The organism is Streptomyces sennicomposti (assembly GCF_019890635.1).
GTDB lineage: Bacteria > Actinomycetota > Actinomycetes > Streptomycetales > Streptomycetaceae > Streptomyces > Streptomyces sennicomposti.
The window spans coordinates 114,873-158,192 of the sequence record NZ_JAIOAB010000009.1; the positions used below are offsets into that span (position 1 = coordinate 114,873).

Genomic DNA, 43,320 nt, shown 5'->3' on the forward strand with positions numbered 1-43,320 from the left:
CTCGTCGTCCGTGGCGCGCACGATCGCCGGGATCGCCTCCAGGCCCGCCTCACGGCAGGCCCGCCAGCGCCGCTCGCCCATGATGAGCTCATAGCGCTCCGGGCCGAGCTGACGTACGACGACGGGCTGGAGGAGACCGACCTCCTTGATGGAGGTGATCAGCTCGGCCAGCGCGTCCTCGTCGAAGACCTCACGCGGCTGACGCGGGTTCGGCGTGATGGCGTCGAGGGGGATCTCGGCGAAGTGCGCACCCATCGGAGGCGCGGGAAGCTCCGCGGCACCGCTCGGCGACGACTCCTCTGTTTCACGTGAAACAGGCGGCAGCGCGGCCACCCGAGCGGCCGCCACCCCCCGGTCGCCGCGTTCCGCGGTCAGCACCGGGACGGCCGTGGGGGAGGTCGAAGCCGCGCTTCCCACATTCGCCTGGGCCGGCGTCTTCTCCCCGGTCGGGGCAGCGGGGATCAGCGCGCCGAGGCCACGGCCCAACCCCCTCCGTCGCTCGCTCACTGAATGCCCTCCACCATGCTCGCGTCGCTCTGAGCGCCGATGTGAGCGTGGGTGGCGTCATAGCTGACACCTACGCCCCTCAGCGCGATTTCTCGTGCCGCCTCAAGGTATGAGAGGGCACCGCTCGATCCTGGATCGTAAGTCAGCACCGTCTGGCCGTAGCTGGGCGCCTCGGAGATACGGACGGAGCGGGGGATGCTGGTCCGCAGGACCTCGTCGCCGAAGTGGGTGCGGACTTCCTCCGCGACCTGGGAGGCAAGGCGTGTCCGGCCGTCGTACATGGTGAGCAGGATGGTCGAGACATGCAGCGTGGGGTTCAGATGCCCGCGCACCAGGTCCACGTTGCGCAGGAGCTGTCCCAGGCCCTCCAGGGCGTAGTACTCGCACTGAATCGGGATGAGGACTTCCTCGCCGGCGACCAGGGCGTTGACGGTCAGCAGGCCGAGCGAGGGCGGGCAGTCGATGAGGATGTAGTCCAGCGGCTGCTCATAGGCCTGGATCGCCCGCTGCAGCCGGCTCTCCCGGGCCACCAGCGACACCAGCTCGATCTCCGCACCGGCGAGATCGATCGTGGCAGGGGCGCAGAAGAGGCCCTCGACATCGGCGACCGGCTGGACGACCTCGGCCAGCGGCTTGCTCTCCACCAGCACGTCATAGATGGAGGGGACCTCGGCGTGGTGGTCGATTCCCAGCGCCGTGGACGCGTTGCCCTGCGGGTCGAGGTCGATCACCAGGACACGGCCGCCGTGCAGAGCCAGGGAGGCGGCGAGGTTGACCGTCGTCGTGGTCTTGCCCACCCCGCCCTTCTGGTTGGCGACCACGATGATGCGGGTCTGTTCCGGTCGCGGCAGTCCATCGCCTGCACGGCCGAGAGCCTCGACCGCCAGTTGGGCGGCACGACCGATGGGGGTGTCGTCCATCGGGGGCGGTGTTTCACGTGAAACATGCTCCCCCATGGACTCGGTACGGGGACCGGGGACCGGATCGGTCATCGGTCCCGCGATGTTGGCGTCGGACCGCAAGGATTCACTCTCCTCGACTTCAGGCTCGCGATGAACAGAGCCTCCCATGCCTTCGGGGTCGCGAACCAGTGAGGCCTGGCGTTCTGTGGAGAAATCCACCTCTGTGGACAACTCCGTTACCTCTCCGAGTGAACCGAGAGGCTTGCGATCGCGCGGTTGGGCCGCAGCGCGGCCCCGGTTGATGATGCCGTGCAGCAGAGAGCGACGTTTCACGTGAAACACGATGCACAGCGACGGGGTCCGAACTGTCGCGACACTCCGTCATAGGACGGTTCGGCAGCTTGTGTGGAGTACGCCCGCTCGTCGTCCCGGACAGCCCACCAGCCCCGGTCCGCTCGTCGTCCCGAACGGGCTAGCGGCGTCGGCGGGCCCGGCCGGTCCGGGCGGCCTTCGCCCGTTTGGCCGCGAAGCGCACACCGCCCGGGCTCTCCCCGACCTCGACCCGCACCACGGTGGACAACGGGTCCACGATGCCCTCGCCCACCTGGAGGATGGAGGTCTCCACCGCGCCGAGCTTGGCCAGGGCGGTGGCCGCGCTCTTCAGCTCCTCCTCGGCCGTGTCCCCCTTGAGGGCGAGCATCTCGCCGTACGGGCGCAGCAGGGGGATGCCCCAGGTGGCCAGCCGGTCCAGCGGTGCGACCGCACGGGCGGTGACCACATGGACAGGCGTGATCTTGCCCATGACCTCCTCGGCGCGGCCCCGGACGACGGTGACGTGGTCGAGGCCCAGCAGCTCGACGACCTCGGTCAGGAAATTGGTGCGCCGCAGCAGCGGCTCCAGCAGCGTGATCTTCAGGTCCTCACGGACCAGGGCCAGCGGGATGCCCGGCAGGCCGGCGCCGGAGCCGACGTCGCACACCGTCACCCCCTCGGGCACCACCTCGGAGAGCACCGCGCAGTTCAGCAGGTGCCGCTCCCACAGGCGCGGCACCTCTCGCGGGCCGATGAGACCTCGCTGCACTCCGGCCTCGGCCAGCAGCTCGGCGTAGCGGACCGCGTCGGCGAAGCGATCACCGAATACGTCGCGTGCCTGCTCGGGCGCAGGGGGGAGCTCCGCTGCCTCCGTCACGGGGGACCGTCCTTCCGTACCGCATCAGCGCCAGCGGCGCCGACCACCAGAATCCTCAGGCTGACAAAGTTCCGGCCCCGCCTGCGCAACAGACGGGGCCGGTGAACGGGGTACCGCTCAGGCGGGAAGCACGACGACGAAGCGCTGCGGCTCCTCGCCCTCGGACTCGCTGCGCAGGCCGGCGGCCTTGACCGCGTCGTGCACCACCTTGCGCTCGAAGGGGCTCATCGGCTTCAGCTTCACGGACTCGCCGCTGGCCTTGACCTCGGCCGCGGCCTTGGCGCCCAGCTCGGACAGCTCGGCCCGCTTCTTGGCGCGGTAGCCGCCGATGTCCAGCATCAGACGGCTGCGGTCGCCGGTCTCCCGGTGGACGGCCAGACGCGTCAGCTCCTGGAGCGCCTCCAGCACCTCGCCGTCCCGTCCGACCAGCTTCTGCAGGTCCCGGCTGCCGGTGTCGCTGATGATCGAGACAGCGGCGCGGTCCGCCTCGACATCCATGTCGATGTCGCCGTCGAGGTCGGCGATGTCCAGCAGACCCTCAAGGTAGTCGGCCGCGATCTCGCCCTCCTGCTCCAGGCGGGTCAGGGCGTCTGCACCCTCGGCAGCGGCGGAGGTGGTGCCTTCCGTCACGGGATGGGCTCCTTCTTACTTCTTGGACGGGGACTTGGGCCGCTGCGGACCCTTGCGCTGGCCGGACTGGGCCTTGCTCCGGGCGCCGTTGCCGGGCTTGGGAGCGGCCTTGCCGTTCGCGGTGGGCGGGGCGTCCTGCGGCTCGGTGGACTTGGTCAGCGACGTGGTCGGCTCGGACTCGGGGTCACCGGCTCCGGCCGCCTTCGGGCCGCCCGACTGGCGCTTGGCCTTGGTCTGCCGCTTGGGCTGCTGCCGCCTGGGCGTGGCGCCGGCGGCGGTCGCGGTGGTCGTCGTGCCGTCCTCGGACTCGACGGTCACGGCGCTGTCGCTCTTCACCACGGTGCCGTCGGGCTGGGCGGCCAGGCCCGCCTTGTTCAGACCGTTGATGAACTTGCGCTCGAACTCGTTGCGGTCGCGGCCCTTGGCGACGATCGCCTTGACGATGGCCTTCTCGCCCCGTCCGCGGGTCTTGCCGTGGTGCGTGACGTGCTTGAGCAGTCGCTCCAGGTAGGAGGCCTGGGCCTTGGAACCGGGGGTCGGGTTGTTGTGGATCACGTACATCTGCTGGCCCATGGTCCACACGTTGGTGGTCAGCCAGTAGACGAGGACACCGACCGGGAAGCGGATGCCGAAGAAGGCGAACATGATGGGGAAGACGTACATCAGCATCTTCTGCTGCTGCATGAACGGCGTCTTCACCGTGGTGTCGACGTTCTTCGTCATCAGCTGGCGCTGCGTGTAGAACTGCGACGCCGACATCAGGACGATCATGAGGGCGGTGACGACCCGCACGTCGGTCAGCGACGCGCCGAGCTTGGCCACCGTGTCGGCGCCGTCCAGGAACTTCGCGGCCAGCGGGGCGCCGAAGATGTGCGCCTGGCGGGCGCTGGCGAGCTGGGCGTCGTTGATGTAGCCGATCTTGTTGCCCGACGCGATGCCGTTGAGCACGTGGTACAGGGCGAAGAAGAACGGGGACTGCGCCAGGATGGGAAGGCACGAGGAGAGCGGGTTGGTGCCCGCCTCCTTGTACAGCTTCATCATCTCTTCGGACTGACGCTGCTTGTCGTTCTTGTAGCGCTCCTGGATCTTCTTCATCTCGGGCTGGAGCGTCTGCATGGCCCGGGTCGCCTTGATCTGCTTCACGAAGAGCGGGATCAGGCAGATACGGATCAGGATCACCAGGGACACGATGGACAGGCCCCAGGCCCACCCGGTGTCAGCTCCGAAGATCGCCCCGTACACCTTGTGGAACTGGACGATGACCCACGAAACGGGCCAGGTGATGAAACTGAAGAGGCTGGCAATCGTGTCCACTAATCATGCTCCTTGGGCATGGGACGAGGTCTCTGCGGCCGGGCTCGACGGCATACTCCCGTCGGTGGCCGGTTCGGCGGCGGAGGGCCCGCCCCTGCGCGCACGCCAGGCGTCGCGCAGCATTTCGTGCCACCGCGGACGCTTGCGCGGCGGGACATGGTCCACGCCACCGAGCGACCACGGATTGCACCGCAGGATGCGCCAGGCGGTGAGTGCCGTGCCCTTGATCGCACCGTGCCGGTCGATGGCCGTGTAGCCGTAGTGAGAACACGACGGGTAGTACTTGCAGACCGGCCCCAGCAGCGGACTGATCGTCCACTGGTACAGCTTGATCAGGGCCAGCAGCGGGTACTTCATCGTGCGCCCCCTCCCAGCAGTCGTTGAAGGGCGGCATCCAGGTCTCGGGCCAGCTGTGCGTGCTCGGCGTCACCCGAGCCGGGCAGCGCTCGTACGACTACCAGGCTACCGGGGGGCAGCAGGGTGACCCGGTCGCGCATCAGATGGCGAAGTCTGCGCTTCACCTTGTTGCGCACGACGGCTCCCCCCACTGCCTTGCTCACGACGAAACCCGCACGTGTCGGGGGAGCGCTCTCCCCTGGCGCGTGCGGGTCCGTGGCACCGCTACGAAGGTGGACGACGAGGAGTGGGCGTCCTGCCCGGCGCCCTCGTCGTACCGCGGTCGCGAAGTCCTCGCGCCGCCTCAGCCGGTTCTCGGTAGGCAGCACGATGTCATGACCTGATCGGGATCAGGCGGACAGACGGGCGCGACCCTTGCTACGGCGGGACGCGAGAATCGCGCGGCCGGCACGGGTGCGCATACGCAGCCGGAAGCCGTGGGTCTTCGCGCGACGACGGTTGTTCGGCTGGAAGGTGCGCTTGCTCACTCGGGGGCTCCAGAAAGAATCGGTAGGTGGCGGGGTGCCGTCCTGGCTGTCACCGTGCGCCCACGAGTAGCTCGCAGTCACGCCCGTGTGCACCGCTTACCGATCACCTTGACGCGATCTGTGCCCTTCGGAGGCAGGCGGCAGCAGCCATCGACAACTCGACCTGGTTACGGTACGCGCGGCCGGGCCGTCCGGTCAAACCGGCTGACGGCGGGGGACACTGTCCACAGCCTGGGGACAACAACTTGAACCGTACCCGCCGCGCTGACTACCGTGGCTGGTCTCCCATTCGTTCCCTTGTCCCCCGTTTACATCCCGACCCGTCCCGAACCACACGTTCGTGGGACCCCGTGAGAGAGCGTGCCCTGTGGCTGACGTACCTGCCGATCTTGCCGCAGTGTGGCCACGAGTTCTCGAACACCTCCTCGGGGAAGGGCGCGGGCAGGGGGTCGAGACGAAGGACGAGCACTGGATCCGCCGCTGCCAGCCGCTCGCGCTGGTCGCCGACACCGCGCTGCTCGCCGTGCCGAACGAGTTCGCGAAGAACGTGCTGGAGGGGCGCCTCGCCCCGATCGTCAGCGAGACCCTGAGCCGCGAGTGCGGCCGGCCGATCCGCATCGCGATCACCGTCGACAGCTCGGTCGGCGAGTCCCAGCCTCCTGCCCCGCCGGCGCCCCAGCAGCGCTACGAGGAGCAGGAACTGCCCACCGGCCAGGGCGGTTACGAGGGGTACGGCCGCCGTCGGCCCGACCACCGCGGCGAGGGCCACCGCCCCGGCCGCGGCGACCAGCACCAGGGCGGGCCCGGCGACCAGCTGCCGTCGTCGCGCACCGGCCCCCAGCAGTCCGACGGCACGGACCCGCTGCCCACCGCCCGCCCGGCCTACCCGTCGGAGTACGCGGAGTACCAGCGCCCCGAGCCCGGCGCCTGGCCGCGCCCCGGCCAGGACGACTACGGCTGGCAGCAGCAGCGGCTCGGCTTCCCGGAGCGGGACCCGTACGCCTCGCCCGCCCAGGAGCCGTACGGCACGCGCGACGGTTACGGCCAGCAGGACACGTACGGCCAGCAGGACGGCTACGGCTCGCAGGACTCCTACGGCGGACAGGACGCGTACGGGTCCGCCAAGGACTCCTACGCCCGGCAACAGGACTACCGGCCGCGGCCGATGGAGCGCCCCTCCTACGAACAGTCGCGCTCCGACTACGAGTCCTCCCGCGGCGACTACGAACAGCGGGACTACGACCAGCGGGACGGCGGCCGCCGGGAGCCGCCCGAGCCGCCGGCCGGCTCCGGGCACGGTCCCCGGGGCGGCCCCGGCGGCCCGAACCAGCCCGGCCACGGCGCATCCGGCCCCTCGGGCGCACCGGCCAAGCCGGCCCCCGGGCCGGGGGAGCCGACGGCGCGGCTGAACCCGAAGTACCTCTTCGACACGTTCGTCATCGGCGCGTCCAACCGCTTCGCGCACGCGGCGGCGGTCGCGGTCGCCGAGGCGCCGGCCAAGGCGTACAACCCGCTGTTCATCTACGGCGAGTCGGGCCTCGGCAAGACGCACCTGCTGCACGCGATCGGGCACTACGCGCGCAGCCTGTACCCGGGCACGCGCGTGCGGTACGTCAGCTCCGAGGAGTTCACCAACGAGTTCATCAACTCCATCCGCGACGGCAAGGGCGACAGCTTCCGCAAGCGCTACCGCGAGATGGACATCCTGCTCGTGGACGACATCCAGTTCCTCGCGGACAAGGAGTCGACGCAGGAGGAGTTCTTCCACACCTTCAACACCCTGCACAACGCGAACAAGCAGATCGTGCTGTCCAGCGACCGGCCGCCCAAGCAGCTGGTGACGCTGGAGGACCGGCTGCGCAACCGCTTCGAGTGGGGCCTGATCACCGACGTCCAGCCGCCCGAGCTGGAGACGCGCATCGCGATCCTGCGCAAGAAGGCGGTGCAGGAGCAGCTCAACGCCCCGCCGGAGGTGCTGGAGTTCATCGCCTCGCGGATCTCGCGCAACATCCGTGAGCTGGAGGGCGCGCTGATCCGGGTGACGGCGTTCGCCTCGCTCAACCGGCAGCCGGTGGACCTGGGGCTGACGGAGATCGTCCTCAAGGACCTCATCCCCGGCGGCGAGGACTCGACCCCGGAGATCACCGCGACGGCGATCATGGCGTCGACCGCGGACTACTTCGGCCTCACGGTGGACGACCTGTGCGGGACCTCGCGCGGCCGCCAGCTCGTCACCGCCCGGCAGATCGCCATGTACCTGTGCCGCGAGCTGACCGATCTGTCGCTGCCGAAGATCGGCGCGCAGTTCGGCGGGCGCGACCACACGACCGTCATGCACGCCGACCGCAAGATCCGGGCGCTGATGGCGGAGCGGCGCTCCATCTACAACCAGGTCACCGAGCTGACCAACCGCATCAAGAACGGCTGACGACGGCCGCCGGCCGGTCCGGCACGGTCGCAGGGCGCTCCGGGGTCTCCGGGGCGCCCTTCGTCGTCCCGGGCGCCCGGCGGGCAGGCGGCCCGGGGAGGGCGGCGAGGCGCCTGGGGAGGCGTCCTTGGGACGGGGGTGCGGGCGCTGTGGGGGAGGGCCCCTCGGGACGCAGGTGCGGGTGCTGTGCGGAGGCTTCCTCGGGACGGGGGTGCGGGTGCTGTGGGAGGGGTGCTGGGCGTCCTGAGCGCCCTGAAGAGGCCCTCGGGGCGATGTCCCCCGCCTCGCCGCCCGCGCCGACGCCCCCTCCGCTGTTCGATTTCGAGGCGGGGTTACGGCCTTCCTCCACAGATTCGGCGACTTTTTTCCGTCCACATGCTGGGGACTGCGAAGTTGTCCAGACTGCGTCCACAGGCCAGCCTGTGGGGAGATCATCATCCCAGCTCAGGTGCCTGTGGATCCGTGGACGAAGGATCTCCACAGGCTGTGGACAAAGTGGCCGTCCACAGGCTGTGGATCGAGTTGTCCACGGGTAACCCACAGGCTGTGGGCGGTTGTCCCCAATGATCGGCCCCTTCTCCACATGGCTGTCCACTGTTCGGCAACGCGGCGACCCCGATCACCGCGTCGAGTGAAAGCCGTCACACCAGGCTGCCGGTTTGGGGTGTGGGAAACCCGGGAAAATCTGGGGACGCAGCTGGGGAGAACTGCCCTCAGCCTGTGGGCGAGGTGTGCAGAACTTTCTGTTCTCCACAGAAGCGCCCGGTTGTCCACCGGCTCCACCCACAGGGGCAGTGGACAAAATCTCCGCGCTGAGCTGGGCAAACGTGGTTATCCACCGTATCCACAGGCCCTACTACTACTCCCGACTAGAGAGAGCGTGGAATTCGTTTCGAAGCGGGGCCTGTGCACAACTCGCCGTCTCGAGCCCGGCCGCCCCTCGGAGCGACTTGACCCCGACAGGCACCTACTGTCAGTGGCGTGCGTCAGACTGGTCCCCCGGTGTCCTTCCCGCCGCAGTGCGCGGTGACACCGAGTCGGAGGACTCAGAAGCAACAGCAGGAGGCGGCTTACGGTGAAGATCCGGGTGGAACGCGACGTACTCGCGGAGGCAGTGGCCTGGGCGGCACGCAGCCTCCCGGCCCGTCCGCCGGCGCCTGTTCTCGCCGGCCTGCTGCTGAAGGCCGAGGACGGCCAGCTGAGCCTGTCGAGCTTCGACTACGAGGTCTCCGCCCGGGTGTCGGTCGAGGCCGAGGTCGAGGAGGAGGGCACGGTCCTGGTCTCCGGCCGCCTGCTCGCCGACATCTCCCGCGCCCTGCCCAACCGGCCGGTGGAGATTTCCACAGACGGTGTACGGGCGACCGTGGTCTGCGGCTCGTCCCGCTTCACGCTCCACACACTGCCTGTGGAGGAGTACCCGGCGCTGCCGCAGATGCCGAACGCGACGGGCACGGTGCCCGGCGAGGTCTTCGCCTCCGCCGTGCAGCAGGTCGCCATCGCGGCCGGCCGCGACGACACGCTGCCCGTCCTCACCGGTGTCCGCATCGAGATCGAGGGCGACACGGTCACGCTGGCCTCCACCGACCGCTACCGCTTCGCGGTCCGCGAGTTCCTGTGGAAGCCGGAGAACCCGGACGTCTCCGCGGTCGCCCTGGTGCCCGCCAAGACGCTCCAGGACACCGCCAAGGCGCTGACCAGCGGCGACAGCGTGATCCTGGCGCTGTCCGGCTCCGGCGCCGGTGAGGGCCTGATCGGCTTCGAGGGCGCGGGCCGGCGGACCACCACGCGGCTGCTCGAAGGCGACCTGCCGAAGTACCGCACGCTGTTCCCGACCGAGTTCAACTCCGTCGCCGTCATCGAGACCGCCCCCTTCGTGGAGGCCGTCAAGCGCGTGGCCCTGGTCGCCGAGCGCAACACCCCGGTGCGGCTGAGCTTCGAGCAGGGCGTGCTCATCCTGGAGGCCGGCTCCAGCGACGACGCACAGGCTGTGGAAAGGGTCGACGCCCAGCTCGACGGCGACGACATCTCCATCGCCTTCAACCCGACGTTCCTGCTGGACGGCCTCAGCGCGATCGACTCGCCCGTGGCTCAGCTCTCCTTCACGACGTCCACCAAGCCCGCCCTGCTCAGCGGCAAGCCCGCGGTGGACGCGGAGGCGGACGACGCGTACAAGTACCTGATCATGCCGGTGCGGCTGAGCGGCTGAGCCGGCGGCCGGGGCGCGGGGGCGTCGCCCACAGGCGCGCCACGGGTGCCACAGGCACCACTGGCGCCCCGCCGCTGCCCCCGCGGGACCGCCTTGAGCGGCTTGAGCGCCCTGAGCGGCTTGCCGGCCCGGTTCTCCGCCGGTCCGTCCGGGGCGTGGGCATACGCCTTCGTATGAGCGCGTATGCCCACGGATGTGCGCGAGCGTCCGGGTTTAGGCTCGGCCGGGGCACGCGAGTGCCCCCATGCCACGTCGGAACCCCTAAGGACACAACTGATGGAGCTCGGTCTCGTCGGCCTCGGCAAGATGGGCGGCAACATGCGCGAGCGCATCCGCCGCGCCGGCCACACCGTCATCGGATACGACCGCAACCCCGACCTCGCGGACGTCCACAGCCTCGAGGAGCTTGTGGGCAAGCTGCAGGGCCCGCGCGTGGTCTGGGTGATGGTCCCGGCCGGCGCCCCGACCCAGTCGACCATCGACGCCCTCGCCGAGCTGCTGGAGCCCGGCGACGTGGTCGTGGACGGCGGCAACTCCCGCTGGACCGACGACGAGAAGCACGCCGAGGAGCTGGCGGCCAAGGGCATAGGCTTCGTGGACTGCGGCGTCTCCGGCGGCGTCTGGGGCCTGGAGAACGGGTACGCGCTGATGTACGGCGGCGACGCCGAGAACGTCGCCAAGGTGCAGCCGGTCTTCGACGCGCTGAAGCCGGAGGGCGACTTCGGCTCGGTGCACGCCGGCAAGGTCGGCGCCGGTCACTTCGCCAAGATGGTCCACAACGGCATCGAGTACGCGATGATGCAGGCTTACGCCGAGGGCTGGGAACTCCTGGAGAAGGTCGACTCCGTCGACAACGTCCGCGAGGTCTTCCGCTCCTGGCAGGAGGGCACCGTCATCCGCTCCTGGCTGCTCGACCTCGCCGTCAACGCGCTCGACGAGGACCAGCACCTGGATGGACTGCGGGGCTTCGCGCAGGACTCCGGCGAGGGCCGGTGGACCGTCGAGGCGGCCATCGACAACGCCGTGCCGCTGCCCGCGATCACGGCCTCGCTGTTCGCGCGGTTCGCCTCCCGCCAGGAGGACTCGCCGCAGATGAAGATGATCGCCGCGCTGCGCAACCAGTTCGGCGGCCACGCCGTGGAGAAGAAGTAGCCCGCAGGACCGCACGACGGTCCGCATTGCTGGAGGAGGCCGGCGAAGGTCCATGCACGTCACGCATCTGTCGCTGGCCGACTTCCGCTCGTACGCCCGGGCCGAGGTGCCGCTCGACCCGGGCGTCACCGCCTTCGTGGGCCCCAACGGGCAGGGCAAGACCAACCTCGTGGAGGCGGTCGGCTACCTCGCCGCCCTCGGCAGCCACCGGGTCGCCACCGACGCCCCGCTGATCCGGATGGGCGCCGAACGCGCGGTGATCCGCGCCCAGGTGCGCCAGGGCGAGCGGCAGCAGCTGGTCGAGCTGGAGCTGAACCCGGGCCGCGCCAACCGGGCCCGGATCAACCGGTCCTCGCAGGTCAGACCGCGCGACGTGCTCGGCATCGTACGGACCGTGCTGTTCGCGCCGGAGGACCTCGCCCTGGTCAAGGGCGACCCCGGGGAGCGGCGCCGTTTCCTGGACGAGCTGATCACGGCCCGCTCGCCGCGCATGGCGGGCGTGCGCTCGGACTACGAGCGGGTGCTCAAGCAGCGCAACACGCTCCTGAAGTCCGCCGCGCTGGCCCGGCGGCACGGCGGCCGCTCCATGGACATGTCCACGCTGGACGTGTGGGACCAGCACCTCGCGCGCGCGGGAGCCGAACTGCTCGCGCGGCGCCTCGACCTGATCGCGGCGCTGCAACCGCTGGCCGACAAGGCGTACGAGCAGCTGGCGCCCGGCGGCGGCCCGCTCGCGCTGGAGTACAAGCCGTCCGCGCCGGGCGAGGCGCACACGCGCGAGGACCTGTACGCGCAGCTGACGGCGGCGCTCGCCGACGCCCGCAAGCAGGAGATCGAGCGGGGCGTCACCCTGGTCGGACCCCATCGTGACGACCTGCTCCTCAAGCTCGGCCAGCTGCCCGCCAAGGGGTACGCCTCGCACGGCGAGTCCTGGTCGTACGCGCTGGCGCTGCGCCTGGCCTCGTACGACCTGCTGCGCGCCGAGGGCAACGAGCCGGTGCTGATCCTCGACGACGTCTTCGCCGAGCTGGACGCCCGGCGCCGGGAGCGGCTGGCCGAGCTGGTGGCGCCCGGCGAGCAGGTCCTGGTGACCGCCGCGGTGGACGACGACGTGCCGCACGTCCTGGCGGGGGCGCGGTTCACGGTGTCGGACGGGGCGGTGGAGCGCCTATGAACCCCGAGCACGGCCCGGCGGCCGGCCGCCCGCAGCCGAACCCGAACCCCGCGCCGAGTCCCGCGCCGAACCGGACGACGAGCCCCGCCTCGCATCCCGCGGCGGACCCCGGCCGGCAGCCCTCCGGCGCGGCCCCCGGCCCTGCCGCGAACAGCCCGAAGACCCCCAGGACCCCCGAGCCCTCGGGCGTCGACCTCGCGCGCGTGGCGTTGCGCGCCGCGAAGGAGGCGGCGCGCGCGCGGGGCGACGCGGCGCAGCAGAAGAAGCAGGCGCGGCGCGGCGGTCTGCGCTCCGGCGCGCGCGCCGACGGCCGCGATCCCCTGGCGCTCGGCGCCGCGATCAACCGCCTGATCACCGAACGCGGCTGGGAGACCCCCGCGGCGGTGGGCGGCGTGATGGGCCGCTGGCCGCAGATCGTCGGCGCGGACGTGGCCAAGCACTGCGCGCCGGAGCGGTACGACGAGGACGAGCGCGTGCTGACGGTGCGCTGCGACTCGACGGCGTGGGCGACGAATCTGCGCCTCCTCGCGCCGACGCTCGTCGCCCGGCTGAACGAGGACCTCGGCCATGGCGCGGTCCGGCTGATCAAGGTCTTCGGCCCCGGCGGACCGGTCCGCCGGCACGGTCCCCTGCGCGCTCCGGGCAGCACGGGACCCGGTGACACGTACGGGTGAGGTAACTCACACAGGCAGTTCACGGAGGCCTGCGAGGGGCGTGGAAACCGCCTGCCGCGCGGCCTTCCGCGCATCCGCACGCCCTTGCGAATCCGTACCTGACCCCTGAGTAGCGAAGGGTTGACGCCCGGAAGCGCTGAGTGCCGCTGTGAGCCTCTTTGGGCCCCCTTCCGCATATCGGGACCCGTTCGAGACCGGTTCAGGGCGGCACATGCGGACTCAGGTGCCCGCAAACCCCCATCACTGTCGGCGCTACCGGTAGACTGGAAGACAATCCCGCCCCGAACGTGGGGACCGTCCGGGAAAAGCTGAGCAACGCTGATCAAGGCTGATCAAGGCTTACCAACGCAACATGCCGCAGCCGCTCCGGCAACCTGCCGCCGAGCCCGGCTCGTGCTGTGCCAGAAAGGGCGCTTCGTGGCCGATTCCGGCAACCCCAACGAGAACATCCCGTCCACCGACGCCGGCGAGAACGGTGCCGCCGCCTCCAGTGGTGAGGTCACGGCCTCGTACGACGCCAGTGCCATCACCGTCCTCGAGGGTCTGGACGCGGTCCGCAAGCGACCCGGTATGTACATCGGCTCGACCGGTGAGCGAGGACTGCACCACCTCGTGTACGAGGTCGTCGACAACTCCGTCGACGAGGCGCTGGCCGGCCACGCGGACACCATCGACGTGACGATCCTCGCCGACGGCGGCGTCCGCGTCGTCGACAACGGCCGCGGCATCCCGGTGGGCATCGTTCCCTCCGAGGGCAAGCCGGCCGTCGAGGTCGTGCTGACGGTGCTGCACGCGGGCGGCAAGTTCGGGGGCGGCGGCTACGCGGTCTCCGGCGGTCTGCACGGCGTGGGCGTCTCCGTGGTGAACGCGCTGTCCTCGAAGGTCTCCGTCGAGGTCAGGACCGACGGGTACCGCTGGACGCAGGACTACAAGATGGGCGTCCCGACGGCCCCCCTGGCGCGGCACGAGGAGACGGCCGAGACCGGCACCTCGGTCACCTTCTGGGCCGACCCGGACATCTTCGAGACCACCGAGTACTCCTTCGAGACGCTGTCGCGGCGCTTCCAGGAGATGGCGTTCCTCAACAAGGGCCTGACGATCCGGCTCACCGACGAGCGCGAGTCGGCCAAGGCCACCTCCGGCGCGGACGAGGCGGGCGCCGACGAGACGGACGAGGTCAAGTCCGTCACGTACCACTACGAGGGCGGCATCGTCGACTTCGTGAAGTACCTCAACTCCCGCAAGGGAGACGTGGTGCACCCCACCGTGATCGACCTGGAGGCCGAGGACAAGGACAAGAGCCTGTCCCTTGAGGTCGCGATGCAGTGGAACGGTGGTTACAGCGAGGGCGTGTACTCCTTCGCGAACATCATCCACACGCACGAGGGCGGCACCCACGAGGAGGGCTTCCGCGCGGCTCTCACCAGCCTGATCAACAAGTACGCGCGCGACAAGAAGCTGCTGCGCGACAAGGACGACAACCTCACGGGCGACGACATCCGCGAGGGCCTGACCGCGATCATCTCGGTCAAGCTGAGCGAGCCGCAGTTCGAGGGCCAGACCAAGACCAAGCTGGGCAACACGGAGGCGAAGACCTTCGTCCAGAAGGCGGTCTACGAACACCTGAACGACTGGCTGGACCGCAACCCGGTCGAGGCCGCGGACATCATCCGCAAGGGCATCCAGGCGGCCACCGCGCGCGTGGCGGCCCGCAAGGCCCGCGACCTCACCCGCCGCAAGGGCCTGCTGGAGTCCGCCTCCCTGCCGGGCAAGCTCTCCGACTGCCAGTCGAACGACCCCACCAAGTGCGAGATCTTCATCGTCGAGGGCGACTCCGCCGGCGGCTCGGCCAAGTCCGGCCGCAACCCGGAGTACCAGGCGATCCTCCCGATCCGCGGCAAGATCCTCAACGTCGAGAAGGCCAGGATCGACAAGATCCTGCAGAACCAGGAGATCCAGGCGCTGATCTCCGCGTTCGGCACCGGCGTGCACGAGGACTTCGACATCGAGAAGCTCCGCTATCACAAGATCATCCTGATGGCGGACGCCGACGTCGACGGCCAGCACATCAGCACCCTGCTGCTGACCTTCCTGTTCCGCTTCATGCGGCCGCTGGTCGAGGCCGGGCACGTGTACCTCTCCCGTCCCCCGCTCTACAAGATCAAGTGGGGCCGGGACGACATCGAGTACGCCTACTCCGACCGCGAGCGCGACGCGCTGATCGAGATGGGCCGCCAGCGCGGCAAGCGCATCCGCGAGGACTCGATCCAGCGCTTCAAGGGTCTCGGCGAGATGAACGCCGAGGAGCTGCGCGTGACCACCATGGACCAGGAGCACCGGGTCCTCGGCCAGGTCACCCTCGACGACGCCGCGCAGGCCGACGACCTGTTCTCGGTCCTGATGGGCGAGGACGTCGAGGCCCGCCGCCAGTTCATCCAGCGCAACGCCAAGGACGTCCGCTTCCTCGACATCTGAGTCGGTCTCAGCTGACCGCACCAGGAAGGATCCTCACCAGCAATGGCCGACGAGAACACTCCAGTCACCCCTGAACAGGGCGGCGAACTCGCCATGCGCGTCGAGCCCGTCGGGCTCGAGACGGAGATGCAGCGTTCGTACCTCGACTACGCGATGTCCGTCATCGTCTCGCGAGCGCTGCCGGACGTGCGGGACGGCCTCAAGCCCGTCCACCGCCGCGTGCTGTACGCCATGTACGACGGCGGCTACCGCCCCGAGCGCGGCTTCTACAAGTGCGCCCGCGTCGTCGGCGACGTCATGGGCAACTACCACCCGCACGGCGACTCCTCGATCTACGACGCCCTGGTGCGCCTCGCCCAGCCGTGGTCGATGCGGATGCCGCTGGTGGACTCCAACGGCAACTTCGGCTCCCCGGGCAACGACCCGGCGGCGGCCATGCGGTACACCGAGTGCAAGCTCGCGCCGCTGTCGATGGAGATGGTCCGCGACATCGACGAGGAGACCGTCGACTTCACGGACAACTACGACGGCCGCTCCCAGGAGCCGACCGTCCTGCCCGCCCGCTTCCCGAACCTGCTGATCAACGGCTCGGCCGGCATCGCGGTCGGCATGGCGACCAACATCCCGCCGCACAACCTGCGCGAGGTCGCCGCCGGCGCCCAGTGGTACCTGGAGAACCCGGAGGCCTCGCACGAGGAGCTCCTGGACGCGCTCATCGAGCGCATCAAGGGCCCCGACTTCCCGACCGGCGCGCTCGTCGTCGGCCGCAAGGGCATCGAGGAGGCGTACCGCACCGGGCGCGGCTCCATCACGATGCGCGCGGTCGTCGAGGTCGAGGAGATCCAGAACCGCCAGTGCCTGGTGGTCACCGAGCTGCCGTACCAGGTCAACCCGGACAACCTCGCGCAGAAGATCGCCGACCTGGTGAAGGACGGCAAGATCGGCGGCATCGCCGACGTCCGCGACGAGACCTCCTCGCGCACCGGCCAGCGCCTGGTGATCGTCCTCAAGCGGGACGCGGTCGCCAAGGTCGTCCTGAACAACCTCTACAAGCACACCGACCTGCAGACCAACTTCGGCGCCAACATGCTGGCCCTGGTCGACGGCGTGCCGCGCACCCTCTCGCTGGACGCGTTCATCCGCCACTGGGTGACGCACCAGATCGAGGTCATCGTGCGCCGGACCCGCTTCCGGCTGCGCAAGGCCGAGGAGCGCGCCCACATCCTGCGCGGCCTGCTCAAGGCCCTGGACGCCATCGACGAGGTCATCGCGCTGATCCGGCGCAGCGAGACCGTCGACGTCGCGCGCGGGGGCCTGATGGGCCTGCTGGAGATCGACGAGATCCAGGCCAACGCCATCCTCGAGATGCAGCTGCGCCGGCTGGCCGCCCTGGAGCGCCAGAAGATCGTGCAGGAGCACGACGAGCTGCAGGCGAAGATCAACGAGTACAACGAGATCCTCGCCTCCCCGGTCCGCCAGCGGGGCATCGTCAGCGCCGAGCTGGCCGCGATCGTCGAGAAGTACGGCGACGACCGCAAGACGAAGCTGATCCCCTACGAGGGCGACATGTCCATCGAGGACCTGATCGCCGAGGAGGACATCGTCGTCACGGTCACCCGCGGCGGCTACATCAAGCGGACCAAGACCGACGACTACCGCGCCCAGAAGCGCGGCGGCAAGGGCGTGCGGGGCACGAAGCTGAAGGAAGACGACATCGTCGACCACTTCTTCGTCTCCACCACGCACCACTGGCTGCTGTTCTTCACCAACAAGGGACGGGTCTACCGCGCCAAGGCCTACGAGCTGCCCGACGCCGGCCGGGACGCGCGCGGCCAGCACGTCGCCAACCTGCTGGCCTTCCAGCCGGACGAGTCGATCGCCCAGATCCGGGCCATCCGCGACTACGAGGCGGTGCCGTACCTGGTGCTGGCCACCAAGGCCGGCTTGGTCAAGAAGACGCCTCTGAAGGATTACGATTCGCCGCGCTCCGGCGGTGTCATCGCCATCAACCTGCGCGAGCGGGAGGACGGCACCGACGACGAGCTGATCGGCGCGGAGCTGGTCTCGGCGGACGACGATCTGCTGCTGATCAGCAAGAAGGCCCAATCCATCAGGTTCACCGCCTCGGACGACACGCTGCGCCCGATGGGCCGTGCGACCTCGGGCGTCAAGGGCATGAGCTTCCGCGAGGGGGACGAACTCCTCTCGATGAATGTGGTGCGACCCGGTACGTTCGTGTTCACTGCCACTGACGGTGGGTACGCCAAGCGGACCCGGGTCGACGAGTACCGCGTCCAGGGCCGCGGCGGCCTCGGCATCAAGGCCGCCAAGATCGTGGAGGACCGCGGTGAGCTGGTCGGCGCGCTGGTGGTCGAGGAGACCGACGAGATCCTCGCCATCACACTCTCGGGCGGTGTGATTCGTACGCGAGTCAACGAGGTCAGGGAGACGGGCCGTGACACCATGGGCGTCCAACTGATCAACCTGGGCAAGCGCGATGCCGTGGTCGGCATCGCACGTAACGCCGAGGCGGGACGCGAGGCGGAGGAAGTCGACGGCGACGTGGCCGTGGACGAGACCGCCGAGGGTGTCGCGACGGACGGCACGGACGAGGGTGAGGCGCCCTCGGCCGAGTAGCACGAGGAGAAGAGTCATCGTGAGCGGAGCCACGGGCGCCGGATCGACCGGTACCTCCACGGGTACGGAAACGGACGGCGGCCGTGGCTCCGCCGCGCGTGCGACCGACCCGCACACGACCAACCTGAAGCCGATCAAGCCGTCGGCGGCAGAGCAGCACTCGCCCGACTCTCACGGACCCCAGGGGGGAACGGTGACGGACACCCGAGGCCGCCAGACCCAGCCCGGCGCCGGCCGGCCCGGCTCGCCGCTGCCGGGCGAGCGGCAGCCGCAGCAGTCGTCGGAGCCGTACCACCCGCCGCAGGCCTACCCGGCCGCCGGCGGGCCCGCGGACCGCACCGGCACCGTGCGCCGCCCGCGCACCGGCGCCCGGACCACGCCGCGCACCCGCAAGGCCCGGCTGCGGGTGGCCAAGGCCGACCCGTGGTCGGTGATGAAGGTCAGCTTCCTGCTCTCCATCGCGCTCGGCATCTGCACGGTCGTCGCGTCCGCGGTGCTGTGGATGGTCATGAACGCGATGGGCGTGTTCTCGACGGTCGGCGGGACGATCTCGGAGGCCACCGGGTCCAACGACTCGAACGGCTTCGACCTGCAGTCCTTCCTGTCCCTGCCGCACGTCCTGATGTTCGCGGTGATCATCTCGGTCATCGACGTCATCCTGGCGACGGCGCTGGCGACGCTCGGCGCGTTCATCTACAACCTCTCGGCGGGCTTCGTCGGCGGCATCGAGCTGACGCTGGCCGAGGACGAGTGAGGACGCGCTGACCGCTGGCTGACCGCTGGCTGACCGCCGGCTGACCGCCGGCTGACCGCCGGCTGACCGCCGGCCGGGCGCCCGGCTGCCCGCCCGGCGCTTTTGACCAGGGCCGACGCCCGTGGGACGCCCTCCCGACAACCGATTTTGGGACTGCCGCCCTCGTGCGCTAATCTTCAGGAGTCAGCGCGCGGGACACACACCGCAGAGCGCGGCGGGGCTATAGCTCAGTTGGTTAGAGCGCATCCCTGATAAGGATGAGGCCACAGGTTCAAATCCTGTTAGCCCCACAGTTGTGAAAGAACCCCCGGACCACTTGGTCCGGGGGTTCTCTCGTGTGTCGGGGGATTTGGGCCCGGGGAACTGTGCGAGGGCGGGTCTGCGGTTGCGGTTATGCCGGGTTCTGTCGGGCCTGCGGGGGTGTGAGGGTGGGCCTGTGGGCGCGGGCTCAGGGGAACGGGCGTCCTGTGAGCTGTGAGGGCCAGGGGGAGAGGGGTGATCGCCTGTGACGGGGCCGGGGGTCCGTGCGTCCTTGCCGGGCGCCGGTACGGGTGCGGGTGTGGGGCTTGTGGATGTGCGGGAACGACAGAAGATCCCCGGTCGGCGCCGACCGGGGATCTTCTGGGTTTCGGTGGTGTGCTGTACGCAGTCCGCCGTTGTCTCATGAGGTTCGGGTGGTGGCTCCGGCGTGGGCCGGGCCGGTTCTGTCAGCGTTGCAGCGGGATCGTGGGCCGGGCCGGTGGTTCGGCGGCGGTGTATTCGGTCTCGGTGGTGAGCGACGCCGTCTCGTTCTCCGCGCGGTGCCGGCAGCTGGGGGACTTTCCGTGGGCCTCGGCCCGGATCCGCTGTTTCATCGTGGGGGGCAGTGACCGGGCGTGCCGGGCTTGGCTTCTGGACCAGGTGGATGCCGTCGTCTGCGCCGGGAGCCGGGTGGAGCTGTTGGGCGCCGTCCCGGTCTTGGGGGCGGCGGAGGCCGCGCCGGCGGTCGTGGTGATGAGTCCGAGCGCCGTGCAGAGCGCGAGGAAGGCGGTGACGATGGCGGTCCACAACTTCATGATCTTGTGCTGGTCCATGGCCCCTCACTTTCGGGTTGGGCGATTTGCGTACTTTGCTCATGATGTGTATGTGGACCGCGAAGTGGTGGACCGACGCCCGTGGCGCCGCGATCTTCGGATGAACACCACTCGGATGGAGGCATGCGGGGCGAAAAGGTGCGCAGACGGGAGGAGGGCGGGCAAAGTCGCGTTCCGTGAGGGGGTGATCACCCTTCGTCCGCCGTGTCCTAGCGGCCTCGCGCACCCGGCAGTTGAGGGCCGACGCAGGTCACCGATCGATATCGGCCGGTGTGTATAGTCGGGCGCCAGAGGTCCCCTACGTCAACGAAAGACGAGGTCGCGCGGTGAAGAAGCTTCTCCTGGTCGCACTGGCCGCCATCGGCGGGCTCCTTGTGTACCGCCAGATCCAGGCCGATCGCGCCGAGCAGGACCTGTGGACGGAGGCGACCGACTCCGTGCCCACGGGTTCCTGAACCACCCGACATCCGGTACTGAACAGACCCCGACCGCCGCAGCGGTCGGGGTTTTGCGTTGCGTACGCACTCCGACGGGCGCCAGGCCCGGCGCCGCGTCCCGTGTTGCGGGGCGGGGACACGCGGGGTAGGGGACGTCTCGTGAGACGTACGGTTCGGACGCCCGTACGGAATGTGCGGATGGCGCAACGACGCCCGGGGCAGGATGGGCGACGGCGGGGAACAGCGGACGCGGGACGCGAGGGGTGGCGCGGGATGGGACGGCCTACGGCTGCACGGCGGGCTCCGGGCCGGCCACCGGCACCAGTACGGGTACGGGAGCGAGTACGGGGGCGAGTACGGGTTCAGGTGGTGGCGCGCGGCTGGGGTGGTCGCCGCCGGGTCAGGGGCGACGTCTTAGGGCCGGGCGCCGTCACCGCTTTCAGCGCCGTCACCGCCCTCCGCCTGGCCGCCGCCACGGCGGTGCTGGGGCTGCTGGCCGTCGTGGCCGGGCTGCAGGCGGTGGCGGCCGGGTCGCAGGCGGTCGCGGCCGGGGATCCGGGGGCGTACGGCTTCGGCGGCGGCGCCCGGTCCGTCACCGGGGCGGCGACCACTGCCGACGCCCCGCTGCTCGACGCCGGCCGCACCTACCGCAGCGCGCTGCCGCACCACGGCAAGCTCTACTACCGCCTCCAGCTCGACGCCGCCTCCACCGCCTACGTCTCCGCCACCGCCGTCCCCGCCGCCGGCAGCACCGTCTCGGCCGAGGACGGCGTCAGGGTGTCGGTGCGGGACGCCCACGGCGGTTCGTGCTCCTACCAGGCCACCCGCTTCGGCGCGGGCCGCAGCCCGCACCCCGTCGCCGCCTGGGGCGCCCGGGACGCCGCCCCGGGCCGCACGCTCTGCCAGGGCGCGGGCACGTACTACGTCCTCATCGAGCGCATCGACGCGAACGGCTCCTCGCCGGACACCTGGCCCCTGGAGCTGGCCACCGCGACCGAGCCGGCCCTGGACCGGACCGGCCCGACGACGGCCCCGCGGACCTGGGACTCGGCCACGCCCGAGCCGGTCGGCGGCCGGGCGGCGGACCGGGCCGGCGGCAACGGCTTCGCCACCGCGACCGCGCTCGGGCACGGCGTGTGGCGGGCCTCGGTCCGGCCCGGGCAGACCCTCTTCTACCGGGTGCCGGTCGACTGGGGACAGCAGCTGAACGCGGTCGCCGAACTGTCCGGCGCGGGTAGCAGCGGTTACGTCGAGGGCGCGCTGACCCTGTCGCTCTACAACCCCGTGCGCGGCTACGTGGAGGACGCGTACGCCGGTTACACCGGGCAGCGGACGGCCGCCGCGCTCGCGCCCCTGCCGCCCGTCGCCTACGCCAACCGCTACGGCTTCGCCGACCCGGCGAAGGCCATGCGGTTCGCCGGGTCCTACTACCTCGTCGTCCACCTCGCCGACCAGACGGCGGACCGGTTCGGCACGGGACCCTACGACCTGACGCTGCGGGTGCGGCTCGACGGTACGGCACGGCCGGGGCCGGGGTACGCGGGCCCGTCGGAGCCGCGGAACCGCTTCGAGGTGACGGAGGCCGACCGGATCGCGGTGACACGGGCCGGGCCGCAAGGCGGCTCGGCGGGCGGTTCGGAAAGCGGCTCGGCGGGCGGGTCCGGTGCGCTGCGGGCGGTCGCCGTGGGCGGGATCGGTGCGGGGACCGCCCTGCTGGTCGCCCTCGGGGTGTGGACGCTGGTCGCCCGGCGGCGGGCGGGCGCCTGGTAGCTCGTCCGGTGCCGCCCGGGGGCTCCGGTTCTTGCTCGGGGGCTCTGGTTCTTGCTCGGGGGCTCTGGTTCTTGGCGGGGTTCGGAGTCGGCTCGGGGGTTCCGGTTCTTGGCGGGGTCAGAGTCGGCTCAGCGCCCAGAAGCCGACGGCGTAGCAGGCCAGCGCCAGCAGCAGCAGCGGCACCACCGCTTTCGCGGGCGGGCCCGGGCGGCGGGGGCGTACGGCGCGGTGCCGGGAGGCCGCCCGGGTGGGGGCGGGCGGCTGCGCGGCGGGCGGACGCGGGTCCTCGGCGGTGTAGGAGGCGGTGGCAGGGTCGGCCTGCGGGCGCGGTGCGGGGGGACGCAGCGCGTGCGTCGGGTCGTGGGCCCGGCCGGCGGTCGCCTGCGCCACGGGGCCGAAGGGAGCGCCGGTGGCACGGGTGGCGGGGGTGGCGGTGGGCGCCTGCGCGGGTGGGGCGGCGGTACGCGGCGCCGCCGGTCGGTGGGAGGCCTCGGGGAAGGCCGTCTGCGGGGGCGGCAGATGGAAGCTGCCGGTGTCGGACGGGTCCGGGGAGGACGGCAGGCCGCGCGAGCCGGCCGAGCGAGGCGAACCGGTCGAGTCGCTTGAGCGGGTCGAGTGGGGCGAGCGCGTCGAGTAGGGCGAGTTGGGCGGGTGGGCCGCGTCGGTGGAGCCGCTTGTGTCGGGCGGGGCTGTGGGGCGGCGCGCCCCGGGGGTGTGGCCGACGTGGTCCGGGAACGACTCCGTCGAGCCCGTGTCCCGCCGGTAGCCGTGGCGCGGGTCGGAACCGGAACCCACCGAGTCGCCGGCCCGGCCGCGGGACCCGGCTGTGCCGTACGCGCCCGTGCCCGTGCCGCCGGGGAGCCCGACCCCGCCGTACGACGCGTCTGTTCCGCCGTACGACGCGTCCGTGTCGTCGTACGACGCGTTTGTGCCGCCGTACGTGTCCGTGCCGCGGGGCGTCCCGGTCGCCGCGGGCGGTAACGCCGCGCCCACGCTGCCGGTCGCCGAGCCGGCTCGGGGAACGCCCCTGAAGGCCCCGCCGGTGTCAGCCCCGACGCCGTCACCGCCTCCGGCGTCCCAGGCATCCCCGGTGTCCCCGGAGCCACCGACATCCCCGGAGTCACCGACGTCCCCGGTAACCCCGTGAGCCCCCGTGGTGTCGGAGGTTCCGTCGTCCCGGGGCTCCCGGCCGGTCCCCACCGTCACCCCCGGACTCCGCCGCAGCGGGCCCTCGGGGCCGAACCCGGGCGGCAGTGGGCCGAGTTGGTCGAAGATCTCGATCAGCTCGTCGTCGGGGCCGGGCTCGGGCAGGAGTTCGACGGCCGCCGCGAGGGCCTTGCGCGCGCCCGTGGCGGTCCGGAACCGGGCGTCGGGGTCCGGTTGCAGCAGCGTGGCCACCACCTGCCACAGCGGCTCGGGAACTCCCTTGGCCGCGCTCGGCGTTCCGTGCTCCGAGAAGTACTCCACGAGCGCCTTGGCGTCCGGCTTGGCGCCCTGGAGGAGATAGAGGGCGACCAGTCCGGTGGCGAACAGATCGGCGGGGAAGTCGGGTTCGGCGCCCATCAGCTGCTCGGGCGCGAGGTAACCGGGCGTCCCCACCACGAGGTTGGTCTCGGTCAACCGGGGTTCGCCCAGCCGCATCGCGATGCCGAAGTCGGACAGCCGCAGCCTGGGGCGGCCGGTCCCGGTGGCCTCCAGCAGGACGTTGGCCGGCTTGATGTCGCGGTGCACCACCCCCTCGGCGTGCACCGCGGCGAGTCCTGACAGCAACTGGTCGAGGAGGGTGCAGACGAACGCCGGGGGCAGCGGGCCGTAGTCCCCGACCAGATGGACCAGCGAGCCGCCGGCCACGAGGTCCATGGTGAACAGGACCTTGTCGTCGTCGGCGGCCCAGCTGGCCGGGGCGAGCACATGGGGGTGGTCGATCCGCAGCGCCTGCTCGCGGACGAAGCGCAGCAGGGAGTGGGCGTCGCGCTGCTGGAGGACCTTGGCGGCCACGTAACGGCGGCGCCGGTGGTCCCAGGCGCGCCAGACCGCGCCGACCCCACCGCGTCCGATCGGGTCGGCCAGTTCGTACCGGCCGGCGAAGACCTCACCCATGGCTGTGCGTCGCTCCTCCCCCTGTGGTCTTCCCCCTTGCCTTTCCCGCGGCGCGCGCCGCGACCCCTCGCCGGGGGGTCAGTTCTGGTGGTGCTGGTAGTGCGCGACGGCGTCGGAGGTGCGGCCGGCGCCGTACACCCGCAGGAACTCGGCCAGTTCGGGGTGGCTCGGGGCGAGGCTGTCCGCCGCCTCGATGATGTCGCCGGCGGCGGCCACCGAGCGGAGCAGGGACTGGATCTCGCGGACCACGCGCTTGACCGTGGGGGCGCCCGAACTGCTCGTGGTCTGCGTGGTGTTGCTGAGGACCGAGCCCCCCTGCGAGCGCTTGATCTCGTCCATGCGCTCGGTCGCCTCGGCCGCGCTGACGCTGCCGTCGGCCACCTGGCCGGCCAGCTCCTGGAGCAGCTGGACCCGCTGGACGACCGCCGGGTTGCCGATCTTCGCGCGCTGGCCGCTCATGAGCTGCGACAGCATCGGGGCGGACAGCCCCAGGACCCCCGCCAGCCGGGCCTGGTTGAGCCCGAGATCGTCTATGAGCTTACGGAAGAGCGCCCCCAACGGCTCCCCATACCAGTTCCGCTGCAGTTCCCGCGCCCTGGCGGTGGCTTCCTGCTGTGCGGCGTCCATTGCGTCTCCCCATCGCTTCCCCAAGTACGGCGGTTCGCTGTAGCGAACCACGCGGAGCATCTTACGGAGCGTGGTCGGTCGCGGGGACCCCCAATCTTTTTGCGAGATCCGGGGGGTGACCCGGTACTCTGGTCTGCGGCACCCGACCGGCGGGCGCTTCCTCCGGCCGGATGCTCCTCTCGCGGGGCCTTAGCTCAGTTGGTAGAGCGCTGTCTTTGCATGGCAGATGTCAGGGGTTCGACTCCCCTAGGCTCCACTCATAAAGCCCCTTTGACCTGCGGAAACGTCGGTTCGGAGGGGCTTTTTCGCGTGGGGCCGGACGGCGCGTTGGCCTCGATTCGCCGCGGGTCCGCGCGGAGTGCGCCCCTCCCGGCGTTCCCCTGCGGCCCGGGTGCGGCGGCGGGACGAGGACGCGAGGCGGTCGAGGCGGCCCCGGCGCCGTTGATGGGGCAGGGCCACACGTCCCCCGTCTCCCGTGCGCCGTCGGCGCGGCTGCGGTCGAGGCGGTCCTGCCCTGCGGCGGCGGCGCCCAGGGGCGTGCCGACGTCCGGCATCGACGCCATGACCAAGCTCCGCGGCGAACGGTTCGCCTCGTCAGCGTGTGGCCGGCCGTGGCGGGGACGGGCCTCCCATCGACCATCGCTGACCGAACGTCAAGCGGCGTGCCACGCCGTTTGATTCGCCTGTGCAACCCGTGAGTCCACTTCCCCGCACCCTTCTGACCTGCGTAAACGCGGGCATGGGGCGTTTTTCGTGTCCTGGGTGGCAGTGGTCAGCCGGCCGTGCGGCGGGCGTAGGCGCGGGCGGCCCGGGCGCGGTCGCCGCAGCGGACCGAGCACCAGTGCCGGCGGCCGGAGCGGAGCAGGTAGCGGTTGCAGGGGGCCGAGCCGCAGGCGGTCAGGCGTGCCGCGTCGGGACCGGTGAGCAGCTCGGCGGCGTCCGCGGCGAGGACGCCCAGGGCGTGGTCGACGGTCTGGTCCGTGGGATGCGGGGCGGCCCGGTACGGCCCGTGCACCGGGTCCCAGTGCAGGAGGGCGGCCGTGGGGACCCGGGTGAGGGCCTCGTTGACGGCGGCGAGGGCCTCCTGGGGCGCGGGCCGTCCGTCGATCCGGGAGGTGAACAGGGCCCGGATCTGCTCGCGCAGGGAGCGCATGCGCAGGGCGCACGTCTCGCGCAGTTCGGTGTCCGCCGGGGCGAGGTTCCGCTCGGTCAGCCAGCGCGCCGCGTCCTCGGGGGTGGCGAGCAGGTCGAGGGTCCGTCCGCCGGGCAGGGTGACGACGCTGTCGGCGAAGTCGAGGGCGGGGTACTGCTCCGCACCTGGCGCGGTGGCCGGTACGGGTGCGGTGGACGCGGTCCTGGTCATCACTTTCACGGTACACCTTGCCCCTATCCATGAGAAGCCGTAACTTCACGGTTAGCGAATCGCTTATCCGTGATGTTTCTTCCGTGAGGGTGTGCTGTCATGACTGCTGCTGTTCCCGTCCGCGTCCTCGGTGGCCCGACCGCTCTCCTCGAGTACGGCGGACTGACGTTCCTGACCGACCCGACCTTCGACGGCCCCGGAGACCACCCCCTGGGCAACGGCCGGGTCCTCACCAAGACGGCTCCCGCCGGGGCCGCCCCCGCCGACCTGGGCAACATCGACGTGGTTCTGCTCTCGCACGACCAGCACCCGGACAACCTCGACCGCTCCGGGCGCGCCCTGCTCGCCGACGTTCCGCTGACGCTCACCACCCGCGGCGGCGCGGACCGGCTGGGCGGCACCGCGCGGGGGCTCGCCCCCTGGGACTCCACCGTCCTGCCGGTCCCCGGCGGAGTGGACGTCACCGTGACCGCGGTCCCCGCGCTGCACGGGCCCGAGGGCTGCGAGCCGGTCATCGGCGAGGTCGTCGGCTTCGTGCTGAGCGGGGACGGGCTGCCCACGGTCTACGTCAGCGGTGACAACGCCTCGTTGGACCTGGTCCGGCAGATCGCCGAGCGCTTCGGCCCGGTCGACACCGCCGTCCTGTTCGCCGGCGCCGCGCGCACCGCGGCCCTCGACGGGGCGCTGCTCACCCTGGACAGCGGCCAGGCCGCCGAGGCCGCGCGCATCCTCGGGGCTCGCCGGATCGTCCCGGTCCACTTCGACAGCTGGGCCCATTTCACCGAGGGACGGGAGGAGCTGGTGGCCGCCTTCACGGCCGCGGGCCTGCTGGACCGCGTCCAGCTGTCCTGAGCCGCTTCGGCCGCGCCGAGCCGGCCCGAGCCTGTGCGGACCGCGCCGCCCTGCCCCGAGCGGCGGTAGCCGCGGGCGTGAGGCCCGCGGCTACCGTGTGGCGTCGGCCGTCCGATGGGTGCGTGCGCCGTGCCGTCCGGCGGCGTCAGCGTCCGGACGCCGCCGTGTCAGCGGCCGGACGCCCCACCGTGTCAGCGTCCGGACGCCACCGCGGCGGGCTGCGCCTCTCCGGCGCCCGGCGCGGTCGCGACCGGCTTCGCCGCGGCCTGCGCGGCCTGCGCCGCCTGCGCGGCGGCCGTGCGCTGGGCGACGCGGCGCAGGTACAGGTTGTTGAGGACCAGGGCGAGGGCGGTCAGCGAGGCGCCCACGATCTGCATGCCCGCGGGGATCACGCCGGTCAGGGCCGAGATGACGAACGCCGTGATCGGGACGACGTCCATGAACAGGACGCCGTTGAGCGGGCCGAGGTACTTGTTGCCGAAGTTCCAGCCGAGGACGCCCACGAACCCGGCGATGACGCTCATGTAGGCCAGCTCGGGCAGGACCGCGGTCACGTCGTGGCCGCTCGGGACGGGGACGCCGCCGGCGGCCAGGATGACGGCCGTGATGACGGCGGCGCTGGCCAGGCCGAGCACCGTGGTGATCGCGGTGTACTTGATCGGGGACCAGGTCGGGAAGAACGTCGCGCCGGACGTGTAGATCACCCAGCACAGCGCGGCGAACAGCAGCAGGGCGTCGGGGCCGAAGTCCGAGGGGTGGGCGAGGAGCGTGCTGAGGCTGCCGTCGGAGACGACGAGGATGACGCCGACGAAGGACATGGCGATGAAGGCGAGCGCGCCCTTCGGCGGGACGACCTTGCGCAGCACCCAGTTGACCAGGAAGCCCATCATGGGCATGGTCGCCATCATGATCGAGGCGTTCAGGGCGCCCCGGGCGCCGATGAGGTCCTGGCCGAAGAACACCAGGAACTGGAAGCCCGCGAAGCCGGCCGTTCCGAACAGCCAGGCCAGACCGATCCGTTCGCCCTTCAGCCTGAATCCGGCCGTGCCCTCGCGCAGCTTGAGGAACACCAGGAACATCGCGCCGGCGATCGCGTAGCGCAGGCAGGTGAAGGTGAAGGGGTCGATGTGCTTCAGGGTCACGTCCATGAGGGGGAACATCGCTCCCCAGGACACCGTGGCCAGCAGGCACAGCAGCAGGCCGCGGCTGTAGTTCTTCTGATCGTTCATGACTCTTCCTGTCGAGTGGGGGGACCGAGGGCCGGAGGTGGCCGGTCGGGTCAGGCGGGGACGAGGCCGGAGCGGCGGGTCGCTGCCTCGGCGCGGACGAGGGGCAGCACCGTCTCCAGCAGCCGCGCCGCCCGCACCTTGCCGGTCGGGCTGTACGGGATGGCCTCCACCGGGACCACGTACGCGGGCAGGCACGGCACCCGACGGGTGCAGGCGGCGGCGACGGCACGCCTGCCGCTCTCCAGCCGCTCGGGGGAGACCGGGGCGAACGGCACGATCAGCACGTCCTCCCCGGTGTCCTGGAGCTTGGTGCGCAGGACGGCGGTCTCGCGGACGCAGGGCAGGTCCATCAGGTCGTTCTCGAGGCCGAAGATGTTGACGTCGAGCGGCTTGCCCTCGGCCGCCTTGGAGACGCCGTCGTTGCGGCCGGTGAGTTCGAGCCGGCCGGCCTCGTCGATGAAGCCGCTGTCGCCGGTGAGCAGGAAGCGCTGGACCCGGCCGCCGTACTCGAGGTCGAGGAACTCCGGTTCGGCGGTGGCGTAGGCGTCCATCAGCTGGTAGCTGGCGATCGCCACCCGGCCGCGTACGCCCTTGGGCACCGGACGGTTCTCCGGGTCGAGCACGGCGATGGTGTTGCCCGGCATCGGGCGGCCGGAGCGGCAGGGCGCCACATGCAGTTCCTCGGGGCCGATCATGACGTTCACACCGGTCTCGGTGGTGCCGTAGTAGAGGTGCAGGACCGGTCCCAGGCGGTCCCAGGCGTTGTTCACGACCCAGCGGTTCAGGTGCCGCCCGCCGGAGAGCACGAAGTGCAGCCGCGAGGTCTTGTGCAGGTGCTCGGAGGCGGGGTGGGCGACGACCCGCTTGAGGACCGGCGGGACCATGAGCGTGGTGGACACGCCCTCCTGCTGGATCAGCCGGATCAGGGCCGCCGTGTCGTCGTACGGGCCGAGGACGACCGTGCCGCCCAGGGACAGGAAGATGCGCGCCCAGCCGGGACCCGAGGCGTGGTACAGCGGGACCGTCACCAGGTGGACGTCGTCCTCGTCGAAGGAGTACTGGTCCACCAGGTCGGCGAACCGGCGCGCCTCGAAGGAGGACCGGCGGATCACCAGCTTGGGGATGCCGCTGGTGCCGGAGGTGAAGGAGAACGCCTCGAACGGCTGCTCCACCGGCCGGGGTTCGCCCGGCTCCGACAGGAGCAGGTCGGTGAAGGCGACGCCCGGCGCGTTCTTCGGCGGGTCGCTGTCCAGCCGGATGTCGAGGACGTCCCGGCCGTCGGGCCAGCCGGCCTCGGTGAGCACGGCGCGCTGGGCGGAGGTGCTGATGACCACGGTCGGCCGCAACTGCTCCAGGGCGCCGGCGGTGGCCTCGGGCCCGGCGGTGTAGTCGAGTCCGACGCACGGGATGCCGAGCGAGGAGACCGCCGCCATGGCGACGACCAGCTCCCAGCTGTTCTCGGCGACGAACACCGCGCGGGCCGGGCGTATGCCGGGCAGCCGTTCCTCGACGGCGGTCGCCACCCGGGCCACCTTGTCGGCGAGGCTGGCCCAGGTCAGCCGGACCTCGCCGTCGACCAGGGCGACGTGTCCCGGGCGGCGCTCGGCGTGCTTACGGATGTCCGCGAGCTTGATCATTTACGGTCACTTCCTTCCTGCGGGAACAGCGGGAACAGCGGGGAGTGCGGAAACGCCGGGGACCGCCGCGGAGACGGGGGGTCCCGAGGGAACGGGGACGGCGGCGGTGGAGACACCGGGCTGGTGCAGCGTGTAGATCTCGCAGCCGTCGGAGCGCAGGGCGTCGATCTCGCCGAGGGTGCGGTCGCAGACGCGCTCCCCCGGCACGGCGATCGGGATGCCCGGCGGGTACGCGATGATGAAGTGGTCCGAGGCGCCCGGCGTCAGGGCCGCCGACGTGGTGCGGCAGGTGCGCTGGATGGTCCGCAGCGCGTCCAGCAGCCGCAGCAGGGTGGCCTCGTCCACCCCGATGTGGAGGTGGAAGAGCACCGCGTCGCCGCTCTCGCGGGCCACGTAGAGGGCGTACTCGTCGAAGAGGACCCGCCGGAACTCGGCGGCGGTGATGCCCAGGGCGCCGATGTCGACCAGCACCCGGGTCGGGTCGTCGCTCACCAGGAGCGCCGGATCGGTCAGGTGGCCCTCCGCGCCCAGCGTGCGGTACGCCGACAGCCGCGGGTCGGTGCCGAGTTCGGTGCGCAGGGTCTGGGCGAGGTGCAGCGACCGCTCCAGCAACTGCTCGCCCTCGGTCTCCGCCTGCAGGCGGGCCAGGTCCAGGCTGGCCAGCACCGGCCAGCTGGGCGAGGTGGTGTGATGCTGGAACAGCGCCTGGGCGACGCGCTCCCGGGCCTCGCCCTCGCCGGCCAGATGCAGGTACGAGCCCTGCCGCAGCGCCGACATCGACTTGTGCGCCGAGTGCGTCACGGCCACCGTCAGGGGCGGCGCCGACGCGGTGCGGCGCAGCCTCTCCACCGCGTGCAGCGCGGTCAGCGGCCGCAGCCGGGGATGGAAGCGGTGCACCGCGCCCCACGCCTCGTCCACCAGGACCCGGACCCCGGGGTGGGCGGCGGCCAGCTCGGCCAGCACCGTCGGCAGGTCGTAGCGGACACCGTCGTACGACACGGCGGACAGCACGACGGTGTCGTACGGCCGGCCCTCCGCCACCGCTTCCCGGAACGTCTCCAGCAGCCGGGGCAGGTCTCCGAAGGTGCGCGGGCAGTCGGCACAGCACCTCTGCATGGGCGCGTAGACGACCTCCACGCCGAGCCCGCCGAGCGCGAAGTGCACGGACTGGTGGCAGCTGCGGTCGGCGAGCACCCGGCCGCCCGGACGGGTCAGCGCCGTCAGGGCGACCCGGTTGGCGGTACTGGTGCCGGTGGACAGGAAGTACGTCGCGTCGGCGCCGAAGCCGCGGGCGGCCAGCCGCTGGGCCTCGCGCAGCGGACCGCGGGGGCGGAAGAACGAGTCCAGCATCGTCCCGCTGTAGGACACGTCGGCGGCGAGCTGGGCCGCGCCGAACAGGCTCTCGTAGGACTCCCGGATCCGGGAGTCGCGGATCGACCGGCCGTGCGACAGAGGAAGGGCGTGGAAGGAGGCGATGTCCCGGCGCGCCGCCGCGAGCACGGCATCGGCCAGCGGTGTCCTGCCCGCCCCGTGGCGCCCGGGGAGGGGCGCCGGCGCGTTCTCCCCGGAGGGGGGAGTGGAGCTGGTGGGTTCGGTCATGCCCTCATAAAACAAAACCTTTGCGAAGGTATCAAATACTATCGGGGATCCTGATGACAGCGGCTCGGCGACGCCCGCGCCGGAGCAGCGGCCCGTCCCCCGGAGCACGCCCCGGACAAGGGGATACGTACTTCTCCGGCGGGTACTTCCCCGACCCGGACCCGCCGGCGGTGCTGCCGTCGAACGCCGCGCTCCGGTGCGCGAACGGCCCTGGGGCGGAGGACTTCGGCGCAGGGCGAGGGGCGGCTTCGGCGCACGGGTGAGGGGCGCGGCCGACGGCCGCGCCCCTCACCTCGCCGCTCGCCCCTCGGCCGCCCGCACGGGACGGCCCCGGCGCCGACCACCGGCCCGCGGGCCGGCCGGGCTCCTGAGCCCGGCTCATCGGCTCGGCTCCCGAGTCCGGCTCATCGGCCCGGCTCACCGGTTCGAGGCGCCGGTTCGAGGCACCGGTTCGACGCACCGGTTCGACGCACCGGCTCGGCTCGCCGCGCCGGTGCGCTCCCCCCTGTGCCGCGGCCCGCACCGGGCGGCGGACCCTACGCCCGCAACGCCGTGGCCGCGTACGCCGCGGCGGCCGGGTCCGGGCGCAGGGACGCATGGGCGCCCACCACGTGGATGTCGCGCCAGGCGCGCTGCAACGGGCTCTCCGGGGCCAGCGCGCGCATGCCTGCCGTGCGGAACAACTGCCCCACCGCCGCGGTCAGGAGATCGACCGCGACCGAGGCGTCCCGTCCGTTGCGGGCCGCGGCCTCCGGCTCGAAGGCGGCCGGCGGCGTGAGCGCCGCCCGGTCCGCCCGCGCTGCCGCCGCCTCCAGCAGCAGCGCCGCCGCGTCGATGTCGGCCGAGCAGCGGGCCAGGGTGTGCCGGACGCCGCTGTCGTCGCTCGTGCCGCGTTCCCGGACGAGCGCGGTCCAGGCGTCGAGAGCGCCGCGGGCCGCGCCGAGCGCGGGGGCGCAGAACAGCAGCGGCGCGACCAGGGTGTACGGCACCCGGTGACAGGGCGCCGCGTCCGCCTCCGGCACGCCCGTCAGCAGGACGTCCCGCAGGCAGGAGCGGTGCTCCGGCACGAAGGCGTCCTCGACGGCGACCGTGTGGCTGCCGGTGGCGCGCAGGCCGACGCTGTCCCAGGTGCGCAGGACGCGGACGTCCTGGCGCGGGAGCAGGAGGACGCGGTAGGCGGGGGGCTGGTCCGGCCGCTCGTCGAGGCAGGCGAGCAGCACCCAGTCGGCGTGCTCGACGCCGCTCGCCCAGGACCAGCGGCCGGTCAGCCGCCAGCCGCCGGGGACCGGGGTGAGCCGTCCGGAGGGTGGCACGACGGCCGCCGCGATGGCCGTGTCGGGGGAGTCCGACCACAGCTCCGCCTGGGCCCGCGCGGGCAGATGGGCGGCGAGCCGGGCGTGCGCGGCCAGCAGGGCGCAGCACCAGGCGGTGGACGCGCAGCCCTGCCCGACGGCGGCCACGGCGCTCACCAGTTCCGCGAAACCGCCGGCCCGGCCGCCCCAGCGGCTCGGCACGAAGTGGCGGGCGAAGCCGGTCGCGGGCAGCGCGGCCGCCACCTCCGGGTGCAGGCGGGAGGCCACCTCGGAGGTGCGGGCGTGCCGGGCGGCGAGAGCGGTGACGGCACCGGGGGCGAGAGGCGGTGTCGCGAGGGCCGAGATCATGGCTGCCTTTCCTGAACGACGGTGAACGGTATAAAAAGATTCAGTCGGGAAGGTATTTTCTTGAGGACGCAGGCCGGAGACGAGGACGGGAACGTGAAGCAGACCAGAGCGCGGCACACACACGAACTGCTCATGGATTCGGCGGCGGCCGAGTTCGTCCGGCACGGCTTCTCGGGCACGAACCTGTCCGACGTCGTCGCCCGCGCCCGGCTCACCAAGGGCGCGCTCTACGGCCATTTCACGTCCAAGGCCGAGCTGGCCGAGGAACTGGAGCGGCGGTTCGAGCGGGCGTGGGGGGAAGTGCTGGCGTCGTCGGGCGCCTCCCCGCGCCGGCTCGTCATCGAGCTGGCCAGGAGGGTGGACGACGATGTGCAGTTCGCCGCGGGGCTGCGGCTCACCAGGGACGCGGCGCTGGGGGACCAGCGGGACCCGGCGCCCTTCGGCGCACTCCGGCGGCACCTGGAAGCGCTGATCGACGAGGGCCGGCGGGAGGGGCGGATCGGCGCGGACCACGAACCGGGCCTGCTCGCCCGGTTCGTGGTGGCGCTGTTGATGGGGGCCTGTTCGAACCGCTGGACCGCGGCGGACCGGGCAGGCGGGATGGAGGAACAGGTCAGGGAGATGTGGGACGTGGTGGTGCCGGTGCTGGGCGACTGAGCCGCCGGGCGCCGGGGCGTGGGTGCGTCACGGCGGGCTGCCCAGCAGACCGTTCAGAGCGGGGCCGGGCAGCCGCGTCCAGTTCGCGCGGGCCGCGTGTTCCGTCAGGGCCGGATCGCCGCCCACGACCACCGGGTTGCCGACGCTCCGCAGGAGCGCCAGGTCGCTGGCGTCGTCGCCGTAGGCGTGGCAGCGCTCGGGGCGCAGCCCGAAGGCGGCCATGACGCGCCGCGCCTCCTGCGCCTTGGCCCGGCCGATCATCGGGCGTCCGGTCAGCTCGCCGGTGAGGGTGCCGCCCGCGACCTCGGGGATCGTGCAGATGACGAGGTCGGCGCCGACGGCCTGGCTGATCGGGGCGAGACAGGCGCCGAAGGAACCCGAGACCAGGACCGTGAGGTCGCCGGAACGAGAATGCCGCCGCAGGGCTTCGAGGACCGGCGGGTGGAAGAGGCCGCGCCGGTGTTCCCGGGCGAACCAGAGGCGGCCGCTCTCCGCCAGGTCGGCCTCGCGGCTGCCGCGCAACAGCCGGTAGTAGGCGCGGTTGACCTGCTCGCGGGGCACTCCGGAGCGGATCTGGTGGCCGAGCGAGGCATGGGCGGACGCGGTGGACGACGCGGTGCGGCCCTCGCGGGCCCAGTGGAAGGCGAGGAAGCTCAGCATGCTCTTGCCGGTGATGAGCGTCTCGTCGACGTCGAAGAACGCGGCTCTGGGAGGGTCGATCGTCATGACAGGGGAAACCTTTGTGAGGCCCTGCGGGTACAGGGGACCGCGCTGGGAACCGGGTGCGCGGGAGACCGGGCGTCCGGGGACGGAGGCGCCGTCACCTCCGCGTGAGCAACTCCGAGCGGGCGGCCTCGACCAGGTCGAGGATCTGATCGGCGTAGGGGCGCAGCCGGGCGCCCGCCGCGGTGAGTTCGATGGCCCGGTTGCCGCGGCGCACGAACAGCGGCGTGCCGACGGACTCCTCCAGGCCCTTGATCTGGGCGGTCACGGTGGGCTGCGAGTAGTGCAGGTTCCGTGCCGCCCGGGTGAAGCTCAGCTCCCGGGCGACCTCGCGAAAGGCGCGCAGACGTTGCAGGTCCATGGCCGTCAGGCACGCACGAAGAGGGCGTCGGCCTCGGCCAGCGTGCGCTCGCCCTGGTGGGCGGTCAGGTGCAGCGGGCCGTCGGGGCGTGCGGCCGAACGGATCACGATCGGCCGGCACAGTTCGCCGAAGGCCCGGAACCTGGCCTCCAGGGAGGCCAGTACGCAGTCGCGGGCCGCGGCCAGATGCCCCGCCTGGCGGAACGCCTCCAGCAGCACCATGCCCGGCACGTGGTCCGACGGATGCTCGAAGTACCCGGGGTGCCGGGGGTCCACGTGCAGCAGCCAGGTGTCGGGGCCGGCGCCGTCCACGCTGCGCAGCAGCACGTCGGCGTCCTGGCGGCCGGCGACGGCCGGCGCGGTCGAGGGCGCCGCGGTGTCGGCGGGCGCCGCGGCCGTGAGGTCCCGGCCGCGGCGCCGGACGATGTCGTATCCCCGTGCGTCGAGCACGACGACGGAGACCGAACCGTACGCACAGGGCCGCCCGTCCACCTCGACGGTGACGTCGAGGCGGGCGTCGAGCCGGCGCGCCGTGTCGCCGGAGGCCGTGACCGTGATGTCGAGGACCGCGCCGAGCGGCGTGGCGCCCACGCGCAGGGAGTCGAGGTCGTCGATGCGCAGGTCGAGCGACCTGAAGACGAAGTGGTGGCCCAGCGGGACGTCGTGGAAGCGGTGGATCAGGAAGATCCCGGCCTGCCGGACGGTCTCGGCGAGCAGCATGAAGTCGTGGCGGCCGGACCGGTCCGGGCGGTAGAGCACGTGCCGGCGGGGCCACTGGGCGCCGACCAGGAAGCGGTCGGCGGCGATCCGGGTGCCGTCGGTCAGGAAGACCTCGGCCACGGACGCACGGTGGACCAGCTGGCGCGGCACCGTACGGTCGAAGGTGAGTGCGGTCCGGTTCTGCTCGACCGGTGACGGTGTGGACCGCAGCGTGCTGGCAGACATTCTCAAATCCCCCCAAGAGATGAGCGTGCTGGCGCGCGGGGAGGTCGAATTCTCGCCTCCCGGCGGCGAAGAATATACCTTCGGGAAGGTATATTGCCAAGAGGTGAGCCAAGGAGGCGCGATGACAACGACAGGCAAGCGAAGCGAACCGAAGCAGGAGCGGGCGCGGCGGACGAGGGCCCAGATCCTCCGGGTGGCCGCCGAACTCTTCGCCGAGCGCGGCTACGCCACGGTGACGCTGCAGGACGTCGCCGAACGGGCGTCGATGACCAAGGGGGCGGTGTACTTCCACTACAAGAACAAGGAGGAACTGGCCGTCGCCGTCGTCCAGGAGCACTACGCCCGCTGGCCGGCGATCCTCGAGGAGGTGACGGTGCGCCGGCTCCCGCCCTACGAGACGCTGGTGACCGTTCTGGACCGGGTGACCCGCGCGTTCCGCGACGACATCGTGGTCCAGGCCGGTGCGCGGCTGCAGGTCGAGCGGTCCCTCATCAACGGCGACCTGCCCAAGCCCTATGTGGGCTGGGAGGACTATCTGACCGGTCTCGTCGAGGCGATCGACGAGGCCGGTGAGCTGCGGCCGGGCATCACCCCGCGCGGCGCGGCCCGGGTGCTCGTCGCGGCGTTCTTCGGCATGCAGCACATCTCCGACGTCCTGGCCCGCCGCGCCGATCTCACCGAGCGGTACGGGGAGTTGCGCCACGTGGTCCTCGAAGGGCTGCGCGCCTGACGGAGACCGGGCGTGCCGGGGTACGCCCGCCCTCCGCCCGCGGCGCCGCCCGCCGCTACTCCTTGATCCCCACGGCGCAGACCGCGTACCCCTCCTCCGGGGCCGTCGCGGCGGCCTGCCGGTCCGGGCGCCAGTGGCCCGTCTTGACGAGGCCGGGCTCCAGGAGGCGCAGGCCGTCCAGGAAGGACTCGATCTGCTTGGCCGGGCGCAGGTGGTAGGAGTTGGCCGACTGGCCGTTGTAGGCGGCGATCGCGGTCTTCAGGGTCTCGCTGGTGTCGGTGCCGTCGCTGAGGGCCACGTAGCTGCCCCGGGGCAGGGCGGCGATCAGGTCGCGCACCACGCGCGCGGGGTCCTCGTCGTCGGAGAGCTGGCCGATGATGCCGAGCAGGACGAGACCGACCGGCCGGGTGAAGTCCAGGGTGGCGGCGGCCCGCGTCAGGATGCGGTCCGTGTCCCGTACGTCGGCGTCCAGGTAGGCGCACGCGCCCTCGGGGGTCGAGCGCATCAGGACCTCGGCGTGCGCCAGCACGATGGGGTCGTTGTCCACGTAGACGACGCGGCTGTCGGGGGCGATGCGCTGGGCCACCTCGTGGGTGTTGTCGGCGGTGGGCAGGCCGGTGCCGATGTCCAGGAACTGGCGCACGCCCGCCTCCTCGGCCAGGAAGCGGACCGAGCGCCGCAGGAAGGCGCGCTGCTGCCGGGCGATCGCGGCGATCTCGGGGAAGGCGCGCAGGATCAGGTCGCCGGTCTCGCTGTCCACCGGGTAGTGGTCCTTGCCGCCGAGCAGGTAGTTCCACACCCGCGCCGAATGCGGCCGGTCGGTCTGCAGCCGGTCGCGCCAGTCACCACGTGATTCAGTCATGGGCAGAGCATCACACACGGTCGACGCGGTGTCAGAGCCCTGTGGAAAAAGGCCCGTTGGGCTCCGCGGGAGGGGGCGTGGGCTGCGTCGGAGCGGACAGCGGTGAGGCCCGGGGACCCTCGGGTCCCCGGGCCTCACCGTCCTGCGGGCGGCCGGTGTGCGGCCGGATCGCGCCGGTGGACGCCGGCGCTGCGCGTCCGCCGGCCGAACTCGTCCGCCGGCCGAACTCGTCCGTCAGCCGCGCTCGTCGCGGCCGGCCTCGTCCTCGGCTGCCTTCGCCTCGACCTCAGGGTCCAGCACCGGCTCGCCGGTGCCGTCGACCGCGGTCAGCCGGCCGCCGGGCTCGGGCGCCTCGGTCGGGGCCGGCGGCTCCACCAGCCAGTCGGGGTTGGCCTGCTTGTCCCACCACTTCCAGGCGGCGAACGCGCCGCCGGCGAGCACGCCCGCCACGGCGAACACCTTCACGACCCGGCCGGCCCGGGACCGCCGGCACTGCTTGCGGGCCAGCTTCTGGATCTTGTCCGCCGGCACCTGGCCGCGCAGCGCGACCAGCGCGGCGGCGCCGCGCGCCGCGGCCTCGTCGGCGACCGGAGCGGCCGCGGCCCTGGCCTGCTCGATCCGCGGCCTGGAGTACTCGGCGGCCTGCCGGGCGGCCCGGCGCGTCCGCTCGGCGGCCTCCTGGGCGGCCTGGTCGACCTTGGGCGGGACGTAGGCGCGGGCCTGTTCCAGGCGGGGTGCGACATGGGCGCCGTACTGGACGCGGGCCTGGTCGGCGGCGAGGGACACTTTCGGCGCGAGCCGTACGCGGGCCTCGTGCGCGTACTGCGCGGCCCTCTCCTTGGCCGTGTCGGCGTAGGGCGCCACCACTTCCGCGGCGTGCAGCACGCTGTCCTTCGCCGAGCCGGTCGCGGCGCGCACGCTGTCGATGCGGGTCACGGGTTCCTCCTCCTCGGTGGCGTACGGTAATTCGACTTTCCACCCTTTTACGGATCATGCCTGTCAGCGGGCCCGGAGGCATGTGCGTCCGGGCATCCGGGTCACGCGCGGGGACCCGGCGGCGCTGTGCCCGGGAACCCGGCCGTGCTGTATCGCGGTGCTATAGCGGATGAAAACAGGGCAACGGGAGCTTGTCCCCGACAATGCCACGGATCGCCGCGCCGCGCTCCCGACCCGAGGAGACTCGCCCGCATCCGCGCAACCGATTCCGGCGGATGCGCCACCTGAGGAGGTCCTCGCACGACGCGCGGCGGCCGTCGTGCGAGGATCGGGGGGTTACAGGAGGACAACGGAAGGCAGATCGTGGCTGAGCAGCTCCACGCCACCCTGAAGACCAACCACGGCGACATCGAGGTCCGGCTCCTGCCGAACCACGCCCCCAAGACGGTCCGCAACTTCGTGGAACTCGCCACGGGCGAGCGGGAGTGGGTCCACCCCGCCACCGGCGAGAAGACCACGGCGAAGCTGTACGACGGCACGGTCTTCCACCGGGTGATCAGCGGCTTCATGATCCAGGGCGGCGACCCGCTGGGCAACGGCACCGGCGGCCCCGGCTACCAGTTCGAGGACGAGTTCCACCCGGACCTCGCCTTCAACAAGCCGTACCTGCTGGCGATGGCCAACGCGGGCCCGGGCACCAACGGCTCGCAGTTCTTCATCACCGTCGCCCCGACGGCGTGGCTGACCCGCAAGCACACCATCTTCGGCGAGGTCGCCGACGCGGCCGGCCAGAAGGTCGTGGACGCCATCGCGGCCACCCAGACCAACCCGCGCACCGACCGCCCGGTCCAGGACGTCGTCATCGAGTCGGTCGTCATCAAGGGCGACCTGCCCGAGGTCAAGAAGATCTGAGCCGGCAAGCTCCGGGCACCGCCGTGCCGTAACCCGCGGGTACGGCACGAGGGAACCAAACGCCCCGCTCGTCCGTAAGGATGAGCGGGGCGGTGCGTTGCCGCGGCACGCGGCGCGGACCCGCACCGCCCACGACGCAGACCGACCCGAGGGGACCCGATGGACCAGGCACCAGGCAGCCCGCAGGGCCCGGCGGACCACGGCCCGGCCGGCCGCGGCCCGGCGGACCCGGCGCCGCACGGCGGCCAGTCCCTGCCCACCTGCTACCGCCACCCGGACCGCGAGACCGGCATCCGCTGCACCCGCTGCGAGCGGCCGATCTGCCCCGAGTGCATGGTCGACGCCTCCGTCGGCTTCCAGTGCCCGCAGTGCGCGCGCAGCGGCCAGGGCACGGGCGCCGCGCCCGCGGCCGCCCGGCCGCGCACCCTCGCCGGCGGCTCGGTGGCGGCCGACCCGCGGCTGGTCACCAAGGTGCTGATCGGCCTCAACCTGGCCTTCTTCCTGGTCCAGCTGTCGGTGGGCGACGCCTTCACCGACCGCTTCAGCCTCCTCGGCCAGGCCTACGTTCCACAGTTCAACTCGGTGGAGGGCGTCGCGCAGGGCCAGTGGTACCGGCTGATCACCGCGATGTTCCTGCACGCCAACTACTTCCACATCCTGTTCAACATGCTCAGCCTGTGGTGGATCGGCGGCCCGCTGGAGGCGGCGCTCGGCCGCGCCCGCTATCTGGCGCTCTACTTCGTCTCCGGGCTGGCCGGCAGCGCCCTCACCTATCTGCTCGCCGCCCCGAACCAGCCCTCGCTCGGCGCGTCCGGCGCGATCTTCGGCCTGTTCGGCGCGACCGCCGTGCTGATGCGCCGGCTCCGCTACGACATGCGGCCCGTCATCGCCCTGCTGGTGATCAACCTGATCATCACCTTCGGCTGGGGCAGCATCGCCTGGCAGGCCCACATCGGCGGCCTGGTGGCCGGTGTGGTGGTGGGCTACGCGATGGTCCACGCCCCGCGCGAGCGGCGCTCGCTGATCCAGTACGGCACCTGTGCGGTGGTGCTGGCCGCCGCGGTCGTCATGACCGTGATCAGAACGGGCCAGCTGGGCTGACCCGGCTGCCGACACGGGGCGGCTGGGCCGACCCGGCTGCCGGCCGCTCGGTGCACACTCTTGTCCACAGTGTGTGCCGGATCTTGTGCACAGTGTGCGGGAACAGCTGTGCCCCCTGCCGTGACCTTGGTTTGTGCAGGTCAGGCAGGGGGCGAACAGGTTGCCGAATGGCGGTGCGACAGTCGTACCGGCGTCAATGGCGGACTGGTTATCCACAGATCGTCGGAGTTTTCCCCAGGCCTCGTGTGGAAATTCGAGCAACCTGTGGATAACTCAGCGAACAGCCGTGGGCAGAGCTGCCGTCACGGCCGGGCGGACATCCTCGCTCCACCCGCTGTGACCTGCTGCTTCACCGGTCCGCAGCGGTGGCTCCCGGGCGTGCGGACCGCTACTTCCACTGGGTGGAGACGGCGAAGCCGGCGGCGATGAAACCGAAACCGACCACGATGTTCCAGTTGTCCAGCGAGTCGATGGGCAGCGTCCCGTCGGTCACGTAGAAGACGACGATCCACGCCAGGCCGATGACGAACATCGCCAGCATGACCGGCGCCACCCAGCCGCGGTTCTCCAGCTTGATGACCGCCGCCTGCTTCGCCGGCGGCGGCGTGTAGTCGGCCTTCTTGCGGATACGTGACTTCGGCACGAGGGTCTCTCCTGTCGATGCGCTGCGTGGCCGCGCAGGGAACTGGACTGGCTCCGGGGCAGCGTACAGGGGCACTGCGAGGGGACTACAAGGGGAAACGGGCACTCCCCCGGGCGTCCGTTAGCGTAGTGCTTCCGCGGCGCTGAAGGAGATAAGGGTACGTTGAGCAATTCCGCCGACTCCCCCGGGACGGACACCGGTACCGGTACGGGCACCGGCCCGGCCCCCGCGCGCCGCTTCCCGCCCGTGCGGATCCTCACCGTGGCCGTCTTCGCGCTGGCCGGGCTGATCTTCTTCACCAGCTTCGACACGGCCAAGGGCACCAACATCCGCACGGACACCTCCCTGCTGAAGCTGTCCGACCTGATCCAGGAGCGCAGCCGCAAGAACAAGGAGCTGGACGAGTCCAACGCCGCCCTGCGCGACGACGTCGAGGCCCTGGCCGAGAGCGACGACGGCAGCAGCGGCGCCCAGGACCGCAGGCTGTCCGGCCTGGAGAAGGCGGCGGGCACCCAGCCGGTCAAGGGCGAGGCCGTCACCGTCACGCTGAACGACGCCCCGCCCGACGCCACCGCCAAGCTGCCCGGCTATCCCGAGCCGCAGCCCGACTACCTCGTCATCCACCAGCAGGACCTCCAGGCCGTGGTCAACGCCCTGTGGAACGGCGGCGCCCAGGGCATCAAGGTCATGGACCAGCGGCTGATCTCCACCAGCGCCGTGCGCTGCGTCGGCAACACCCTGATCCTCCAGGGCCGCGTCTACTCCCCGCCGTACAAGATCACGGCGGTCGGCGACCCGGACCGGCTGAAGAAGGCGCTCGCCGACTCCCCGGCGATCCAGAACTACATGGTGTACGTCAACGTCTACGGCCTCGGCTGGAAGGTCACCGAGGACGGCGCCGTCACCCTTCCCGGTTACTCGGGCACCGTCGACCTGCACTACGCCCAGCCCGTGGGGTAGCCGTTGTCCACAGGCCGGGAAACAGAGGACCCCGCGCCGCTAGTCTGGTCCGGTACGGCGTGAATCCGGTGCCGTGGCAAGACGGGAAGGGACGGCATGTACGGCTGGATCTGGCGGCATCTGCCGGGTAACGCGTGGGCGAAGGCGCTGGTCTCACTGGTGCTGGTCCTGGCCGTGGTCTACGTCCTGTTCCAGTACGTCTTCCCGTGGGCCGAGCCGCTGCTTCCCTTCAACGATGTGACGGTGGACAACCAGTGAGTGCGCGGATTCTCGTCGTCGACAACTACGACAGCTTCGTCTTCAACCTGGTCCAGTACCTGTACCAGCTCGGCGCCGAGTGCGAGGTGCTGCGCAACGACGAGGTGTCGACGGCGCACGCCCAGGACGGCTTCGACGGCGTGCTGCTCTCGCCCGGGCCGGGCACGCCCGAGCAGGCCGGGGTGTGCGTCGACATGGTCCGGCACTGCGCGGCCACCGGCGTCCCGGTCTTCGGCGTCTGCCTCGGCATGCAGTCGATGCAGGTGGCCTACGGCGGCGTGGTGGACCGCGCGCCCGAGCTGCTGCACGGCAAGACCTCGCCGGTCGAGCACGAGGGCAAGGGCGTCTTCGCCGGACTGCCCTCCCCCTTCACGGCGACCCGCTACCACTCGCTGGCCGCCGAGCCGGCCACCGTCCCGGCCGAGCTGGAGGTCACGGCCCGCACCCACGACGGCATCGTCATGGGCCTGCGTCACCGTGAACTCCCCGTGGAGGGCGTGCAGTTCCACCCCGAGTCGGTGCTGACCGAGCACGGGCACCGGATGCTGGCCAACTGGCTGGCGGAGTGCGGCGACCAGCAGGCCGTGGCGAGGTCGGCGGGGCTCGCCCCGGTGGTGGGCAGGGCCACGGCGTGACCGCGCTGCGCCCCGAGCGCGAGTCCGGCGCCGACCGCTACGGCACGGAGGCGTACGACGCCGCCGGCGAGCCGTACGCCCCGGCGCCGTACGACCCGCACGGCTCGGCGGCGCGGCACGGCACGCGCGCCCCGCGCGGCACGGCGCCGCCGCAGGCCCCGGGCGGGGCGGCGGGACCGTACGCCCCGGGTGGTTCGGCGGGAGCGTATGACGCACGCGGTGCGGCGGGGGCGGTTGAAGCACCCGGGGGGGGGGGCCCCGGAGGGAGAGGGGCGTGGGGGGGAAGAGAGGGGTTCCCCGGGGTGGATGTCGGGGGGGGCGGGT

At 71.7% G+C, this 43,320-nt stretch carries 39 protein-coding genes, 2 tRNA genes and 1 pseudogene (1 of these 42 cut by a window edge); 20 read left to right on the top strand and 22 right to left on the bottom strand.

Annotated features, from left to right (window positions below):
* From K7787_RS08260 to rpmH, 8 genes are all read right to left on the bottom strand, one after another.
* Positions 1-507: the 5' portion of a ParB/RepB/Spo0J family partition protein gene (locus K7787_RS08260; RefSeq protein ID WP_223000978.1), read on the bottom strand. 612 nt of this gene lie to the left of the window's left edge; the window shows 507 of its 1,119 coding nt (coding positions 1-507); the start codon lies at positions 505-507; its stop codon lies off the left edge, out of view.
* Positions 504-1,577, bottom strand: coding sequence for a ParA family protein (locus K7787_RS08265; protein ID WP_078624838.1), 1,074 nt, complete (start codon positions 1,575-1,577; stop codon positions 504-506). Before K7787_RS08265 ends, K7787_RS08260 begins: the two co-directional genes overlap by 4 nt.
* A gap of 304 nt (positions 1,578-1,881) precedes the next feature.
* Positions 1,882-2,598 (bottom strand): 16S rRNA (guanine(527)-N(7))-methyltransferase RsmG, encoded by a 717-nt coding sequence (gene rsmG / locus K7787_RS08270; protein WP_009189578.1) that lies wholly within the window; start codon positions 2,596-2,598, stop codon positions 1,882-1,884.
* Between the two features lie 117 nt (positions 2,599-2,715).
* Positions 2,716-3,228: a Jag family protein gene (locus K7787_RS08275; RefSeq protein WP_009189579.1), complete on the bottom strand. Its 513-nt coding sequence runs from the start codon at positions 3,226-3,228 to the stop codon at positions 2,716-2,718.
* A gap of 15 nt (positions 3,229-3,243) precedes the next feature.
* Positions 3,244-4,542 (bottom strand): membrane protein insertase YidC, encoded by a 1,299-nt coding sequence (yidC, locus tag K7787_RS08280; protein WP_009189580.1) that lies wholly within the window; start codon positions 4,540-4,542, stop codon positions 3,244-3,246.
* A gap of 3 nt (positions 4,543-4,545) precedes the next feature.
* The gene (gene yidD, locus K7787_RS08285) at positions 4,546-4,899 is read right to left on the bottom strand and encodes a membrane protein insertion efficiency factor YidD (RefSeq protein WP_009189581.1); all 354 of its coding nucleotides are present in this window, start codon (positions 4,897-4,899) and stop codon (positions 4,546-4,548) included.
* Positions 4,896-5,267: a ribonuclease P protein component gene (gene rnpA / locus K7787_RS08290; RefSeq protein ID WP_009189582.1), complete on the bottom strand. Its 372-nt coding sequence runs from the start codon at positions 5,265-5,267 to the stop codon at positions 4,896-4,898. Before rnpA ends, yidD begins: the two co-directional genes overlap by 4 nt.
* Before the next feature lie 21 nt (positions 5,268-5,288).
* Positions 5,289-5,426 (bottom strand): 50S ribosomal protein L34, encoded by a 138-nt coding sequence (rpmH, locus tag K7787_RS08295; protein WP_003956500.1) that lies wholly within the window; start codon positions 5,424-5,426, stop codon positions 5,289-5,291.
* A gap of 367 nt (positions 5,427-5,793) precedes the next feature.
* On the opposite strand from rpmH, the gene dnaA reads away from it, so the two are divergent.
* From dnaA to K7787_RS08340, 9 genes are all read left to right on the top strand, one after another.
* Positions 5,794-7,854, top strand: a complete 2,061-nt coding sequence (gene dnaA / locus K7787_RS08300) for a chromosomal replication initiator protein DnaA (protein WP_078512059.1) — start codon at positions 5,794-5,796, stop codon at positions 7,852-7,854.
* 1,075 nt (positions 7,855-8,929) lie between these two features.
* Positions 8,930-10,060 (top strand): DNA polymerase III subunit beta, encoded by a 1,131-nt coding sequence (gene dnaN, locus K7787_RS08305; RefSeq protein ID WP_009189584.1) that lies wholly within the window; start codon positions 8,930-8,932, stop codon positions 10,058-10,060.
* A gap of 276 nt (positions 10,061-10,336) precedes the next feature.
* Entirely contained in the window at positions 10,337-11,212 is an 876-nt protein-coding gene (gene gnd / locus K7787_RS08310) for a phosphogluconate dehydrogenase (NAD(+)-dependent, decarboxylating) (protein WP_009189585.1), read from the top strand.
* Positions 11,213-11,264: 52 nt separating this feature from the next.
* Complete coding sequence (gene recF / locus K7787_RS08315) at positions 11,265-12,386, top strand: DNA replication/repair protein RecF (protein ID WP_223000979.1); 1,122 nt, start codon at positions 11,265-11,267, stop codon at positions 12,384-12,386.
* On the top strand, positions 12,383-13,060 hold the full coding sequence (locus tag K7787_RS08320; protein WP_223000980.1) for a DciA family protein: 678 nt from the start codon (positions 12,383-12,385) through the stop codon (positions 13,058-13,060). Before recF ends, K7787_RS08320 begins: the two co-directional genes overlap by 4 nt.
* A gap of 417 nt (positions 13,061-13,477) precedes the next feature.
* Positions 13,478-15,535 carry a DNA topoisomerase (ATP-hydrolyzing) subunit B gene (gyrB, locus tag K7787_RS08325; protein ID WP_019981313.1) on the top strand — a complete coding sequence of 686 codons (2,058 nt, stop codon included), beginning with the start codon at positions 13,478-13,480 and terminating at the stop codon, positions 15,533-15,535.
* Positions 15,536-15,577: 42 nt separating this feature from the next.
* Positions 15,578-18,172, top strand: coding sequence for a DNA gyrase subunit A (gene gyrA / locus K7787_RS08330; protein WP_019981312.1), 2,595 nt, complete (start codon positions 15,578-15,580; stop codon positions 18,170-18,172).
* A 19-nt stretch (positions 18,173-18,191) separates the two neighbouring features.
* Entirely contained in the window at positions 18,192-18,926 is a 735-nt protein-coding gene (locus tag K7787_RS08335; protein ID WP_019981311.1) for a DUF3566 domain-containing protein, read from the top strand.
* A gap of 216 nt (positions 18,927-19,142) precedes the next feature.
* Positions 19,143-19,216 (top strand) — tRNA-Ile (locus tag K7787_RS08340).
* Between the two features lie 417 nt (positions 19,217-19,633).
* Here K7787_RS08340 and K7787_RS08345 read toward each other — a convergent pair.
* Positions 19,634-19,999 (bottom strand): DUF6344 domain-containing protein, encoded by a 366-nt coding sequence (locus K7787_RS08345; RefSeq protein WP_009189597.1) that lies wholly within the window; start codon positions 19,997-19,999, stop codon positions 19,634-19,636.
* Positions 20,000-20,325: 326 nt separating this feature from the next.
* Between K7787_RS08345 and K7787_RS08350 the strand changes: the two genes are divergently transcribed.
* A complete protein-coding gene (locus K7787_RS08350) occupies positions 20,326-20,454 on the top strand; it encodes a DLW-39 family protein (protein WP_003999697.1) in 129 nt (42 codons plus the stop codon).
* 348 nt (positions 20,455-20,802) lie between these two features.
* On the top strand, positions 20,803-22,206 hold the full coding sequence (locus tag K7787_RS08355) for a hypothetical protein (protein ID WP_223000981.1): 1,404 nt from the start codon (positions 20,803-20,805) through the stop codon (positions 22,204-22,206).
* A gap of 117 nt (positions 22,207-22,323) precedes the next feature.
* Here the strand turns inward: K7787_RS08355 and K7787_RS08360 are convergent, their stop codons facing one another.
* Complete coding sequence (locus K7787_RS08360) at positions 22,324-24,306, bottom strand: serine/threonine-protein kinase (protein WP_223000982.1); 1,983 nt, start codon at positions 24,304-24,306, stop codon at positions 22,324-22,326.
* Positions 24,307-24,384: 78 nt separating this feature from the next.
* Complete coding sequence (locus K7787_RS08365; protein ID WP_009189601.1) at positions 24,385-24,933, bottom strand: helix-turn-helix domain-containing protein; 549 nt, start codon at positions 24,931-24,933, stop codon at positions 24,385-24,387.
* A 183-nt stretch (positions 24,934-25,116) separates the two neighbouring features.
* On the opposite strand from K7787_RS08365, the gene K7787_RS08370 reads away from it, so the two are divergent.
* Positions 25,117-25,189: transfer RNA gene (locus tag K7787_RS08370), tRNA-Ala, on the top strand.
* 516 nt (positions 25,190-25,705) lie between these two features.
* Here K7787_RS08370 and K7787_RS08375 read toward each other — a convergent pair.
* Complete coding sequence (locus K7787_RS08375; protein WP_169438310.1) at positions 25,706-26,296, bottom strand: CGNR zinc finger domain-containing protein; 591 nt, start codon at positions 26,294-26,296, stop codon at positions 25,706-25,708.
* Between the two features lie 99 nt (positions 26,297-26,395).
* Between K7787_RS08375 and K7787_RS08380 the strand changes: the two genes are divergently transcribed.
* Complete coding sequence (locus K7787_RS08380) at positions 26,396-27,148, top strand: MBL fold metallo-hydrolase (protein WP_169438311.1); 753 nt, start codon at positions 26,396-26,398, stop codon at positions 27,146-27,148.
* Positions 27,149-27,339: 191 nt separating this feature from the next.
* Here the strand turns inward: K7787_RS08380 and K7787_RS08385 are convergent, their stop codons facing one another.
* The 4 genes from K7787_RS08385 to K7787_RS08400 form a co-directional block, all read right to left on the bottom strand.
* On the bottom strand, positions 27,340-28,377 hold the full coding sequence (locus tag K7787_RS08385; protein ID WP_019981296.1) for a DMT family transporter: 1,038 nt from the start codon (positions 28,375-28,377) through the stop codon (positions 27,340-27,342).
* 50 nt (positions 28,378-28,427) lie between these two features.
* Positions 28,428-30,014 carry a class I adenylate-forming enzyme family protein gene (locus K7787_RS08390; protein ID WP_169438313.1) on the bottom strand — a complete coding sequence of 529 codons (1,587 nt, stop codon included), beginning with the start codon at positions 30,012-30,014 and terminating at the stop codon, positions 28,428-28,430.
* Positions 30,015-30,020: 6 nt separating this feature from the next.
* Complete coding sequence (locus tag K7787_RS08395) at positions 30,021-31,613, bottom strand: aminotransferase class I/II-fold pyridoxal phosphate-dependent enzyme (protein WP_233359604.1); 1,593 nt, start codon at positions 31,611-31,613, stop codon at positions 30,021-30,023.
* A gap of 536 nt (positions 31,614-32,149) precedes the next feature.
* Positions 32,150-33,274: an acyl-CoA dehydrogenase family protein gene (locus tag K7787_RS08400; protein ID WP_223000983.1), complete on the bottom strand. Its 1,125-nt coding sequence runs from the start codon at positions 33,272-33,274 to the stop codon at positions 32,150-32,152.
* A gap of 93 nt (positions 33,275-33,367) precedes the next feature.
* On the opposite strand from K7787_RS08400, the gene K7787_RS08405 reads away from it, so the two are divergent.
* Positions 33,368-33,931 (top strand): TetR family transcriptional regulator, encoded by a 564-nt coding sequence (locus K7787_RS08405; RefSeq protein WP_308036310.1) that lies wholly within the window; start codon positions 33,368-33,370, stop codon positions 33,929-33,931.
* A 27-nt stretch (positions 33,932-33,958) separates the two neighbouring features.
* Here the strand turns inward: K7787_RS08405 and K7787_RS08410 are convergent, their stop codons facing one another.
* The 3 genes from K7787_RS08410 to K7787_RS08420 all read right to left on the bottom strand — a co-directional run bounded on the left by K7787_RS08410 (position 33,959) and on the right by K7787_RS08420 (position 35,959).
* Positions 33,959-34,657 (bottom strand): HAD family hydrolase, encoded by a 699-nt coding sequence (locus K7787_RS08410; protein WP_169438315.1) that lies wholly within the window; start codon positions 34,655-34,657, stop codon positions 33,959-33,961.
* 94 nt (positions 34,658-34,751) lie between these two features.
* Complete coding sequence (locus K7787_RS08415) at positions 34,752-35,015, bottom strand: LysR family transcriptional regulator (protein ID WP_019981290.1); 264 nt, start codon at positions 35,013-35,015, stop codon at positions 34,752-34,754.
* A 5-nt stretch (positions 35,016-35,020) separates the two neighbouring features.
* Positions 35,021-35,959, bottom strand: coding sequence for a ScbA/BarX family gamma-butyrolactone biosynthesis protein (locus K7787_RS08420; protein WP_223000984.1), 939 nt, complete (start codon positions 35,957-35,959; stop codon positions 35,021-35,023).
* Positions 35,960-36,080: 121 nt separating this feature from the next.
* Between K7787_RS08420 and K7787_RS08425 the strand changes: the two genes are divergently transcribed.
* Positions 36,081-36,689, top strand: coding sequence for a ScbR family autoregulator-binding transcription factor (locus tag K7787_RS08425; RefSeq protein ID WP_027757943.1), 609 nt, complete (start codon positions 36,081-36,083; stop codon positions 36,687-36,689).
* A 55-nt stretch (positions 36,690-36,744) separates the two neighbouring features.
* Here the strand turns inward: K7787_RS08425 and K7787_RS08430 are convergent, their stop codons facing one another.
* A complete protein-coding gene (locus K7787_RS08430) occupies positions 36,745-37,551 on the bottom strand; it encodes an SAM-dependent methyltransferase (protein WP_009189604.1) in 807 nt (268 codons plus the stop codon).
* Between the two features lie 234 nt (positions 37,552-37,785).
* Positions 37,786-38,487: a DUF5324 family protein gene (locus K7787_RS08435; RefSeq protein ID WP_223000985.1), complete on the bottom strand. Its 702-nt coding sequence runs from the start codon at positions 38,485-38,487 to the stop codon at positions 37,786-37,788.
* Between the two features lie 363 nt (positions 38,488-38,850).
* Here K7787_RS08435 and K7787_RS08440 point away from each other — a divergent pair, with 363 nt between their 5' ends.
* Both K7787_RS08440 and K7787_RS08445 read left to right on the top strand, forming a co-directional pair.
* On the top strand, positions 38,851-39,399 hold the full coding sequence (locus K7787_RS08440; protein WP_169438318.1) for a peptidylprolyl isomerase: 549 nt from the start codon (positions 38,851-38,853) through the stop codon (positions 39,397-39,399).
* A gap of 159 nt (positions 39,400-39,558) precedes the next feature.
* Positions 39,559-40,500 (top strand): rhomboid family intramembrane serine protease, encoded by a 942-nt coding sequence (locus tag K7787_RS08445; protein WP_169438319.1) that lies wholly within the window; start codon positions 39,559-39,561, stop codon positions 40,498-40,500.
* A gap of 388 nt (positions 40,501-40,888) precedes the next feature.
* On the opposite strand, the gene crgA is transcribed toward K7787_RS08445, so the two are convergent.
* Positions 40,889-41,143 (bottom strand): cell division protein CrgA, encoded by a 255-nt coding sequence (crgA, locus tag K7787_RS08450; protein WP_009189608.1) that lies wholly within the window; start codon positions 41,141-41,143, stop codon positions 40,889-40,891.
* A gap of 162 nt (positions 41,144-41,305) precedes the next feature.
* Here crgA and K7787_RS08455 point away from each other — a divergent pair, with 162 nt between their 5' ends.
* The 3 genes and pseudogenes from K7787_RS08455 to K7787_RS08465 all read left to right on the top strand — a co-directional run bounded on the left by K7787_RS08455 (position 41,306) and on the right by K7787_RS08465 (position 42,996).
* Entirely contained in the window at positions 41,306-42,103 is a 798-nt protein-coding gene (locus tag K7787_RS08455) for a DUF881 domain-containing protein (protein ID WP_009189609.1), read from the top strand.
* Positions 42,104-42,162: 59 nt separating this feature from the next.
* Positions 42,163-42,361: pseudogene (locus tag K7787_RS08460) on the top strand (hypothetical protein).
* Entirely contained in the window at positions 42,358-42,996 is a 639-nt protein-coding gene (locus tag K7787_RS08465) for an aminodeoxychorismate/anthranilate synthase component II (RefSeq protein ID WP_019981282.1), read from the top strand. Before K7787_RS08460 ends, K7787_RS08465 begins: the two are co-directional and overlap by 4 nt.
* Positions 42,997-43,320: the final 324 nt, after the last annotated feature.

What these genes read in the sequence shown, in the direction of transcription:
- K7787_RS08265 (WP_078624838.1), bottom strand. Translation starts at nt 1,577, where the DNA reads ATGGGAGGCTCTGTTCATCGCGAGCCTGAAGTCGAGGAGAGTGAATCC.
- yidD (WP_009189581.1), bottom strand. Translation starts at nt 4,899, where the DNA reads ATGAAGTACCCGCTGCTGGCCCTGATCAAGCTGTACCAGTGGACGATC.
- gnd (WP_009189585.1), top strand. Translation starts at nt 10,337, where the DNA reads ATGGAGCTCGGTCTCGTCGGCCTCGGCAAGATGGGCGGCAACATGCGC.
- recF (WP_223000979.1), top strand. Translation starts at nt 11,265, where the DNA reads ATGCACGTCACGCATCTGTCGCTGGCCGACTTCCGCTCGTACGCCCGG.
- K7787_RS08320 (WP_223000980.1), top strand. Translation starts at nt 12,383, where the DNA reads ATGAACCCCGAGCACGGCCCGGCGGCCGGCCGCCCGCAGCCGAACCCG.
- gyrA (WP_019981312.1), top strand. Translation starts at nt 15,578, where the DNA reads ATGGCCGACGAGAACACTCCAGTCACCCCTGAACAGGGCGGCGAACTC.
- K7787_RS08345 (WP_009189597.1), bottom strand. Translation starts at nt 19,999, where the DNA reads ATGGACCAGCACAAGATCATGAAGTTGTGGACCGCCATCGTCACCGCC.
- K7787_RS08360 (WP_223000982.1), bottom strand. Translation starts at nt 24,306, where the DNA reads ATGGGTGAGGTCTTCGCCGGCCGGTACGAACTGGCCGACCCGATCGGA.
- K7787_RS08365 (WP_009189601.1), bottom strand. Translation starts at nt 24,933, where the DNA reads ATGGACGCCGCACAGCAGGAAGCCACCGCCAGGGCGCGGGAACTGCAG.
- K7787_RS08375 (WP_169438310.1), bottom strand. Translation starts at nt 26,296, where the DNA reads ATGACCAGGACCGCGTCCACCGCACCCGTACCGGCCACCGCGCCAGGT.
- K7787_RS08380 (WP_169438311.1), top strand. Translation starts at nt 26,396, where the DNA reads ATGACTGCTGCTGTTCCCGTCCGCGTCCTCGGTGGCCCGACCGCTCTC.
- K7787_RS08385 (WP_019981296.1), bottom strand. Translation starts at nt 28,377, where the DNA reads ATGAACGATCAGAAGAACTACAGCCGCGGCCTGCTGCTGTGCCTGCTG.
- K7787_RS08390 (WP_169438313.1), bottom strand. Translation starts at nt 30,014, where the DNA reads ATGATCAAGCTCGCGGACATCCGTAAGCACGCCGAGCGCCGCCCGGGA.
- K7787_RS08395 (WP_233359604.1), bottom strand. Translation starts at nt 31,613, where the DNA reads ATGACCGAACCCACCAGCTCCACTCCCCCCTCCGGGGAGAACGCGCCG.
- K7787_RS08400 (WP_223000983.1), bottom strand. Translation starts at nt 33,274, where the DNA reads ATGATCTCGGCCCTCGCGACACCGCCTCTCGCCCCCGGTGCCGTCACC.
- K7787_RS08410 (WP_169438315.1), bottom strand. Translation starts at nt 34,657, where the DNA reads ATGACGATCGACCCTCCCAGAGCCGCGTTCTTCGACGTCGACGAGACG.
- K7787_RS08415 (WP_019981290.1), bottom strand. Translation starts at nt 35,015, where the DNA reads ATGGACCTGCAACGTCTGCGCGCCTTTCGCGAGGTCGCCCGGGAGCTG.
- K7787_RS08420 (WP_223000984.1), bottom strand. Translation starts at nt 35,959, where the DNA reads ATGTCTGCCAGCACGCTGCGGTCCACACCGTCACCGGTCGAGCAGAAC.
- K7787_RS08425 (WP_027757943.1), top strand. Translation starts at nt 36,081, where the DNA reads ATGACAACGACAGGCAAGCGAAGCGAACCGAAGCAGGAGCGGGCGCGG.
- K7787_RS08430 (WP_009189604.1), bottom strand. Translation starts at nt 37,551, where the DNA reads ATGACTGAATCACGTGGTGACTGGCGCGACCGGCTGCAGACCGACCGG.
- K7787_RS08445 (WP_169438319.1), top strand. Translation starts at nt 39,559, where the DNA reads ATGGACCAGGCACCAGGCAGCCCGCAGGGCCCGGCGGACCACGGCCCG.